The following is a 55317-nucleotide window of genomic DNA, read 5'->3' on the forward strand; positions in this document are numbered from 1 at the left end:
ACGCGGGTGGCGCGTGAGGTGGGCACCGAGGGCAAGCTCGGTGGTCAGGCGCAGGTGAAGGGCGTCTCCGGCACCTGGCGGGACCTGACCGACAACGTGAACTCGATGGGGTCGAACCTGACCAGTCAGGTCCGCAACATCGCGTCGGTGACCACGGCGGTGGCGCGGGGCGACCTGGGTCAGAAGATCACGGTGGACGCTCAGGGCGAGATCCTGGAGCTGAAGAACACCGTGAACACGATGGTGGACCAGCTCTCGTCGTTCGCCGACGAGGTGACGCGGGTGGCGCGTGAGGTGGGCACCGAGGGCAAGCTCGGTGGTCAGGCGCAGGTGAAGGGCGTTTCCGGCACCTGGCGCGACCTCACCGAGAACGTCAACCAGCTCGCCTCGACGCTGACCACGCAGTTGCGCGCCATCGCGCAGGTCTCCACGTCGGTGACCCGGGGCGACCTGACGCAGCGGATCAACGTGAAGGCGCAGGGCGAGGTCGCCGAGCTGAAGGACAACATCAACCAGATGATCGTCACCCTCCGGGAGACGACCAAGAAGAACGCCGAGCAGGGCTGGCTCGACTCCAACCTGGCCCGCATCGGTGGCCTGCTCCAGGGTCAGCGGGACCTGGGCGAGGTCTGCCGCATGATCATGATGGAGGTGACTCCGCTGGTCGACGCGCAGCTCGGCGCGTTCTTCCTGGCGGACAGCTCCGAGGGCAGCATGCGGCTGCGGCTCACCGCCTCCTACGGCTACGTGGCCCGGGGCCACGACGTCACGTTCGGCCCCGGCGAGGGGCTGGTCGGGCAGGCCGCGCTGTCCCGCCGGACGATCCGGGTCAAGGCGCAGCCGGGCGGCCGGCTGGTGGTCCGCTCCGGGCTGGCCGACACGCCCCCGGCCGACCTGGTGGTGCTGCCGGTGCTGTTCGAGGGGGAGCTGCTCGGCGTGATCGAGTTCGCCGGCGTGACCACCTTCTCCGAGCTGCACCTGTCGTTCCTGGAGCGGCTGGTGCTGACCATCGGCGTCGCGGTCAACACCATCCAGGCCAACCGGCGTACGGAGGAGCTGCTGGCGCAGTCGCAGCGGCTGGCGCACGAGATGCAGGACCAGTCGGCGGAGTTGCAGCGCACCAACGCCGAGCTGGAGGACAAGGCGAAGCTGCTGTCGGAGCAGAAGGCCAACATCGAGACGCAGAACCGGGAGATCGAGCTGGCCCGGCTCGGCCTGGAGGAGAAGGCGCAGCAGCTCACCCGCGCGTCGGCGTACAAGTCGGAGTTCCTGGCCAACATGAGCCACGAGCTGCGGACGCCGCTGAACTCGCTGCTGCTGCTGGCGCGGCTGCTGGCGGAGAACCCGGAGCGGAACCTCAGCGCGAAGCAGATCGAGTTCGCCCGGACCATCCACGGCGCCGGGTCGGACCTGCTGTCGCTGATCGACGACATCCTCGACCTCTCCAAGATCGAGGCGGGCCGGATGGACGTGGAGCCGGCCGAGATCCAGTTTGCCGAGATCCGCGGCTACGTCGAGCAGGCGTTCGCGCCGCAGGCCGAGGAGAAGGGGCTCGACTTCCAGGTCCGGGTCAGCCGGGAACTGCCGCCGGCCCTGGTCACCGACGCCCAGCGGTTGCAGCAGATCCTGCGCAACCTGCTGTCGAACGCGGTGAAGTTCACCGACAACGGCGCGGTGACGCTGCGCATCGGGCCGGCCGCCGAGAACGCGGTCTTCGACGTGCCGGCGCTGACCAACGCCCAGCGGGTCATCGCGTTCACCGTGATCGACACCGGGATCGGCGTCTCCGACGACAAGCTCTCGCTGATCTTCGAGGCGTTCCAGCAGGCCGACGGCACCACCAGCCGGCGCTACGGCGGCACCGGGCTCGGCCTGTCGATCAGCCGGGACCTGGCCCGCCTGCTCGGTGGCACGATCACCGTGTCGTCAGCGCCCGGGCAGGGGTCGACGTTCACGCTCTTCGTACCGGATGTGCTGGCGCCGGACGCGGTGGTGGCGCCCGCGCCGCCGTCGCCGAGCCGCGCGGGCCTGCCGTCGTCGCTGCTCATGCCGATGGAGCTGCCGCAGCCGCAGGAGACGCCGGCGACCCGCCGGCTGGACGGCGTGACCGTCCTGATCATCGACGACGACGTCCGGAACGTGTTCGCGCTGACCTCCGCGTTGGAACTGCACGGGATGACCGTGTTGTACTCGGACAACGGGGTGGACGGGGTGCGCCAGCTCGCCGAGCATCCGGAGGTGGACATCGTGCTGATGGACGCGATGATGCCGGATCAGGACGGCTACGAGACGACCGCGCAGATCCGCCGCAACCACCGGTTCGCGGACCTGCCGGTCGTGTTCCTGACCGCGAAGGCGATGCCCGGCGACCGGGAGTCGGCGCTCGCGGCCGGCGGCAGCGACTACATCACCAAGCCGGTGGACCTGGACGAGCTGATCGGGCTGATGGCGTCCTGGATCGGCCGCAGCAGAGGCGAGGAGAACGCGTGACGCAGACGGCCAAGGCGCTGCTGGTGGACGACCGGCGGGAGAACCTGATGGCGTTGGAGGCCATCCTCCAGGGGCTCCCGGTGCAGTCGGTCGCGGTGGAGAGCGGTGAGGCCGCGCTCAAGCAGTTGCTGGTGGACGACTTCGCGGTGATCCTGCTCGACGCCCAGATGCCGGACATGGACGGCTTCGAGACCGCCACGCACATCAAGCGGCGGGAGCGCACCCGGCACGTACCGATCATCTTCCTCACCGCGGCGGACAAGGACGCCCAGCTCGCGCTGCGCGGCTACGCGGTCGGTGCGGTCGACTACCTGACCAAGCCGTTCGATCCGTGGGTGCTGCGGGCCAAGGTGACCGTCTTCGTCGAGCTGTGGGTGAAGACCCGGCAGCTCGCCGCCCAGTCGGACCTGGTGCGGGAGCGGGACCTCCAGTGGCGGCGCCTCGTCGAGGCGGTGGACGCCGCGACCGCGCTGTTGCGCGCCGACGACGACCCGGCGGCCCGGGAGCGGGCGACCGACCTGCTGGAGCAGGCACGCTGGGGCAACACCCGCTGAGCGGTCAGCCGCCGGCCGGGCCGCCGTGCCCGGTCGCGGCACGCCGGGCCCGCCACCGGTCGCCGAGCGACTCCACCTCTTCCTGTACGAAGAGGAAGAAGTCCCGCATCTCGGCGACCCGTTCCCCGGCCGGGGTGCTCCGCCCGCGCAACGCGTCGACGCCACCCCCGGCGATGTCGATGAAGTTCTTGTAGAGGTTGGTCTTGGTGATGGTCGCCTCGTACCAGGGGTTGTCCGGCATCCGGTAGCGGTCGCGCCGGGAGCCCTTGACCGGTTCGCGGACCAGCATGGCGAACTGGGTGAGGTAGCGGACCGCGCCGCTCACGGCCGCCGCGCTGACGCCCAGCCGGTCGGCGATCTCGGCGGCGGTCAGCGGGTCGTCGGCGCTCATCACGGTGAACAGGACCCGGGCGGCCATCCGGGGGAAGCCCACGTCGGCGAAGGCCATCGCCATCCGCTCGACGAAGAGGTGGACCTCTTCCTCGTCGTGATGGGACAGCTCGGTCATGGTCGGCTCCTCGACACTCACGCTGTGACCCTACAGTCTTCACAAGTTTCTGAAACGAGCGTAGCTTCCGAAGTATGGAAAACACCATTGAGGTGTCCGGCCTGGTGAAGACGTTCGGCCGGACCCGGGCGCTCGACGGACTCGACCTGAGCGTCCGCACCGGCGAGGTGCACGGCTTCCTCGGCCCCAACGGCTCCGGCAAGTCGACCACCATCCGGGTGCTGCTCGGTCTGCTGCGGGCGGACGCGGGAGCCGTCCGACTGCTCGGCGGCGACCCCTGGCGGGACGCGGTGGCGCTGCACCGCCGCCTCGCGTACGTGCCCGGCGACGTCACGCTCTGGCCCAACCTCAGCGGCGGCGAGGTGATCGACCTGCTCGGCCGGATGCGCGGCGGGCTCGATCCGAGGCGCCGCGCCGAGCTGCTGGAGTCGTTCGAGCTGGACCCGCGCAAGAAGGGCCGGACCTACTCCAAGGGCAACCGGCAGAAGGTCGGCCTGGTGGCCGCGCTCGCCTCCGACGTCGAGCTGCTCATTCTCGACGAGCCGACCTCCGGGCTCGACCCGCTGATGGAGGAGGTGTTCCAGCACTGGGTCCGCCGGGCCCGCCACGACGGCCGCACCGTGCTGCTCTCCAGCCACATCCTGGCCGAGGTGGAGGCGCTCTGCGACCGGGTCACCATCATCCGGGCCGGCCGCGCGGTGGAGTCCGGCACGCTCGGCGACCTGCGCCACCTGCACCGCACCGCGATCGACGCCGAGGTCACCGCCCCGCTCGACGGGCTGGCCGACCTGCCCGGCGTGCACGACCTGCGGGTGGACGGGCACCGGGTGCGCTTCGACGTGGACGCCGCCGCGCTGGACGCCGCGCTGCGCCGCCTCACCGAGCTGGGCGTCCGCAGCCTGGTCAGCACGCCGCCGACACTTGAGGAGCTGTTCCTGCGGCACTACGAGGGGGCCGGCCTGTGAGCACATTCACCGGGACCCGTCACCTGGCCCGGCTGATCCTGCGCCGGGACCGCGTCCTGCTGCCGCTCTGGGTGCTGGTCCTCGCCGTGCTGCCGATGTCGTACGCGACCAGCTTCTTCGAGCTGTTCCCCACCGCCGCCGAGCGGGCCGCGTACACCGAGGGGACCGCCCGCAACCCGTCCATCGTCGCGCTGCTCGGCCCGGTCTACGGCGACAGCGTCGGCGCGCTGACCGCCCAGCGCAGCGGGTTCCTGCTGGTGATCGTGGCGCTGGCCAGCCTGCTCACGGTGATCCGGCACACCCGTACCGAGGAGGAGGCCGGCCGGCGGGAGCTGCTCGGCGGCAGCGTGCTCGGCCGGTACGCCGGGCTGACCGCCGCGCTGCTCGTCACGTACGCCGCCGACCTGCTGCTCGGGCTGCTCACCGCCGCCGGGCTCGCCTCGACCGGGCTGCCGGCGGCCGGCTCCTGGGCGTACGGCCTGGCCGCGGCGTCGACCGGGATGGTCTTCGCCACGCTCGGCGGGCTGGCCGCGCAGCTCACCGAGACGGCCGGCGGGGCGCGGGGCATCGGCCTCGCCGGCCTCGGCGCCGCGTTCGGGCTGCGCCTGGTCGGGGACACCGCCGGTAACGACTGGCCGAGCTGGCTGTCGCCGCTGGGCTGGGCGGCCCGGGTCCGGGCGTACGAGGGGGACCGGTGGTGGGTGCTGCTGCTGCCGCTGGCCGCCACGGTGCTGCTGGCCGCGCTCGCGTACCCGGTCTCGGTCCGCCGCGACCTCGGCGCGGGCCTGCTGCCGCCGCGCCTCGGGCCGGCCACCGCCGACGGGGCGCTGTCCGGCCCGTTCGGCCTGGCCTGGCGGCTGCACCGGGGGCAGCTCCTCTGGTGGTCGGTCGGGTTCGGCCTGCTCGGGCTGATCCTGGGCGGCGCCGCCGAGGCGGCCGGCCGCTCGGTGGAGGGGAACCCGCGGCTGGAGGAGATCATGGCCCGGATCGGCGGGGCGTCCGGGCTGGCGGACGCCTACCTGGGCGCCACGCTCAGCCTGGCCGGGCTGGCCGCCGCCGGGTACGGCATCCAGGCGGCGCTGCGGATGCGCGCGGAGGAGTCCGCCGGGCGCGCCGAACCGGTGCTCGCCACCGGCACACGCCGCTCGACGTGGCTGCTCTCGCACGTGGCGTTCGCGCTGCTCGGCCCGGTGGTGGTGCTCGCGGTGGCCGGCCTGGCCACCGGCCTCACGTACGGGTTCAGTGTGGGCGACGTGCCCCGGCAGGTGGGCCGGATGGTCGGCGCCGGGCTGGCCCAGGCGCCGGCCGCCTGGGTGCTGGCCGGGCTGGCCGTGCTGCTGCACGGGCTGCTGCCCCGGTTCGCGTCGGCCGCGTGGGCGGTGCTGGCGCTCTGCGTGCTGCTCGGTCAGCTCGGCGCGGTGCTGAACCTGAACCAGTGGCTGCTGGACCTGTCCCCGTTCACGCACACCCCCCAGGTGCTGCGCGCCACCTGGACCCCCACCCCGCTGTTCCTGCTGACCGCCCTGGCCGTAACCCTGACCCTGACCGGCCTGCAAACCTTCCGCCGCCGCGACCTCCCCATCACCTGAGTCGGGTCAGCGGATCATCAGGGCACTGCGGAGGCCGGTGATGTCGAGGACGCGGAGCAGGAAGTCGCCGACGTTGCTCAGCATCAGCACGCACTGCGAATGGCTGGCCTTGCGGCTGAGCACCACGAGCGTGCCGAGGCCCTGTGAGTCGCAGAAGGTGACGCCGCCCAGGTCGAGCACGATGCGCGGCGGCGGATCCGCCAGCACCTCGTTGACCACCGTGGAGAGCTGGGCGGCCGTGAGCATGTCGATCTCACCGGCCAGGCGAAGCACGGCTTCGTCACCCGTCCGGTGCACGGTGATGGACAGTTCGGCACGATCCACCCGGTCAGCCTATCGCGATCCCCACCAACGGGCCCGTCGAGCGCCTCCCGCCCCACCCGCCCCGCCTCCGGGCGCACGGCACCGGGGGGGTGAGGCGGGTAACGCCCGGGGCGGGGTGCTGGTCGGGGAGGGGTTGGGCGCTGACACAATGGGGGCATCGTGACCGAGACCTTTTCCGCCGGATCCGGCCGTTACCCGGCCGACGCTCCGGCCTCCGAGGCCCTGTTCGACCGCGCCAAGGCCCTCGTGCCCGGCGGGGTCAACTCCCCTGTGCGTGCGTTCCGTGCGGTCGGCGGCACCCCACGCTTCATGGTCCGGGGGGAGGGGCCCTGGCTGTTCGATGCCGACGGGCGGCGCTACGTCGACCTGGTCTGCTCCTGGGGTCCGCTGATCCTCGGCCATGCCCACCCCGCCGTGGTGGAGGCGCTGCGCGAGGCCGCCACGCTGGGCACCAGCTTCGGCACCCCGACCCCGGGCGAGGTGGACCTCGCCGAGGAGATCGTCGCGCGGACCCCGGTCGAGCAGGTGCGCCTGGTCAACTCCGGCACCGAGGCGACCATGTCGGCGATCCGGCTGGCCCGGGGCTTCACCGGTCGCGCCAAGATCATCAAGTTCGCCGGCTGCTACCACGGCCACTCCGACGCGCTGCTCGCCGCCGCCGGCTCCGGCGTCGCCACGTTCGGGCTGCCCGACTCGCCCGGCGTGACCGGCGCGGCGGCCGGCGACACCATCGTGCTGCCCTACAACGACCTGGGGGCGGTCGAGGCCGCCTTCGCCGCCGAGGGGCCAAACATCGCGGCGGTCATCACCGAGGCGGCGGCCGGCAACATGGGCGTGATCGCGCCCCGTGACGGCTTCAACGCCGCGCTGGCCCGGATCGCCCACGCGTACGGCGCGCTGCTCATCGTCGACGAGGTGATGACCGGGTTCCGGGTCTCCCGCGCCGGCTGGCACGGCCTCGACGCCTCCGACGCCGACCTGTGGACGTACGGGAAGGTCATGGGTGGCGGCCTGCCCGCGGCGGCGTTCGGCGGGCGCGCGGAGATCATGGCGAAGCTGGCCCCGGCCGGCCCGGTCTACCAGGCCGGCACGCTGTCGGGGAACCCGCTGGCCTGCGCGGCCGGCCTGGCCACGCTGCGGCTCGCCGACGACGCGCTCTACCGGCGCCTCGACGAGACGTCCGCCGCGCTGGGCAAGCTCGCCACCGAGGCGCTCTCCGAGGCCGGCGTGCCGCACCGCCTCTCCACCGCCGGCAACATGTTCTCGATCTTCTTCACCGACGCCGACGTGCGCGACTACGACAGCGCCCGCACCCAGCAGGTGTCGGCGTTCAAGGCGTTCTTCCACGCGATGCTCGCCGGTGGCGTCTACCTTCCGCCGAGCGCGTTCGAGTCGTGGTTCGTCTCGGCGGCGATCGACGACGCCGCGTGGGACCAGATCGCCGCCGCCCTGCCGGTGGCGGCGGCAGCGGCGGCAGCGGCGGCAGCGGCGGGACACGGGGGGTAACCGATGGCGGAGACTGTGGTGCACGTGCTGCGGCACGGCGAGGTGTACAACCCGGACGGCATCCTCTACGGCCGGCTGCCCGGTTTCCGCCTCTCCGAGCTGGGCGTGCAGATGGCCAAGGCGGCGGCCCAGGCGCTCGCCGAGCGGACCGTGGTGCACGTGGTGGCCAGCCCGCTGGAACGCGCCCAGCAGACCGCCGAGCCGATCGCGGCGCAGTTCGGTCTCTCCGTCGGCGTCGACGAGCGGTTGATCGAGAGCGCGAACTGGTTCGAGGGCAAGAAGGTCTCCCCGGGGGACGGCTCGTTCCGCGACCCGCGCAACTGGTGGGTGCTGCGCGACCCGGTCACCCCGTCCTGGGGCGAGGCGTACCAGGTGATCGCCGAGCGGATGTTCGCCGCGCTGCACGCCGCCCGCGTCGCCGCCGAGGGGCGCGAGGCGGTGCTCGTCTCGCACCAGCTCCCGATCTGGACGCTGCGCCGCTACGTCGAGCGCAAGCGGCTCTGGCACGACCCGCGCCGCCGGCAGTGCGGCCTGGCCAGCCTCACCTCGTTCCACTTCGACGGCGCCCGGATCGCCGGCATCGGCTACTCCGAGCCGGCGGCCCACCTGATCGCGATCTCGCCGACCGCCCGGACGGCCAAGGGGGCCTGATGCTCACCCGGAGGCTCGCCGCCGCCCTGCTCGCCGCCGTCACCGCCGGTACGGCGCTGGTCGGCTGCTCCTCCGGCAGCCAGGAGAGCCGGTGCGCGGCCGACGGGCTCACCGTGACCTGCGCCCCGGACCAGCGGTCCAAGACCCCGAAGGTGAGCGGTGAGCTGCTCACCGGCGGAAACTACGACGTCGCCCGCGACCGTGGGCAGGTCGTGGTGGTCAACTTCTGGGGCTCCTGGTGCGCGCCCTGCCGGGCCGAGGCGGACGACCTGGAGGCCACCTACCAGGCCACCAAGGGCGCCGGCGTGACGTTCCTCGGCATCAACGTGCAGGACAGCAAGGACAAGGCGATCGCGTTCGAGGAGGGCCGGGTCACCTACCCGAGCATCTTCGACCCGTCCAGCCGGCAGGCGCTCAACTTCGACATCCCGCCGAACAGCACCCCGGCGACCGTGGTGCTGGACCGGGACGGCCGCATCGCGGTGGTGATCCGCCGTGCGGTGACCCGGGACGAGCTGCGGCCGATCGTGGAGAAGGTCGCCGCCGAGCGGCCGGCGCCGAACGGCTCCCGCTGATGGGCGAGACGTTCCGCCAGCTCGCCGCGTCCGGCCCGCTGCTGCTCGCGGTGGGCGCGGCGGCGCTGGCCGGCCTGGTCAGCTTCCTCTCCCCGTGCGTGCTCCCCCTGATGCCCGGCTACCTGTCGTACGTGACCGGCCTCGCCGGCACCCACCTGGAGGGTGCAAGGAGGGGCCCCCGCTTAACGCCTCCGGTAGAGGAAGGGCCCCCTGTTAACAGCGGCGGCGGGGTCGCGGTGGCGGAACGGGCGCCGGTCCGGAGCACGGTCGCCGTCAAGGGGCGGGTGCTCGCCGGCACGCTGCTCTTCATCGCCGGCTTCACCGCCGTGTTCGTCTCCACCGCCATCCTCTTCTCCGGCGTCGGCAAGCTCTTCTTCCGGTACGAGCGCACGCTGGAGATCGTCATCGGCGCGCTGGTGGTGGTGCTCGGGCTCGGCTACCTCGGGGTGATCCCCGGCATGCAGCGCGAGTTCCGCATCCGCGCGCTGCCCGCCGCCGGCCTGCTCGGCGCGCCGGTGCTCGGCGCGGTCTTCGCGTTGAGCTGGCTGCCCTGCACCGGGCCGACGCTCGGCGCGGTGCTCGGCCTGGCGGCCACCGAGGGGAGCGCCGACCGGGCCGTGGTGCTCGCCGTGGCGTACTGCCTCGGGCTGGGGGTACCGTTCGTCGTCTTCGGGCTGGGCTTCCAACGCCTGCTCGGGGTGTTCCGCGCCGTCCGGCGCAACAGCCGGTGGGTCACCCGCGTCGGCGGGGCCCTGCTGATCGTGATCGGCCTGGCGCTGGTCACCGGCGGCTGGACGAACGTGGTGATCTGGTTGCAGACGCACGTGGGCGTGGGTGAGGTGAGCATCTGATGACGTCCGTGGACGACCGACCGGCCACCCCGCCGGCGGAGGCGCCCCGGCGGCGGGTCAACCCGGTGCTGGCCCTGCTGCGCAACTCGTGGCGGCAGCTCACCAGCATGCGTACCGCGCTGATCCTGCTGTTCCTGCTCGCGGTCGCCGCCATCCCCGGCTCGGTGCTGCCGCAGCGCGGGGTCAACCCGGAGAACGTCGACAAGTGGTTCGTCGACCACCCCGACCTGGCGCCCCGGCTCGACCAGATCGGCATGTTCGGCGTCTTCGGCTCGGTCTGGTTCTCCGCGATCTACGTGCTGCTGTTCACCTCGCTGATCGGCTGCATCCTGCCGCGTACCCGCGACCACGTCCGGGCGTTGCGGATGCGTCCGCCGGCCGCGCCGAAACGGCTGGAGCGGCTGCCGCAGCACGCGGTGCTGGAGGCCCCGGCCGCCGCCGACCCGGCGGCGATCGCGGCGGTGCTGCGCCGCCGCCGGTGGCGGGTCACCGTCCGTGGCAACGAGGTCTCCGCCGAGAAGGGCTACCTCAAGGAGACCGGCAACCTGCTGTTCCACACGTCGCTGATCGCCGTCCTGCTCGGGGTCGCGGTCGGTTCCTGGTACGGCTGGCACGGCAACCGCATCCTGGTCGCCGGCGCGGACAACGCGTTCTGCAACACCCGCCAGCAGTACGCCGAGGCGTCGCTCGGCCCGCGGGTGGACAGCGCCGACCTGCCGCCGTTCTGCCTCACGCTGGAGAAGTTCGAGGCCGACTACCTGGACTCCGGGCAGGCGTCCCGCTTCTGGGCCACGGTCAGCGTGGACTCGCCCGGTGACCCGCCCCGCACCGCCGGCTTCTCGGTCAACTCACCGCTGCGGCTCGACTCGGCGAACGTCTACTTGCTCGGCAACGGCTACGCGCCGGTGCTGAAGTACACCGACCGGTTTGGGACCAGCCAGACCAGCGACGACCCGTTCCTGCGCACCGGTGACCCGAACGCCACCGAGGAGGGCGTGGCGGTCTTCCCGGACGCGAACGTCGACCCGAAGACCGGCACCCGGGCCCCGGACCAGCAGGTCGCCTTCGACGGGCTCTACCTGCCCACCGCCGGGGACCGCGCGCCGTACGTGGCGTCGCAGTTCCCGGCCGAGCGGAACCCGGCGCTGAACCTGACCGCCTACCGGGGCAACCTCGGGCTGGACGCCGGCATCCCCGGCTCGGTCTACCAACTCGACAAGCGGCAGGTCGACAACGGCAAGCTGAAGCAGATCGGCACGAAGCTGCTGCGGCCGGGCGAGACGTGGACCCTGGACGACGGCAGCACGCTGGAGTTCGTCGGCACCCGGCCGTACGTGACGCTGGCGATCCGGCACGCGCCCGGCCAGACGCTGCTGCTGGTGGCCAGCGGCACGCTGCTGCTCGGGCTGATGGGCTCGCTGTTCGCCCGGCGGCGGCGGGTCTGGTTCCGGGTGTCGCCCCCCGACGGTGGATCTCCGACGGGCGGTAGTAGTTTGGTGGAGGCCGGTGGGCTGCCGCGCACCGAGCACCCAGGGTTCGCCGACGAGTTCGCGCAGCTCGTCGCCGCGGTCAGCGGCGGCGGGCCGGAGCAGCGGCGGGCGCGAGAAGGAGACGAGTGATGTCCGCACTCTCGGATCAGCTGGTCACGTTCGCGATCCTGGCGTACCTGATCGCGATGATCAGCCACGCCGTGGAGTTCGCGCTGGGCAACGCGCGGAAGGTGGCCGTGGCCGCCCCGGTCCGCGAGCTGGTCGGCGCGGGCGTCGGCAGCACCGGGGGGACCGTCGACGAGCCGGTCGCGCCGGTCGCGCCGCCGCGTCCCGACCGTTCGGCCGCGCGGGCCGCGCTCGCCGGGCGGATCGCCGCCTGGCTCACCACGCTCGCCGCCGCGCTGCACCTGGGCGCGGTGGTCACGCGGGGCATCGCCGCCGAGCGGATGCCCTGGGGCAACATGTACGAGTTCGTGCTGACGGTCACCTGGATCGGGGTGGCCGCGTGGCTCGTGGTGCTCTGGAAGCAGCCGTCGCTGCGCCGGCTCGGGCTGTTCCTGACGCTGGTGATGGTGCTGCTGCTGGCGTTCGCCGAGCTGAAGCTCTATGTCCAGGTCGTGCCGCTGATGCCGGCGCTCCAGTCGTACTGGTTCATCATCCACGTGTCGACGATCATCTTCGCCTCGGGCATCTTCCTGCTGGGCGTGGTGCCGGCCGCCGCGTACCTGATGCGGGCCGGTTGGGAGCAGGGGCGGCGCAGCTTCCCGTACACCCTGGCCCGCCGGCTGCCCGCGGCGGACGGGCTGGAGCGGCTGACCTTCACGACGCACGCCTTCGCGTTCCCGATCTTCACGTTCGCGGTCATCGCGGGCGCGATCTGGGCCGAGGCGGCCTGGGGTCGCGCCTGGGGCTGGGACCCGAAGGAGACCTGGGCGTTCATCTCGTGGGTGGTGTACGCCGGTTACCTGCACGCGCGGGCCACGCCGAGTGTGAAGCGCAACGTGGCCACCTGGATCGCCGTGGTGGGCTTCCTGACCATGCTGATGAACCTGTTCGGCGTCAACTTCTTCTTCACCGGCCTGCACTCGTACGCCGGGGTCAACTGACGCGGGGCCGCGGCCGGCCGGGGGTACCGACCGCGGCGGTCTAGCGTCCCGCCTCGTCCAGTTGGCGTCGGATGAGTCGTTCGGTGGCGGTGGCCCCGGTGGGTTGCAACCCGGTGCCGGTGCCCTGTTCGGTGACGTCGATGGTGACGGCGATCCGGTCGGTGCCCGCGATGATCATTTCGAAGATCTTGTTGAAGTGGACCGGGACGTCCTGCCCGTCCTCTCCCTTGATCACGAGCTGGCTGCCCTCGGTGACCCCGTGCAGTTGCCGCATCCGCAGGCCGGTGATGTCGCGGTAGCGGAAGTCGAACGCGTCGGTGTTCGACACGATGCAGCGGATGAAGTCCCACTCGCAGGAAAACACCGAGATCCGGCTCTGCCCCAGGAGCAGGATGACGATCTTGTAGCGCGAGAAGCGCAGCACGCCGTCCTGGCCGCGTGCCTGCTGGGTGGGGGACGCCGGCCCGATGACGAGCTGCGGCTCGCAGACGAGATCGTCCAGGGCGGTGTCCAGGTGACGCAGCGCGTGGTCCCTGATGCCGAACTTGTCGAAGTACAGCCAGAGGTCCATCTGCTCGTCGGTCGGCCTGGGCTGCGACGCGGCCAGGTCGCGTTGGTAGGTCGACGTCAACGACGTGTACTCCTGGAAGCCCTTGACCAGCATGACCGCGCCGCCGATGCCGAGCGGCACCGCCAGGCAGCACAGCGCCGTCTCCTTCAGCGCGATCAGCAGCAGGATCAGGCCCAGCCCGGCCAGCACCCCGCCGATGATCATCATCGTCTTGGCGGTGCCGAGCAGCGGTGGATTCGGGATACGGATGAAGTAGCGGTGCACGTTCGGCCGACGCGCCTCGATCCCGGCCCGGGCCACCGCCAGCGTGGCCTGCCAGAGCGGGTCCTCCCGGCTGTCCGTGAAGGGGGTGATCTCGGCGGCGTGCACCGGGGCCACCTCGCCGAGGCCGGCCTGGAGTTCCTCCACGCTCGGCCCGTGGTCGATGCGGTCGGCGTAGTGGTCCCGTTTGAGCGCGATCCAGAGCGCGCGGACGTGGGCGGCGGTCGGCTCGATCCGGAGGGCCCGACCGAGGTGTTCGTCCACTTGGTCCATGGTCCGCTGGGCGCCGCTTCCCATCCGGCTGGGCTTGCGACCGCCGAGCAGTGCGAGCGCCAGATAATAGTGCGGGTCCGCGCCGGCCGCGCCCTTGGCGATCGCCTCGGTGAAGAACTCGACCGCCTTCGGATAGAGCCCCTCCGCAATGGCACGCCGGCCGTAGCCCATCAATTCGTCCGGGCTCGTGGTCATGCCGGCGATGACCGTTTCGGCATTGATCTGCGCGCCGAAGACCCGTTGGTTGCGCTGGTCGTAGCTAGCCATCAGGAGACCCCGCCGAGCGCGTTCCACACGGTCACCAGCGCGGCGCCGATGGCCGCCACGGGCGCCGCGACCTGAAGCGCCTCGGTGGCCCGGCGTACCCGGGTCGACGCCTCCGCCCGGTCGTCGCGGGCGATGCTCGCGGCGGCGACCCGTAGCTCCTCGGCGATCGTCGCGCCGGCCGACGGGGCGATGACGCCACGCTCGGTCGCCTGCGCGACGGCGGCGCGGACGGCATCGAGCCGGTGGAGGAGCGTGGTCGGGTCGTCGCCCGGCAGCCCGGTGAACGTGGCGTCGCTCAGGTCGATCCGGTCGGCGTTGAATTGGTTGCCACGCACGGTCTGGTTTTTCTGGTCGAATGTTGCCATGGCCGTTGTCACCCGCCAATTCACGTGAGAATTGTTTCGGTGAACTGACCGAACCATTCGCCGAGGGGCATCGCAACGTCGGAAAACTTACTTGCCCGACGGCGACTGTCCACGGTGGTACGAATTGTTCAGGTGGCTCGGTCCGGACGGGTGACGCGTTTCTCGGGAATTCGTGTTGGCGGGCCCGAACAGGCAATGCGGAAGCGGGCCGCCAGGGGGCGTGTCGTGGCCCCATCGGGGTGCCCGGACTGCCGAACGTGCGCGGAGACGGGCCGTTCGGTCTTCGGCCGTCCGGCCGATCACCGTTCAGGGGTCTTGACGGCGGCGGCTCCTCCGTGGCGCGCACCGCCACGTCCCTCGCCGACCGGGGCGCGGCATCGACGTGGGCGCGGCATCGACCGCCGGGAGTCGGGCGACTCCCGGCGGTCGCGCCGTCGCCCGGTCAGCCGATGACGACCGGAGCGGTGTCGTTCGTCGGGTCGTCGTCGGGCCGGGGGTAGCTGTAGGGCACGGCTACCGAGCCTGGCGCGCCCAGCGGGCCGTCGATCCGCAGGTCCACGTCGACCAGGAAGGCGTCACCGGCCGGGAAGACCGCGTCCGGCAGCGTGCAGAACCAGGCGATCGGCGCGCCCGGGTCCTCCTCGTCGCCGGAGCCCGAACAGTGCTCCGGCGCGTTCGTCACCACCGTTCCGGCCGGTGGGGTGAACGTGAAGTGGGCGGCGTCGCCGCCGGAGACGGTGCCGTCCGGCACGCCCGGCCCGTCGTTGCGCAGGCCGACCCGGACCCGCACCGTGTCGCCGGTCGCCCCGGCGGCCCTCGCGCCGAGCGCGACCACGTCGAACGCCCCGCGGACGGCGCGGAGATAGAGCTGACCGGAGGCGTACTGCTGATCCGGGCCGAGCACGTCGACCGTGCCGCCGACCGGACGCAGCCGCAGCGCCGCGTCCGCCGGGCGACGCCGCAGCACCACGCCCTCGGGCAGCGGGCCGGCGGTTGCCTCGGGCGCCACGGTCTGCACGATGCGCTTGTCGCCGATGGCGGCCGGGCCGACGGTGGTCGGGAAACCGCCGGGCACCTGGTAGCGCACGCCCGGCGTCAGCTCACGGCCGAAGTGGCAGACCACCAAGGTGCTGAGTTGGCCACCCGTGCCGTACCGGCAGTTGCGGAACGCCGCCGGCTCCAGCCCGACCGGGAAGCGGAACGTGGCCCGCAGGCCGGTCACCGGCTGGTCGCCGGCGCTGACCAGGGTCACCGGCACGGCCAGCCGGTCGCCGGTGCCGGCGCCTTCCACGTACGCGTCGACCAGGTCGACGGCGTCGGGCCCGGTGCGCACCGTGACGGCCGCCTGCTGGGCCTCGCCGTCGACGCCGTCGGCAAGCGTCGCCCAGTCGATCGTGCCGGCGGCGCCGTCGACCGCACCGGCCACCGTGCGGAGCACGATCGGAACGGTGCCGGTTACGCCGCCGAACTCGTCGGTGGTGGCGTCGGCGGGCATCGGGCAGGTCGCCACCGCGCCCGCCCGGTCGCAGCCGGCCGGGAACGTGGCGGTGGCGACGCCGGCGAGGCCGCTCACGTCGATGCGGACGCGCGGATGCACCGCGTCGGCGTCGCTGCTGAGCGAGAACGCGGCGGTGCGGGCGGGTGCGGCCGGACCGCCGAGGGTGGTGTCGCCGAGCCAGCCGCCGACCCAGCCGGGACCGGGGTCGGCGGTGGCCGGGGCCGGCAGCGCCATGACCACCCCGAGCGTGGCCAGCGCCGCCGCGCCGACCGAAACGCGCAGACGTCTCATCGAACTCCTTGCGGACGGGGACGCCGGCCCGAGCGGCCGGCGTCCGCGATCCTATGGGGAGGGTGTGACGGTGGGTCAGTGGCAGGTGCCGCTGCCGGAGTCGGTGAAGGTCGCGCCGGCCACCGGTAGGAACTGCCACGTGTAGGCGTTCGTGGAGAGCGTCAGCTTGAGCACCCCGAACGTGTTCCCGTTCCTGGCCTGGCTGTTAGCGGCCGGCTCGGGGAACGTCTTCATCAGCGGCCGGCCGCCGGTGCCGACCACCCATTCCCGGATGCCCCGGGTCGGGTCGGCCACGCCGGACGGGTTCTGCGGGGCGAACCGCTCGTACTGGTGGTTGTGACCGTTGATGACGATCTCGGCGCCCGCGTCGTAGAGCGCCTGGAACAGCGGGCGGACCGCGGTGGACTCCCGGCCGCCGGAGCTGAACAGCGGGTGGTGGTACTGGGCCAGGGTGCACCGGTTCGGGTGTGCGGCCAGGTCGGCGCGCAGCCATTTCTCCTGGGGTGAGCCGGCCTGGCAGCCGCCCACGTGTGAGCAGTTGGTGTTCAGCACGATGATGTGCCAGCCGGCCTTGTCGAAGGAGTAGTAGCCCTTCCCGGGCGGCAGGACCGCGCCGAAGTAGTCGAACGTGGGCTTGGCGCCGGCGGTGAGGTAGTCGTGGTTGCCGAGGATGGGTTTCGTGCGGCTCTTGAACTGCCCCCAGGTCGGGCCGTAGCAGTCGGCGAGCTGCGCCGCCGTACCGCTGTCGGTCAGGTCGCCGCCGGCCATCACGGTGCCGGGCTCGCGGGCGATGATCTGCGCGGTCTGGTTGGCGCCGGTGGTGCTGCACGCGGAGATGTCACCGGCGTTGAGCAGCACGTTGTCCCCGGTCTGCGGCGGGCCGGTGGTGACGATCAGCATCGGCGCGTACGTGCCGGACTCCCGGCTGTCGTAGAACGCGCCGTCCGGGTTGGTGGAGGACAGCGAGAACGCCACGATGCCGTTGCCGGTGACGGCGCTGGTGACGTCCAGCTCGTACCAGGTGTTGCTGCGGACCGTGCCGAGCGAGTCGAGTGGGCCGCCGACGGACGCCGGCCGGTTGGCGTAGGTCAGCGTGCTCTCCGACCAGGACGTGCCGACCTCCTGCGCGGTGCCGCCGTTCGGGCTGGGGGCGTTTGCGGTGTTCTGCACGTGCAGCCGCAGCCGGGCGGTGGAGACCGGGTCGATCAGCCGGGTGAGGTTGAACTGGAGGTAGGAGATGCGGGTCGGGGCGGCGCCGACCACGAGCGAGTTGGTGGTGTTGAAGTTGGCGTTCGGGCTGGACGAGCTGACGTAGCTGTCCTGGCTCGCGGCGAACGGGATCGTGGTGGTGGCGGCGGACGCCGGGGGCGCGCCGGCGAGCGGCGCGGCGGTGAGGGCCAACGCGGCCAGCCCGGCCTGGAGAGCGAGCCTTCTCATGGGATCTCCGATTCCACGGCCGTTCGCTCGTGCCCGTCCGGGCGGACCGGCCGCCTCGTTGCGGGGACCCAGTTGACGTGGGGGCGCGTGACGTGGCCGTCACCGATGCCGAGCGGGCCGTGACGGCGGCGGGTCGGAGGTGCGGACGTCCTACGAGGCGGTGACGCGACGACTCAGCACCTCGTCGATCCGACGGGTGATCTGGTAGGCCACCTCGGGCAGGTCGGCCAGGTCGAGGCGGTCGGCCCGGAGCGCGAACTGGGCGTGCAGCTCGCGGGCCACCGCATCACGAATCTCGGTCTGAAGCGGGCTGAGGCCGTCGGGATCACCCACCACGTACGCGTCGTCCATCCGGCCAGCATGACAGAGGATGGCCCTTGCCTTGACATCGATACATGTCTATGGTTTATCTGAAAGCGCTTTCTAACACAGGGTACACACGCTTGAAAGGTGAAACCGGATGAGACGCAAAGTCGCCACTCGGTGGCTGACCGGCGGTGCCGCTGCGGTCGCGGGCGCCGTCGTCGCGCTGGCGTTGCAGGTCCCCAGCGCGTCGGCCGCCACGAACCTGAGCCTCGGCGCCGGCGCCGACGGCTCCAGCAAGGCCAGTGGCACCAGCTACGGCAACGTCATCGACGGCAACGCCGGCACCTACTGGTCGCCGAGTGGCTCGACCGGCACGGTCTCGGTCAAGTGGGGCAGCGCCACCACGGTGTCCTCGGCCGTCATCGTGCAGGCCTCGGGCGGCGGCTCGATCAGCGGCTGGCAACTCAAGAACTACGACACGGGCTCCGTCCTGGCCAGCGGCGGCAGCGCCCCGAGCACCATCAACTTCTCCTCGACGTCGCTGAAGAAGATCTCCTTCGTCATCACCAGCGCGTCCGGCACCCCGCGGATCGCCGAGTTCGAGACGTACGCAAGCGGCGGGTCGACCCCGACCACCAGCCCGACCAGTGGCCCCACCAGCGGTCCGACGTCCGGCCCGACCGGCAACCCGGGCACGCCGACCGGTGCGTGGCCGTCGTCGGCCGGCTCGGTGAACATCTCGAGCACGGTCAACGTCTCCGGCACCTTCGACGGCGGCATGAAGACCTACTGCTGCATGGGTGACGGTGGGCAGGGCGAGTCGCAGGACCCGATGTTCAAGATCGCCAACGGGGGCACGCTCCAGAACGTCATCCTCGGTTCGCCCGCCGGTGACGGCGTGCACTGCGAGGGCACCTGCACGATCCGCAACGTGTGGTGGAACGACATCGGTGAGGACGCCGCCACCTTCAAGCAGACCAACGGCGGTACGTCCTACGTCATCGGTGGCGGCGCGCGCAGCGGCAGCGACAAGACCTTCCAGCACAACGGCAACGGCACCGTCAGCATCTCCGGCTTCTACCTGAAGGGGTCCGGCAAGCTGTACCGCGCCTGCGGCAACTGCTCCACCTCGTACACCCGCAATGTGCGCATCGACAACGTCCTCGTCGACGACATCGACATGCTCGCCGGCATCAACAGCAACTGGAACGACACCGCGACGATCACTCGCGTGGTCGTGATCGGCTCGGCGGTCATCTGCGGCAAGTACAAGGGTGTCGCCAAGGGCAGCGAACCCAGTTACCTCGGTGAGGGCTGGAACGACGCCAACTGCAGGGTCAACCGGAGTGACGTCATCTTCCGGTAGTGGTGTGCGGAAAGGGGCACCCGACCTCCGGTCGGGTGCCCCTTTCGTGCTCGATGGCCGCTGAGGCTCACGCGCCGAACCAGCCGGGGACGTCGAGGCGGAACACGTCGGCGGGGACCATCCGGCGCAGGTCGTCCTCGATGGCCGCGACCCGGTCCGCGCCGAGCGTGGCCGCCCAGCGGTCGCGCAGCGCGTCGAAGACGACCGCCGATCGGCGTAACCCGTCGTGGCCCCGGGGGGTCATCCGGACCAGTTTCCGGCGCGCGTCGGCGGGGTCGTCCACACGTTCCAGGTAGCCGAGCGCGACCAGCCGGTCCACCGTCTTGCCGGCGGCCTGCTTGGAGACGCCGAGGCGTTGCCCGAGGTCGGAGGCGGTGGTGCCGGCCGGCCCGACGGCCTGGAGGACGAAGCCGTGCGCCGGTCGCAGCTCGGGGTGCCCGTGCCGCGCCAGCTCGGCGTGCAGATCGTCGACGAGCGTCCGGAAGCCGGCCAGCAGGAGCAGCGGCAGCGCGAAGCCGGGGCGGTCAGGCGTTGCCATATTCGACAACCTGGTTTACGGTTTGGTCAACCACGTTGACTATCTTACGAGAGGGGACCGCGGATGTCCCGCTTCACCGCGTACGAACCCGACACCGCGCCGGCCGCCGCCCGCCCGGTCATGGCCGGCGTCCACCGCAAACTGGGCCACCTACCGGCCGCCGTCGGCCTGATGGCCGGCTCCCCGGAGCTGCTCAAGGGCTTCCTCGCCGCCAATGCCGCCTTCGAGGCCACCGACCTCGACCCGGTCGCCCGGGAGGTGGTCGTGCTGACGGTCGCCACTCGCAACGAGTGCCACCTCTGCGTGGCCATGCACACCGCCACGCTCACCCGGCAGGACGCCGCGCCCGAGCTGATCGACGCGCTGCGAACCGGCGGCGTGCTGCCCGAGCCCCGACTGGAGGCGCTGCGCCGGTTCACCGTCGCCGTGCTCGACCACCGGGGCGCGGTCCCCGACGCCGAGCTGGACGCGTTCCTGGCCGCCGGCTGGCAGCCACGGCACGCGCTGGACGTCGTGCTCGGCGTCGGGACCTACACCATCTCGACGTTCGCGAACCGGCTCACCGCCGCGCCGCTCGACAAACCACTGCACCGGTACGCCTGGGCGCCGGCCGCCTGAAGCGGGCGGTGGGCGAAGAGGCGGCGGGCGTTAAGCGGGGGCCCCTCCTTCGCGTCGGGGGCGGCGCGGGGCGGCCCAGCCGAGGAAGCGTTCGTGCAGCGCGGCGGGCTTCGGCGCGTCCTGCGGGGCGAGCGGTACAGATCCTCCACGGCGGTGTAGAGCATCCCGGCGAGATGGCGCGCGTTCGTCGAGTCGGCCCGCCGGGGGCTGAACCGCCCGTCCGTCAACCCTTGAGGAACGGCAGCAGCAGGGCGGTTAGCTTTGTCGGTTGCTCCTCGAACAGCCAGTGGCCGCAGTCCTCGACCACCTCGCCGGTGACCCGGTCGGCGTAGCGCCGCACCTGCTCGGCCACCTGGGCGCCGAGGCTGGCCTGCGCGCCGACGGCCAGCACCGGCATCGGCAGCTTCGTGCGCCGGTAGGCCGTGTTGTCCGCGACGTCCTGTCCGAACGCCCGGAAGTAGGCGAAGCTGGCCCGCAGATGCGCCTCGTCGCGCAGGTGACCGGCGTACTCCTCGATGTCGTCCGGGCCGAGACTGCCCTTGTTGACCATGATCGAGTCGGTGAACCGGTCGACCCAGAGCGCCTCCCGGCCGGCGACGAGCTGCTCGGGCAGGCCGTTGGGCACGGTGAAGAAGCCGAAGTTCCACACCGCCGGGCCGGCCGCGGTGAGCGCGGGCATGGCGTAGACGCTCTCGTCGGGGATCGGTGCCTCGGTCAGCACCAGCCGGGCGACCGAGTCGGGATGGGCGGCGGCATAGGCGTACGCGACCATGGTGCCGAGGTCGTGGCCGACCAGCCGGATGTCCCCGGCCAGGTCGAGCGCGGTGAGCAGCCCGTGCAGGTCGGCGGCGACCGTCTTCTTGTCGTACCCGCCGGCCGGGGCGTCGCTGTCGCCGAAACCGCGCAGGTCGGGGGCGACCACCTCGAAGGAGCGCGCCAGCTCCGGCAGCACGTGCCGCCACATGCGCCAGCACTGCGGGTAGCCGTGCAGCAGGACCAGCGTGGGCCCCTGGCCCCCTCTGACGTAGTTGATCTCCACGTCGCCGACCTGGGCCCGCTGCTCGCTGAACCCCGCCGGCACCCGCTCGTCGCCCATGCCGCCGACTACCCGCCCGACGGGGCGTTAAAAGGGGGCCCCGCCTCTACCTCAGGCGTTAACAAGGGGCCCTTCCTTGCACCTCAGGGGGGTGGGGGAGGATGGAGGCATGGGGCGTGGCTTTCCGTACGACGATCTCAAGGACTTCCTCGCGGCGCTGGAACGCGCCGGTGAGCTGCGGCGGGTGAGCGTCCCGGTCGACCCCACGCTGGAGATCAGCGAGGTGGTCACCCGGACCGTCCGCGCCGGCGGGCCGGCGCTGCTGTTCGAGCGGCCCACCCGGGGCGAGATGCCGGTGGCGGTCAACCTGTTCGGCACCGAGAAGCGGATGGCCATGGCGCTCGGCGTCGAGTCGCTCGACGAGATCGGCGCGCGGATCGGCGAGCTGCTCAAGCCGGAGCTGCCGCAGGGCTTCACCGGCATGATGGGTGGGCTCGGCAAGGTCATGCAGCTCAAGTCCATGCCGCCGAAGAAGGTCCGGACCGCCCCCTGCCAGCAGGTGGTCTACCGGGGCGACGACGTCGACCTGAACCGGCTGCCCGGGTTGCAGGTGTGGCCGGGCGACGGCGGCATCTTCCACAACTTCGGGCTGACCCACACCAAGCACCCGGAGACCGGCAAGCGCAACCTCGGGTTGTACCGGCTCCAGCAGCACGGCCGGAACACGCTCGGCATGCACTGGCAGATCCACAAGAACTCCACCGCGCACCACGCGGTCGCCGAGCGGCTCGGGCAGCGCCTGCCGGTGGCGGTCGCCATCGGCGCCGACCCGGCGGTCGCGTACGCGGCCAGCGCGCCGCTGCCCGCCGACATCGACGAGTACCTGTTCGCCGGCTTCCTGCGCGGGGAGCGGGTCGAGATGGTCGACTGCCTGAGCGTCCCGTTGCAGGTGCCGGCGCACGCGCAGGTCGTGCTGGAGGGTTACCTCGAACCGGGCGAGCGGCTGCCCGAGGGGCCGTTCGGCGACCACACCGGCTTCTACACGCCGGTGGAGCCGTTCCCGGTGCTGCACATCGAGACCATGACCATGCAGCGCGACCCGGTCTACCACTCGATCGTCACGTCCCAGCCGCCGCAGGAGGACCACGGCCTCGGCAAGGCCACCGAGCGGATCTTCGCGCCGCTGCTGCGCTTCCTGATCCCGGACATCGTCGACTACGACCTGCCCGCCGCCGGCGTGTTCCACAACTGCGCGATCGTGTCGATCCGCAAGCGCTACCCGAAGCACGCGCAGAAGGTGATGAACGCGATCTGGGGCGCGCACATGATGTCGCTGACCAAGCTGATCGTGATCGTCGACGAGGACTGTGACGTGCACGACTACAACGAGGTCGCGTTCCGCGCCTTCGGCAACGTCGACTACGCCCGCGACCTGCTCCTCACCGAGGGCCCGGTGGACCACCTGGACCACGCCTCGTACCAGCAGTTCTGGGGCGGCAAGGCCGGCGTGGACGCCACCCGCAAGCTGCCCACCGAGGGGTACACCCGAGGCTGGCCGGAGGAGATGCGGATGTCTCCCGAGGTGACGTCCCTGGTCGACAAGCGCTGGCAGGAGTACGGAATCTGATGACCGCGGTGGCGGAACGGCCCGGCCGGGTCACGTCTTTCCTGAAGCTCGTCGCGATCGAGCACTCGGTGTTCGCGCTGCCGTTCGCGTACCTGTCGGCGCTGACCGCGATGCGGGTCGACGGGGGGCGGGTGCGCTGGGGCGACCTGCTGCTGATCACCGTGGCGATGGTCGGCGCGCGGACGTTCGCGATGGCCGCCAACCGGATCCTGGACCGGCGGATCGACGCGCGGAACCCGCGTACCGCGAACCGGGAACTGGTCACCGGTGCGGTGAGCGTGCGGACGGCCTGGACCGGCGCGGCCGTCGCGCTCGTGGTCTTCCTGGCCGCCGCCGCGCTGCTCAACCCGCTCTGCCTGATGCTCGCGCCGCTGGCCGTGGTGCCGCTGGTGGTCTACCCGTACGGCAAGCGGTTCACCAACTGGCCGCACGCCATCCTCGCGGTCGCCCAGGCGGTCGGCCCGGTCGGCGCGTGGCTGGCGGTCACCGGCACGCTCGACGGCTCCGGCCCGGCCTGGCTGCTCGGCGCTGCCGTCGGGCTCTGGATCGGTGGCTTCGACCTGATCTACGCCTGCCAGGACTCGGAGATCGACCGGGAGATCGGGGTGCACAGCGTCCCCGCCCGGTACGGCCGGCGCTTCGCGCTGCACGCCTCCACGATCGCGCACGTGGTGACGTTCGCGCTGTTCATCTGGTTCGGCGCGCTTGTCGGCTTCGGCTGGCTGTGGTGGATCGGGCTGGCGCTCACCGCGGTCGCCTTCGGCTACCAGCATTTGGTGGTCAGCCCCACCGACCTGAGCAAGGTCAACCGGGCGTTCTTCACCGCCAACGGGTTCGTCGGCATCGCGTTGTTCGTGCTCGCGCTGCTCGACCTGGTGGTCCGGCTCGGCCTGCGACCCTGACCTCCCCGGTCCCCGGTCCCCGGGCCCGGTCAGCCGGTCAGGGCGTCGCGGCGACCGGGTAGCGGGCGCTCTCCAGCGTCCAGTCGACGGTGCCGCGCACGGCGGCGGCCACCCCGTCGAGATGGATGGTGACGGCCTCGTCCAACGCCGGGCCGAACGACGGCACCGCCGCGCGCAGCGCCATGAAGCGGCTCATCTCGGCGCGCCAGTGCGCGGCCACCAGGTCGACCGCGGCCGGCAACGGCACGCCCCGCTCGGCGGCCACCGCCAGCACCAGGTTGTGCCCCCCGCCGGTGACCCGGTCCCGCTCGAGCGAGGCGATGTCGTTGAACCAGGAGAGCAGGTCGTTGGCGAGGTCCGCGTGACGGCGCAGCGCGGGATGGTGGTAGACCGCGTCGGGCAGCGGACGACCGGCGGCGAACTCGATCAGCGGGTACGACACGTACGCCGCCGAGGTGGCCCGGCGCAACCGGACGTACTCCGCGACGCCGGGCGTCCGGCCGGCCGACGTGGCAGCCGTCTCCCGGCAGACGCCGTCGAGGTGGTCGGCCACCGCGTCGGCGAAGCGCAGCCGCCAGCGCGCCGGCATCCGGTGCCGTGGCTCCCGCCACGCCTGCACGAGCAGCCGGCGCAGCGGACCGGTGAACCCCGGGTGGCGGGCTCGCGGGCCCTCGCGGAGCAGCGCGAGCGCGCCGTCGCGCAGCGCGCGGATCTGCGCCGGGGCCAGCCCGTCCGGCCCGTCACAGGCGTCGTCGACCAGGAAGAACCAGGTGAACAGCGCGGACAGCACCCGCAGGTCGGGCTCGGTGGCGTCCGGGTAGAGCCGGCCGGCGTACCGGGCGAAGCCGGCGCGGGCCAGCCGTCGGCGGGTGCCCGGATCCAGCGGCAGGCCGAGCTGGTCGAGGTGGTCGACGAGCCAGACCTGCACCTCGTCGGCGTACGGGGAGAACCGGGGCGCGACGGGGCAGTCGGATCGCAGCGCCCGCAGCACCGCCGCCGTCATCACCGGCCCTTCCATGAAGGTGGATCGCCGAATCAGAGAATCCCATGCGGCGGGAAGCCCCGTCGACCCACCGGACATTTGGCCTGGCAGGCTTACGGCATGCGCGAACCATGGGTGGTGGGCGTCTCCGGTGCCTCCGGCACCCCGTACGCGGCGGCGGTCGTCCGGGGACTGCTGGACGCCGGTGCGGCGGTCGACCTGGTCGTGTCCCGGGCCGCCCGACTGACCGTGCTCGACGAGACCGGCCGGCCCTTCCGGGACGCGCACTGGGCCGCGGACCTGGCCGCGTGGCTCGACCGCGACCTCACCGGGGCGGACCTCCGGTACTGGCCCGCCGGTGACCTGGCCGCCGGCCCGAGCAGCGGCTCCTACCGGGTACGCGGCATGGCGGTCGTGCCGGCCAGCACCGCGGCCTGCGCCGGCATCGCGATCGGTCTCTCCAAGGACCTGCTCCAGCGGGCCGCCGAGGTGAACCTCAAGGAGCGCCGCCCGGTCGTGGTGGTGCCCCGGGAGACCCCGGTGACCCGCAGCCACCTGGAACACCTCATCGCGCTGCACGACGCCGGCGCGGTGGTGCTACCGGCCAGTCCGGGCTTCTACGGCGCCGGCGCGTCGGCCTCCGCGCAGCAGTTGGTCGACTTCGTGGCCGGGAAGGTGCTCGACGCGCTCGGCGTCGAACACACGCTGTTCCGGCGCTGGTCGGGCACGCTCGCCGCGGACCGCCGGGACGTGAACGGCGCGGACCGCCGGGACGTGGACGGCCGGGACGTGAACGGCCGGGACGGCCGGGGCGGCCGGGACGTGGACAGGGCCTGACCGGCTCACCACCGGAGCGGCCGACACCGGCCCGCCTCACCGGCCGGGCGCGGCCCGCCTCACCGGCCGGACCGCGCCCGCTCGCTCAGTACATGCCGGCGTTTGCCGGGCCGGGGCCGGTCGAAGCGGTCGGGCCCATGTTGCGGGCCTTGCCCATGTCCTCCGCCTCGTCCAGCATGCCCTCCCCCTCAAGCAGGGCTCGCACCTCGGATTCCCGAAACCGGCGATGCCCGCCTGGAGTCCGGATGCTGCCGATCCGGCCGGCCGCTGCCCATCGGGTCACGGTTTTCGGGTCCACCCGAAACAGCGCAGCGACCTCACCCGGTGTCAGCAGGCGATCTCCAGTGTCCACAGCCCCCTCCTCGCGTCGACGAAGCCCCCGGCTGAACACACTGCCCCCGGCCGGTGCGAGCCCAGAGCCGTCATGAGGGACGTATGGCAATTACAGCACCAGGGACCGGGCGTGTCCGCCAAACGCGAAATACGCACACACTGCGAAGTTAGGAAATGGTACCGGCGTAGAACCTCCGTGACGGGACGTTTGTGAATGGCAACGTACCGTCATGTTCAACGGGTGCCGTCCGCCTCCGGTCACGGCCCAGAGGATAGGGTCACTCTCCGTGGACACGATCGACCTGGCCCTCGTGGAGCTGCTACGGGGCAACGCCCGCCTGTCGTACGCCGAGCTGGCCCGGCAGGTCGGCCTCTCCGCCCCGGCCGTGCACGAGCGGGTCGGCAAACTGGAGTCCGGTGGGGTGATCCGGGCGTACCGCGCCGAGGTCGAGCCGGAGGCGATCGGGCTCGGGGTCACCGCGCTGATCGGCATCGTGGAGAACTCCGACGCGGACACCGACGACGTGCTGGAGGCGTTCCGCCAGATCCCCGAGATCGAGTCCTGCTACTTCATGGCCGGCGTCGAATCCTTCCTGCTCAAGGCGCGGGTCGGCACCATCGCCGAGCTGGAACAGCTGATCGTCCGGCTGAACCGGACGCCCGGGGTCGCCTCCACCCGCACCGGGATCGCGCTGTCGACCAAGTGGGAGAACCGTCCCCAGCCGCTCGAACCTCCCACCCCCTGACGACCCGTCCGCCGGCCTCGCCCGGCCGGCCCGGGGACGCCATTTCGCTGCGCCTACAACCTTGATGGCGTAAACGACTCAGGCGAGCACCAGTGCCTCGCCCTCGCGCCTCGCGCCCTCGCGCTCCCGCGCCCTCGCGCTCCCGCGCCCTCGCGCTCCCGCGCCCTCGCGCTCCCGCGCCCTCGCGCTCCCGCGCCCGCCCACATTCACGGAAAGAGTGGCTGTTCGGACCGGAATAAGCACTCTTTCCGTGAAACGGTGCCGGTGCCGGTGCCGGTGCCGGGGCCGGGGCCGGGGCGCGGATGCGGATGCGGGCAGGGGTGGGGGTGCGCGGATGCTGGGGTGGGCGGGTGCAGCACGGGGAGCGCCAGGGCCAGCCCACGGTCTCCGGGAGTCCACTCGCTGCGCCGGGGCTCGGATGGCGAGCCTCCGGCGGCCACCAGCGGGTCCTGCTTCGCCCGTCGACATCGGTGCGGAACCCGACGACCCGGCCTGACCCATCTGTGCCATCAACCTTGTAGGCGGACGCGCGGGATACCACCGCCGCCTCCCCGCCGGCCGGCCCGGCAAGGCCCGGCAAGGCCCGGCAAGGCCTGGCCAAGGGGCTGGCCCGCGAGCGGTGCGGGCGGATAGCGTGCGGCGATGACGACCTCGGGGCGGGGTGCCGCCGTGGTGACCGGCGCGGCCGGCGGACTGGGCCGCGCGCTCGCCGCCGCGCTGCACGCCGACGGCTGGCGGGTGCTGCTGACCGACGTCGACGCCGAGGCGGTGGGCGCCGTCGCCGGGCCGCTGGGCGGCTGGTCCCGCCCACTCGACGTCCGCGACGAGGCCGCCTGCGCGGCGGTCGCCGCCGAGGCGGCCGGCGGTCCGGGCGGGCTCGGGCTGTGGGTGAACAACGCCGGCATCCTGGTCACCGGCCCCGCCTGGGAGCAGGACGCCGAAACCCGGCAGCGGGTGATCGAGGTCAACGCGCTCGGCGCGGTCAACGGCACGCTGGCCGCCGTGGCGGTCATGCGGGAGCAGGGCCACGGCCACGTGCTCAACGTCGTCTCGCTGGCCGGGCTGATCGCCGCGCCCGGCGAGACGGTGTACGCGGCCAGCAAGCACGCCCTGCTGGCGTTCAGCCTCGGCACGCTGACCGACCTGCGGATGGCCGGCGTCGGGGGCGTACACGTGTCGTGCCTGTGCCCGGACGGGATCTGGACGCCGATGCTGCACGACAAGCTCGACGACCCCGGGGCGCTGGCGTCCTTCACCGGGTCGCTGCTGACGCCGGAACGGGTGGCCGCGCGGGCGGTCCGGCTGGCCCGCCGGCCGCGCCCGGTGGTCAGCCTGCCGCGCTGGCGCGGCGCGCAGGTCCGGCTGCTCGACGCGTTCCCCCGGCTCGCCCTGGCGCTCACGCCGGTGGTGCGCGCCGCCGGCCGGGCCGGGCAGCGCCGGCAGTCGCACCGGGTGCGGACGGATGCGAGCCGGCCTCGCTTGTAACGTTGCCGGCGTGACTCATCTCGACCGGTGTGACGAGGCCGCCCGGCGCTGGCTCACCGAGGCGATCGCCACGGTCGAGGCGGACGCCAACCGGTCCGCCGACACCCACCTCCTGCCGTTCCCGCTGCCCCGGGCGTGGGGGATCGACCTCTACCTCAAGGACGAGTCGGTGCATCCGACCGGCTCGCTCAAGCACCGGCTGGCCCGCTCGCTGTTCCTCTACGGGCTGTGCAACGGCTGGATCCGCCGGGACACCACGATCGTCGAGGCGTCGTCCGGGTCGACGGCGGTCTCCGAGGCGTACTTCGCGCGGATGCTCGGGCTGCCGTTCATCGCGGTCATGCCGGCGTCCACCTCACCGGAGAAGATCGCCCAGATCGAGTTCCAGGGTGGGCGCTGCCACCTGGTCCGGGACCCGGCCAAGGTGGTGATCGAGGCGCGTTGGCTGGCCGAGGACACCGGCGGTCACTACATGGACCAGTTCACCTACGCCGAGCGGGCCACCGACTGGCGGGGCAACAACAACATCGCCGAGTCGATCTACGCGCAGCTCGCGCTGGAGCGGCACCCGGTGCCGGCCTGGATCGTGGTGGGCGCCGGCACCGGCGGCACCAGCGCCACCATCGGCCGGTACGCCCGCTACCGCCGACTGCCCACCAAGCTGTGCGTGGTGGACCCGGAGAACTCCGCGTTCTACCCGGCGTGGCAGGCCGGCGACTGGTCGTTCCGCACCGGTCGCGGCTCCCGGATCGAGGGCATCGGCCGGCCCGGCGTCGAGCCGTCCTTCCTGCCCAGCGTGGTGGACCGGATGGTGCAGGTGCCGGACGCCGCGTCGCTGGCCGCCATGCGCGCCGGCTCGGCGGTGCTCGGCCGCCGGGTCGGCGGCTCCACCGGCACCAACCTCTGGGGCGCGTTCGGGCTGATCGCCGAGATGCGCGCCGCCGGCCGGACCGGCTCGGTGGTGACGCTGATCTGCGACCCGGGCGACCGCTACGTCGACACGTACTACTCCGACCGGTGGGTGGCCGGGCAGGGCCTCGACCTCGCCCCGTACCTCACCGCCGTCGACCGGTTCCTGGACGACGGCACCTGGCCGGCCTGACCGGCGTCGGTCGTCATCGCAGGTCCGGCGGGTACTCGACAGCGGACCAGGTGCGGGCCCGGTCCCACAGCCGGCCGGCGACGGCCGGGTCGTTCGCGGGCGCGGCGACCGGGTCGAGGTGCACCCGGTCGTCCGACTTCCGGTTGCCGGGGCCGATGAAGACCCCGCCCCGCGCCCCGGGGGCGGTGGCGGCGAACAGCAGCGGAACCGCCGCGCGTTCGGCCGGCCGGCCGATCAGCGCCTGGAGGACCGCCATCGTCGCGCGCAGGGCCGGGCGGCGGATGTCGTCGTTCAACGCGGTTCTCGCCAGGCCGGGATGAGCGACCAGGCTCTGCACCGGCCGGCCGGCGCGCCGCAACCGGCGGTCGAGTTCCAGGCCGAGGAGCAGGTTCGCGAGCTTGGACGTCACGTACGCCCGCGAGGGCGAGTAGGACCGCTCGGCGGCCGGGTCGTCGAAGGGCGGCGCTGCCCGGAAGATCCGGTAGAGGCCGGACCCGACGTGCACGACGCGCCCGCCGTCGCGGATCAGGTCGAGCAGGCGACCGGTGAGCGCGAAGTGGCCGAGGAAGTTGGTGGCGAACTGCATCTCGATGCCCTGCGGGCTGAGCCGGCGGCCCTGGTGGCCGCCGATGCCGGCGTTGTTGACCAGCAGATCGAGGGACCGCCCCTGCGTGTGCAGGCCGGTGGCGAAGGCGGCGACCGAGTCCAGGTCGGCGACGTCGAGCCGCCGCGCCTCGACCCCGGGCAGGACGCGGGCCGCCTTGTCCACGTCGCGGACCGCCGCGATCACGGTCGCGCCGTGCGCCGTCAACTGCCGCGCGACGACCAGGCCGAGCCCGCTGGTCGCGCCGGTCACCACGGCCGTGCGGCCGGTCAGGTCGGGGATGTCGGCGAAGGTCCAGCTCACAGCCATGACAGCTCCTCAACGGATGCGTGATCCGATCGGATTATCTATCCGATCTGCGCCCAGCGTAGCAGGCAAGCGGATGAGTTATCCTTTCGCCATGGCGACAGGCACGGGCGGACGGCTGCGGGCGGACTCCGCCCGGGTCCGCGAGCAGATGCTCACCGTGGCCGGGGCCCGGCTCCGCGACGGCGACCGCGACCTGCCGCTGAACGCGATCGCCAAGGCCGCCGGCGTCGGCGTGGGCACCGCCTACCGGCACTTCCCCAGCCGGCAGGTGCTGATCGAGGCGCTGGCGGCCCAGAGCTTCACCCGACTGGCCGCGGACGCGCGGGCGAGCGCCGCCGCCGACGATCCCGTCGCCGGGTTCGAGCGGCTGATGTCGACCGGGCTGCGGCTGCTCCGCGAGGAACCGGCGCTGGCCGAGGTGCTGGCCGCACGGGACGACCTCACGGCCGACGCCGTCGCCCCGGCGGCCGACTTCTTCGACGCGCTCGACCACCTGCTCCACCGGGCCCGGCAGGCCGGTGCCGTCCGATCCGACATCACGGCCGACGACCTGCGCAGCCTGATGTGCGGCGTGCAACACGCGGCGATGATCAGCGACGCGGACGCCGCCGAACGCTACCTCGGCGTCCTGCTGCGCGGACTGCGCGCCTGACCGGCCGCCCCGACGGTCAGCGCGGGTCGACCCGCTCCGCGAGCCCGGGATAGCGCACCACGAAGCCCTCCGGGTCGACCTCCAGGTCGGCGGTGAACCCGTCACCGGCGTACCGCACCCGGCCCGGACCCAGCGAGGTGTAGACCTGCTCGGCGGGGAGCACCGTCAGGCCGGGCAGCAGCACCCACACCACCGTCACGCTCGTCGCCAGGTCGGCGGGGAGCCGGCCCAGCCCGATCCGGCGGATCGGCAGCGTGTTGGTCAGCGGGGAGCCGCCCAGGTCGACGTCGAGCGCCTCGGCCAGCCGGTCCGGGTCATCCGTACCGGGCAGGCCCACGGGCGGATGCCCGGCCGCCCGCAGCGCCGCGTCCAGGTCACCGTCCTCGCCGGTACGCACGCGCCACCCGTCGCCGCCTCGCTCCAGCCGTACGCTCCGCGCCCAGCCGGCGCCGTCCGCGTCGACCTCCAGCCGGCTGGTCGACCAGTCCGGCGCGACCGTCAGGCGGTAACGGCAGGTGTACGGGATCGGGTCCACGGCCAGCGCCACGCCCTGCGCGGTCACCCCTTCCCGGTCGTCGAGCACGACGTGCTCGGATCCGGCGGTGTCGGTCCGGGCCCAGAAGAGCGACTTCGGCATGGACCGGACGTTACGCGACCCGCCGGGTACCGGCAGCGGATGCGCGAACGCCGCCGCCGAGCGGGTGCTCGACGGCGGCGTTCGCAGTGGTCTTCCGGAGGCTCCGGATCAGTGGGTACGGGCCGGCGGGCGCCCGCCGAAACCGCGCCGGTCGTCGCGCGGCCGGTCGTCCCGGCCCCGGCCCTCGGGACGGAAGCCGCCCCGACGCTCGGCCGGCCGGGCCTCGCCCCGGTCCCCGAAGCGACGCTCGGTGCCGCCGTCGCGGTCCCCGAAGCGACGCTCGGTGCCGCCGTCCCGGTCCCCGAAGCGACGCTGGGCGCTGCCGTCCCGGTCCCCGAAGCGACGCTCACCCTGCGGGCGGTCCCCGAAGCGACGCTCACCCTGCGGGCGGTCCCCGTGGCGGCGCTCGCCGAAGTCACGCCCGCCGGTGGGGCGGTCGTCGGACCGCCGGTCCCCGAAGCGCCGGTCGTCGCGGCGCTCGGTCCGGTCGCTACCGAACCGGTCCCCGAAGGCGCGCTCGCCGGTCGGCCGGTCGCCGTAGCGACGCTCACCGCCGGGTCGGTCGCCGTAGCCGCGTCCGCCGGTGGGTCGGTCGCCGAAGCTGCGCTCACCGCTGGGCCGGTCGCCGTAGCTGCGCTCACCGCTGGGCCGGTCGCCGTAGCGACGCTCACCGCCGGGTCGGTCGCCGTAGCGACGTTCGCCGCCGGGTCGGTCGCCGTAGCGGCGCTCGCCGGTGGGTCGGTCGCCGTAGCCGCGTCCGCCGGTGGGCCGGTCGCCGTAGCCGCGTCCGTCCCGGTCGCCGAAGCGGCGGGGGCCGCCGCCACGGCGGGGCTCCGGCTCCTCGCGAACCGGTACGCCGCTGGGCTCGCGCGCGCCGGTCAGCTCGGCCAGCGCCTCGTCGCCGGCGCGGACCCGAGCCTGGGACGGCTCGACGCCCGCCTTCTCCAGCATGGCCAACGTGGTCCGGCGCTGCTTCGGCAGCACCAGGGTCGCCACCGCGCCGGACTCGCCGGCCCGGGCGGTGCGGCCGGCCCGGTGCAGGTAGTCCTTCGGGTCCTTCGGCGGGTCCACGTGCAGCACCAGCGAGACCCCGTCGACATGGATGCCCCGGGCCGCCACGTCGGTGGCGACCAGCACGTTCATCCGGCCCTCGCGGAACTCGGCAAGCGTCCTGGTGCGCATCCGCTGGGTCTTTCCGCCGTGCAGGCCACCGGCCCGTACGCCGACCGCGGTGAGCTGCTCGACCAGCCGGTCGACGCCGAGCTGCGTACGGGCGAAGACCATGGTGCGCCCCTCACGGGCGGCGATGGACGCCGTCACCGCGAACTTGTCGTGCGGCGGGATCAGCAGCATGTGGTGATCCATGGTGGACACCGCCGCAGTGGCCGGCGCGGTCGAGTGGGTAACCGGGTCGGTCATGAACCGCTTGACCAGCGAGTCGACGTCGTTGTCCAGAGTGGCCGAGAAGAGCAGCCGCTGGGCGTCCGCAGGCGTCTTCGCCAGCAGCTCGGTGACCTCGGGCAGGAAGCCCATGTCGGCCATCTGGTCGGCCTCGTCCAGCACGGTGACCTCGACGTCGTCGAGCCGGCAGACACCGCGCGCGATCAGGTCGCCGAGCCGCCCCGGCGTGGCCACCACGATCTCCACGCCCCGGCGGAGCGCGTCGATCTGCCGGTCGTACGGCACGCCGCCGACCGCGGTCTTCAGGAAGATGCCCACCGCCTTGCCGATCGGCACCAGCGCGTCGTTGACCTGCATGGCCAGCTCGCGGGTGGGGACCAGGACCAGCGCGCGGGGGTGCAGCGGCCGGGCCCGGTTGCGGTCGGCGAGCCGGGCGATCACCGGCAGGCCGAAGGCCAGCGTCTTGCCGGAGCCGGTCTGGCCCCGGCCGAGCACGTCGCGGCCGGCGAGCGCATCCGGCACGGTGGCCCGCTGGATCTCGAACGGGGTGGTGATGCCCTGCCGGGCGAGCGCGTCGACCACCTGCGTCGGAAGGCCGAGCGAGGCGAAGTCGGGGGCGTCGGTGATCGGGTCGGTGGACGGGGACATGCCGGATTCAGCGAAGGTGGTCAAGAAATACCTTTCGAGCGGGGCGCATCTTCGCGATGGCCTGCCGCGGCACCGTCACGCCGCCGAATCGCCCGCAAGATCGCCCATGGGCGCGCAGTCGGGCGCGCCAGGTCAGTGATCCCGACAAGTGTACGGCGCATCACCGACACGGCCACCGCATCGCGCGGCCGTAGTGGGCGGGCTCACCCCCGTCAGCGCATCAGCACGGTGCCGGTCAGGCCGCTCAGCGCGTCGTTGGCCAGGAACACCACGAGCAGACTGATGGCGATCAGCGCCGTCAGCGCGATGGCCAACACGATGATGACCTTGGTGTTGCTGGCCCGGGTGGCCGGGGTGTCCTCGGCCCAGCCCTGGGCCAGGATGTGCCCGGTCAGCGAACCGGTGTTCTCCGACGGGCTGCTCTGCGGGAGCGCGACCGTGGCGAAGCCCGGGCCCTCCGTGCCGCCGTACGCGGTTCCGGCGAGGTCCTGACTGCCGAGCTGTGGGCGTACCGGAGGGGTGGTTTCGGTCTGCCGTGCGGAAGCGGCCGGCGGCGGCCAGGTCGGCGGTGCCGGCGCCGGGACGGCCGGGGCCGGCGGCGCGGACGTGGGGGGCCAGACCGGCTGCGCTCCGGGCACGCCGGCCATCGCCGGGGGCGGCGGGAACGGGGGCGCGGGCATCGGGCCGGGCGGCGGCGGTGGCGGAGGCACCACCGGCCCCGGGGGCGGCACGGGTGGCCCGGGCATCGGCGGAACCGGTCCCGGCGGATTCGGTCCCGGCGGATTCGGGGACGGCGGAAACGGTCCGGGCGGATTCGGGGACGGAGCCGGCACGGGGGCCGGCACCGGGGGCGTCGGGCGGAGCGGGGGCTCCGGCTCGGGTACGGGCGGAGCCGGTGACGGGGGCGTCGGCCCGGGCACCGGAGTCGGAGCCGGCTCGGGCTCGGGACCCGGCGGGGACGGCGGCTGCGCCGGCTCCGGCGGCTGGGCGGGCTCCGGTGGCTCCGGGTTGACCGGGGCGGCCCGGTAGAGCTTCGCGGCGGTGGGCGCGGCCGCGACCGACACGGCGACCTCGTCGGCCGAGACCCGGCTCAGGCCGGGCACCGAAGCGCTGGCCCGGGCGGGCGCTGCCGGGGAGTCGGTGCGTGGCGCGGGCGTGACCCGGCCGGCGAACCGGTCGGCCGGCTGCTGGCCGGCGTCGCCGCCGGGGCGGGCGTCCCGGCTCGCGTCCGGGGACCCCGCGCGCGGCGCGGGCACCTGAGCGGCACCGGAGACCTGGGCGGCACCGGAGACCTGGGCGGCACCGGAGACCTGGGCGGCGCTGGGCACCTGGACGGAGTTCGGCACCTGGGTTGAGCCGGGCACCTGGCCGACACCGGGCACCTGGGCGGCGCCGGGCATCTGGGGGGTGCTGGGCATCTGAGTTGAGCCGGGCACCTGGGCGGAGCCGGAGATCCGGGCGGCGCTGAGGGCCGGGGCGGCACCGGAGGCCGGGGAGTCGCCGTCGGTCGGGTCCGCCGCGGCGTCGTCGGGAGCTGGCCCGGAACGGTCGGCGGCGTCCACGGTCGGAACGGGCGCCGGCGTCGCGGCGGCCGGGAGCGGGATCGGACCAGCCGGGATCGGACCAGCCGGGGTCGGACCAGCCGGGGTCGGGGCAGCGGAGGTCGGATCAGCCGGGGTCGGGGCAGCGGAGGTCGGGGCAGCCGGGCTCGGGACAGCCGGGGTCGGGGCGGCCGGGGTCGGGGTGGCCGTGGTGCGGGTGGCCGGCGGTGGGGGGACCGGGGCCACCGGAACCGGCGTCGGCGGCGTCGAGGCGGCCGGCGAACCGGCGTCGTCGTCGGTCGAGGCCGGCCGGTCGGCCGCCGCGAAGGCGGACCAACTGGACGGCGGCGAGACGGTCGCCCCGGGGCGGCGGCGGTCCAGCGGCGGGACGCTCTCCGCCGGGGCACCCGCCCGGTAGGTGGTGGCGGTGGCCGGCGGACCGGGCCGTTCCCCGCCCGACGGCGGCGCTACCGCCGAGCCGGCCACGCTGACCCGGGCCCGCGCGACGGCGACCGGACCCGGCTGCGCCGGGCGCTCGTCGGCGTTCCCGACGGGGTCGGGCGTGGATCCCGGTTGGACCGTCTCCGCCGGAACCTCGTGCTCGCCCATCTCGCCCCTCCGCACCCACGCTCGCCCCCGACCGTGGCGCCGGCCGGAAGTGCCTGGATCTCACCGTGCCACATTCCGGCCCGGGAACACAGTCGGAGCGGACGGTTGGGTCAGCCGGTGCTGGTCGGGCTGGCGGACTTGCTGCCGGCCGTGCTCTCCGTCGGCTTCGCCGTGCTGCTCGACGGCGCGGCGGCGCTCTCGGTCGGTTTCGCCGTGGTCGACGACGGTGCGACGGTGGCGGTGCGACTCGGCGACGGGCTCGGCGTGTCCGACGGGGTGGGCGTCGGGCTGGTGCTCGTCGACGGGGTGGGCGTCGGACTGGACGTGGTCGGCGTGGGCTTCGGCGTGGCGGACTTCGTCGGCGTCGGCGTGGGCTTCGGCGTGGCGGTCTTCGTCGGCTTCGGGGTCGGCTTCGGCGTGGTGCCGGGCTTCGGCGGGTTGACCGGCACGGTCGGGAGCGGCACCGGCGTGGCGGGCCCGGGGACGGCGCCGACCACCCGGGTCGCCGCGTAGAGCCGGGACCACCGGACCACCGAGATCTTGACCACGTCGCCGGTCCGCGGCGCCTCCACCATCTTGCCGTTACCGATGTACATGGCGACGTGGTGGATGCTGCTCCAGCTACCGCTGGAGGCGAAGAAGAGCAGGTCACCGGGGAGGAGGGCGGTCGGGCTGACGGTGCGGGAGCGGGTCGCGTAGTACTGGTCCCGGGAGACGCGGGGCAGACCCCGATAGCCGGCCGACTGGTAGGCGGCGAGCATCAGACCGGAGCAGTCGAACCGGTCCGGGCCCTCCGCCGCCCAGAGGTAGGGGTCACCCAACTGGGCCAGGGCGTAGCGCACGGCGGCCAGCGCCCGCGGGTCGGCGACCAGGCCGTTGATGCTCTGGTTGACGACGTACGGGTTGCCGAGCCGCTGCTCGGCGGCGTCCTCGCGGCGCTCGATCTCGAGCAGCTTGGCGGCGTTGTCGCGGCGGAGCTTGAGCAGCGCGGCTTCCTGCTTGTGCAGGTCGGTCTCGACCCGGGTGAACTCCGCGGTCTTCTCGGTGACCCGGCGCTGGACCGAGGCGTGCGCCTCGCGCGCGACCCGCTCGTCGGTGGTGGCGCGCAGCAGCTCGCCGGTCACCGAGGTGGTGGCCCCCTCGGCCTTGTCGCCCCGGGTGATCCGCTGGAGATCGGAGAACTGGCGCAGGCTGGCGCCGAACTCGCCGGGCGGCAGCGCGGCGTCGGCCTTGACCGCGTCGGCGGCGGCGCTCTTGGCGTTCTCCTGGGCCCGGGCCAGCGCGGCCTGGGCCTCCCTGAGCCGGGCGGCGGCGGCGGTCAGCTCGGCCTGGGCCGCGTCCCGCTCGCCCTTGACCCGCAGGAGGTTGTCGCCGAGCTGGGCGACCTGGCCGTCGACCTGGTTGATCTGCGCGATCAGCGGCCCGTCGGCCGGGTTCGTGACACCGGTCGTGGCACCCGGCAGGACCGGCGCGCCGCCGGGCACGGCGGCACCGGGGACGGTGGCGCCGGGCAGGCCGGGCACCGGGACGCCGGGCTGGCCGGGGACGGTGGCACCGGGGCGGCCGGTGGTGGCGCCGGGCACGGTGGGGAGCTGGAGCGGGCCGGTGACCTGCGGCCGGGACCCGGTGCTGGGAATGGTGTCGGGCAGCGGATCGGCCCAGGCCGGGGTGGCGAGCGCCGCGGCCGCGACCGCCCCGAGCAGGGCGGACCAGAGCGCCGGGCGCAGCACCGGTGAGATCACCGGTGAGCGTCGCCGTCGCCTTCGGGCCTTGGTGCTGTCGACCATTCCGCTCCCCGTCCGGTCTGGTGCGCGCCACGCGTCGTGGGCGTGATGAGACAGGGCGACCCCTGGTGTGTGTTCCGCCCCACCCTGTCTTACCTCACCGACGCAACGATGTCGATGTGCGGAGCGTGACGACCGGTGAACTGGGTCGCTGCGGTCGACCGCGCGGGCGGCGCTCCGGACCCGCGACGTACGCTCGATCGGGACCCCAGGTGGAAGGACGTGGCTTTCGGATGGACGCCGGACTCAAGCGCGAGCTCGAAGCAAAGGTCTACGCGGGGGAGCGGCTGACCCGCGAGGACGGCATCGCGCTCTACGCGAGCGACGACCTGACCTGGTTGGGCCGGCTGGCCCACCACAGGCGTACGGAGCTCAACGGCGACCGGGTGATGTTCAACGTCAACCGGCACCTCAACCTGACCAACGTCTGTTCCGCGTCGTGCGCGTACTGCTCGTTCCAGCGCAAGCCGGGCGAGAAGGACGCCTACACGATGCGGATCGACGAGGCGGTCCGCAAGGCCAAGGAGATGGAGGACGAGCAGCTCACCGAGCTGCACATCGTCAACGGCCTGCACCCGACGCTGCCCTGGCGCTACTACCCCAAGGTGCTGCGTGAGCTGAAGGCCGCGCTGCCGAAGGTCAACCTCAAGGCGTTCACCGCGACCGAGGTGCAGTGGTTCGAGAAGATCAGCGGGCTGACCGCCGACGCGATCCTCGACGAGTTGATGGACGCCGGGCTGGAGTCGCTGACCGGCGGCGGCGCGGAGATCTTCGACTGGGAGATCCGGCAGCACATCGTCGACCACGCCTGCCACTGGGAGGACTGGTCGCGGATCCACCGGTTGGCCCACTCGAAGGGCATGAAGACGCCGTCGACCATGCTCTACGGCCACATCGAGGAGCCCCGGCACCGGGTCGACCACGTGCTGCGGCTGCGTGAGCTGCAGGACGAGACCGGGGGCTTCCAGGTCTTCATCCCGCTGCGCTACCAGCACGACTTCGTCGACTCGGCGGACGGCAAGGTCCGTAACCGGATCCAGGCCCGCACCACGATGGCCTCCCCGGCCGAGTCGCTCAAGACGTTCGCGGTCTCCCGCCTGCTGTTCGACAACGTCCCGCACGTGAAGTGCTTCTGGGTCATGCACGGGCTCTCGGTGGCCCAGCTCTCGCTGAACTTCGGCGTGGACGACCTGGACGGCTCGGTGGTGGAATACAAGATCACGCACGACGCCGACTCGTACGGCACGCCGAACACCATGCACCGGGACGACCTGCTCCACCTGATCTGGGACGCCGGCTTCCGCCCGGTGGAGCGGAACACCCGCTACGAGACCGTCCGTGAGTACGCTGCCGCGCCGTCGATGGCCGAGCGCCGTTCCGAGCCGCAGCAGGTCTGGGCCTGACCCGGCGATGAGCACCGGCAGGTCTGGGCCTGACCCGGCGACGAGCACCGGGGAGCAGCAGCGCGGTTTTCCTCGGCGGGACGCCGAGGGACGCATCCTGACGCTCGGTGACCTGCTCGGCGTGACGCTCGCCGGCCTGGTCATCGGCGTGCTGGCGTTGCTGCTCTTCGAGTGGGCGTTCGCCGCCCTCGGCGCCGGCGGGTTCGGGGGGACCAACGGCTGGCTGGCGGTGATCCTGCCGCTCTGGCTGTTCTGGGACGACTTCCGGGCCTGGGAGTTCGGTGCCGCCCGGGTGCTGGCGGCGCTGGTCGGGCTCGGGGTCGGCGTGCTGGCCGGGTTGCTGGCGGCCGGGCTGGCCGCGGGGCTGCCGGCGCTGTTCACCGGCGCGCTGGCCGCGGCGGTTTTCACCGTGGTCTACGCGGTGATCTGGTTTCATGGCGTGCACTGGCTGGCCCGGCGGACGGGCTGAGGTGGCGGAGAGAGTGGGAATGCGGGCATGAGCGCGGCGGTCAAGTACACGCTGGGCCGGATCGGGCTGTTCGTCGCGGTGCTGGCGGCCCTCTGGTTCGTCGAGATGAACATGTTCCTGCGGCTGATGCTGGCGTTGGTCTTCTCCGCCACGCTGTCGTTCTTCCTGCTGAAGGGGTGGCGGGACGAGATGGCCGGGGAGATGGCCGACGCGGCGGAGCGCCGCCGCGCCGAGAAGGACCGGCTGCGCTCCGCCCTGGCCGGCGACGACCAGCCCACCGACGCACCGGGCGAGCCCCGAGGCTGAGTGGTGAGAAGGGGCCCCTTCTCGACGCCAGGCGTTAAGAAGGGGCCCCTCCTTCCAGCTCACCAGTTGGTGGAGCCTGGGACGGTGGGCCAGGGGCGGTTCAGCGGCTTGATCAGGTACGCGATGCCGCCGGAGCCGGAGGCGACGGTGCCGTTGGCCCGGTAGCGCTTGGTGCGCTGCCAGATCTGCTCGAACTGCTCGCGCTTGTAGACGTTGCGCACCGCCTCGTTCGAGGACGACGCCGGGTCGTTGACGATCACGTCGCCGTCGGCGGTGAAGCCGACGATCACGAACAGGTGCCCGGAGGTGCCGTAGTTCGCCCCGTCCAGCTCCTCGGCCAGGAACGACTGCGACGTGACCACCGGGATGCCGGCCTTGATGAACCGTTCCGCCTCGTCCAGCGAGTGCAGGCGGGTGACGCGCGCCTCCAGGCCGGGGAAGCCGGCGGCGTACGCGGTGTTGAACGGCCAGTTGCCGGCGCCGTCGTACTCGTGGTCGTAGGTCATCCGGGCGGCGTGGTCGACGGTCGGGTCGGCGTAGGCGGGGTCGACCCAGGCGGTGTCCTCGGCCGAGGGCTTGCGTCCCCAGTACTCGACCACCATCTCGGTGGAGGTGGGCGAGCACCACGCCTCGCCGCCGCCGTCGTACTCCGGGTACTCGCCGATGTGGACGTTCTGCGAGTAGCGGGGCACGGCCAGCTCGGTGCCCCAGGCGATGCCGCCCCGGCTCGGCGTGACGGTGAACCGGTCCGGCACCTTCGAGGCCATCGCGCCGACCATCCGGACCTGCGGCGCGGCGGCCTGTCCGGGCGCGCGGTAGAGCGTCAGCCGGAGCTGGTACGAGCGCAGCAGCACCCCGGCCGAGGCGTCGTCGACGGCGAACGTGTCGGTCCAGATGCTCGACCAGGGGTCACCCTGACCGTCCAGCGTGGCCCGCTTGATGTCCTGGTCGCCGGAGGCCCAGCGGCCCATCACGTACCACGGGGTCTGGGCCCCGGTGTTGTAGGTGCCGTGCAGCTCGACCTGGATCCAGGTGCCGGCGGGGGTGCTGGCGTTCCAGGACGCGACGAGCTCGGTGGCGTCGAACCCGATCCGCCGCTCGGGTGAGGTCCAGGTGGCGTACTCCCAGGTGCGGGTGGCGCCGGTGTGTTCGTCGGTGAAGTCGGTGGTGCCGGCGGGCCGGGCGATGGTGAGCGCCGGCTGGCGGCCGGGCACGGCGCGGGTGCCCTGGTGCGTGCCGGTACGCCAGTCGGGGTAGCGGGAGAACTCCTGGAAGGTGATCTGTTCGTCGTGGGTGACGCCCGGCCGGGGGCCGTTGGCCTGGGCGGGTGCGGTGGTGCCGAGCAGGGTGAGCGCGGTCAGGCCGGCGAGGGCGACCGTGCGCAGGGGTCTTCCGAACATGGCAGCTCCACGGGGAAACGGCATCGTTGCCGTTCACTGTCGTCCTTGGCGGGAAGTTTCGCCAGATGTTCAGCCATGGAAAATCATTGCCGACGTGAGGATCAGGTCGGGATGGTTCATGACAACGACGGATGTTGATATGACCATGTGACTGCTGGTGGAGTGTGCGGACAACGGGATCTCCCCGTACCCCGAGGAGGTTGTCCATGGCCCTCCGCACGTCCCCGCTGCGCCGCCGGCTCGCGTTCGTCGCCGCCGTCGGCCTGATCCTGGTCACCGCCGCCGCCGGGCCGGCCGCCGCCCGCCCCGACCCGGACCGGGCCGGCGAGTCGGCCGCCGTCGCCTACCGGGTGCTCGGCCCACGCACCGTCGCCGACCGCACCGCGGTCGCCCGCACCGGCGCCGCCATCGACTACTCCGAACACGGCGTGCTGCACGTCACGGCCACCACCGCCGAGGCGAACGCGATCACCCGGCTCGGCTTCCGGCTGGAGAAGGACGTCGCCCCGGCGCCGGCCGGCGGCGCGACCGCGTACGCGTTCCCGCCCGCCGACTCGAACTACCACGACTACGCCGAGCTGACCGCGGTGGTGAACCAGGTGGTCGCCGACCACCCGAGCATCGCCCGCAAGCTCAGCATCGGCACGTCCTACCAGGGCCGGGACCTGATGGCCGTGAAGATCTCCGACAACGTCGGCACCGACGAGAGCGAACCGGAGATCCTGTTCAACGCCCAGCAGCACGCCCGCGAGCACCTGACCGTCGAGATGGCGATCTACCTGCTCAACCTGTTCACCGACAACTACGGCACCGACTCCCGGATCACAGGCATCGTGAACTCCCGGGAGATCTGGATCGTGCCCACCGTCAACCCGGACGGCAGCGAGTACGACATCGCCACCGGCTCCTACCGCTCCTGGCGGAAGAACCGGCAGCCCAACAGCGGCTCCACGTACGTCGGCACCGACCTGAACCGCAACTGGAGCTACCAGTGGGGCTGCTGCGGCGGCTCGTCCGGCACGAAGTCGTCGGACACCTACCGCGGCCCGTCCGCCTTCTCCGCCCCGGAGACCGCCGCGCTGCGCAACTTCGTCAACAGCCGGGTCGTCGGCGGGGTGCAGCAGATCAAGGCGAACATCGACTTCCACACCTATTCCCAGCTGGTGCTCTGGCCGTACGGCTACACGTACAGCAACACCGCCACCGGGATGACCGCCGACCAGTACAACACGTTCGCCACCATCGGCCAGCAGATGGCGGCCAGCAACGGCTACACCCCGGAGCAGTCCAGCGACCTCTACATCGCGGACGGCACCAGCATCGACTGGATGTGGGGCGCCCACAAGATCTGGGCGTACACGTTCGAGATGTACCCCGGCTCGGCCTCCGGCGGCGGCTTCTACCCGCCCGACGAGGTGATCCCGGCGCAGACCTCGCGCAACCGGGACGCCGTGCTGACGCTCTCCGAGTACGCCGACTGCCCGTACCGGGCGATCGGCAAGCAAAGCCAGTACTGCTGACCTCACCCGGCGGCGGGGACCCCGGCTCCACCCCCACCGGGGTCCCCGCCCACCCCGCCCGTCCGGGTGATCTCCGCTGGTCGTGCGCTACGGTGTCACCGACCGTGCCACAGCGAAGCCGGTGCGAAACCGGCGCTGTCCCGCAACTGTGATGCCCCGTACGGTCGGCGTCGGCCTCCCGCCGGCGCCGACGGACGTGGGACGAGCCAGGTCGCCTGCGGCCCGGTCGCGACACGCGCCTTCGAGGAAGGGCGCCTCGCGGACGGGGCCCTTCCAGCCTGTCGGCGAAGCACCACGCTCCTCGACCGACAGGAGGACCTGTGACCCGACGTACCCCTCGGCTCTTCGCCACCGCGCTCGCGGCCGGCGTGCTGCTGCTCGGCGGCTGTGCCGAGAAGACCTCGACCGACGCCCCCGCCCCCGGCGCGTCCGGCGGCTCGTTCCCCGCCAGCGTGGGCAACCTGACGCTGGAGAAGCGCCCCGAGAAGATCGTCTCGCTGTCGCCGACCTCGACCGAGATGCTCTTCGCCATCGGCGCCGGCAAGCAGGTCGCCGCCGTCGACGACCAGTCGAACTACCCGGCGGACGCGCCGAAGACCGACCTCTCCGGCTACCAGCCGAACGCCGAGGCGATCGCCGCGAAGAGCCCCGACCTGGTGGTGATCACCAATGACACCAACAAGATCGCCAGCCAGCTCGTCGCGCTGAAGATCCCGGTCCTGCTCACCCCGGCCGCGACCACGCTCGACGACACGTACCGGCAGCTCACCGACCTGGGCAAGCTCACCGGCCACCCGGCCGAGGCGGACGCCGTGGTGCGGAAGATGAAGGACGACATCACCGCGCTCACCAAGGACCTGCCCAAGCGCGCCGAGAAGCTGACCTACTACCACGAGCTGGGCCCGGAGCTGTACACCGCGACCAGCAAGACGTTCATCGGCACCATCTACGCGCTCGCCGGGCTGGAGAACATCGCCGACCCGGCCGACGCCGGCGGCAAGAGCGGCGGCTACCCGCAGCTCTCCCAGGAGGTCATCGTCAAGGCGAACCCCGACTTCGTCTTCCTGGCCGACACCAAGTGCTGCCAGCAGAGCGCCGACACGGTCAAGGCGCGCAGCGGGTGGGCCGGCCTCACCGCGGTCAAGAACAACCAGGTCGTGGCGCTTGACGACGACATCGCCTCGCGTTGGGGCCCGCGCGTCGTCGACCTGCTGAAGGCGATCGTCGACGCCACCGCCAAGGTTCCGGCCTGACCGTGGCCGTACGACCGGCGGACCCCGTGCCGGCCGGGACGCCCGACGCGTCCCGGCCGGCCGGCCGGCTGCCGCGCCCCCGCCGGGGCGCGGCACACGCCGACGCTCCGGCCCGGCCGGCCGGGCTGCGCACCCGCTGGCTGCTCGCCGGCCTGGTGGCGGTGCTCGTCGCGCTGGTGGCCGGCGTCTCGTTCGGCCCGGTCAGCCTGCCGCCCGCCAGCGTCGCGGCGGAACTGCTCAACCTGCTGCCCGGCGTGCACCTGGACAGCGGCCTCACCGAGCAGGAGGTCGCCATCGTCACCGAGCTGCGCCTGCCCCGGGTCGTGCTCGGTCTGCTCGTCGGCGCGCTGCTCGCCCTGGCCGGCGGCTGCTACCAGGGCGTCTTCCGCAACCCGCTGGCCGACCCGTACCTGCTCGGCGTGGCCGCCGGGGCCGGGCTCGCGGTCACCGCGGCGATCGTGCTCGGCGCCGGGGCCGGCGGGGCGCTCACCGGCCTGCCGGTCACCGTCCCGCTCGCCGCGTTCGTCGGCTCGCTCGGCGCGGTGGCGATGACGTACCTGCTCGGTGCCGCCGGCGGCCGGGACCGCTCCCCGGCCACACTGATCCTGGCCGGGGTGGCCGTGTCGGCGTTCCTCGCCGCCGGGCAGACCTACCTGCTGCAAGCGCACTCGGACAGCCTCCAGCAGGTGTACTCCTGGCTGCTCGGGCGGCTCTCCACCGCTGGCTGGCACGACGTGCTGCTGGTCCTGCCGTACTTCCTGCTCACCGCCGTGGTGGTGCTGGCGCACCGGCGGGAGCTGGACGTGCTCGCCCTCGGCGACGACGAGGCCACCAGCCTCGGGCTGCACCCGCAGCGGTCCCGCTACCTGCTGATCGCCGCCGCCTCGCTGGGCACCGCCGCCGCGGTCTCCGCCTCCGGCCTGATCGGCTTCGTCGGCATCATCGTGCCGCACACCGTCCGGCTGCTCGCCGGCTCCAGCCATCGGGTGATCCTGCCGCTGTCGATGCTCTTCGGCGGCGCGTTCCTGGCGCTGACCGACGTGGTCGCGCGGACCGCCGCGGCACCCGCCGAGATCCCCATCGGCGTGGTGACCGCGCTGCTCGGCGGCCCGTTCTTCGTCCTGATCCTGCGCACCGCCCGCGGGGTGCGCGCGTGAGCGCGAGGAGTGAGCCGGGTCTGCGAGCCCCGCAGTCGCACGCCCCGGGGACCAGCGTGAGCGCGAGGAGTGAGCCGGGTTTGCGAGCCCCGCAGTCGCACGCCGGGAGGCCAGCGTGACCGCCGCGGTCGAGGTCCGGGACCTGCGGGTCGAGTTGGGCGGCAGTCCGGTCCTGGCCGGCGTCGACCTGACCGTCGCGGTGGGCGAGTGGGTCACCGTCATCGGCCCCAACGGCGCCGGCAAGTCGACGCTGCTGCGCGCCGTCGGCGGCCTGCTGCCCGCGCCGGACGCCGTCTCCCTCTTCGGTACGCCGATCCGCGCGCTGCGCCGCCGCGACCGGGCCCGGGTGGTGGCCACCGTGGCGCAGTCACCGGCGGTGCCGGCCGGCATGGCGGTCGTCGACTACGTGTTGCTCGGGCGCACGCCCCACATGCCGCCGCTGGGTCGGGAGTCCGCCGCCGACCTGGCCGCCGTGCGCCAGGTGCTGGACCGGCTCGACCTGGCCGGGTTCGGCAGCCGCGAGCTGGCCACGCTCTCCGGCGGCGAGCGGCAGCGGGTCTTCCTGGCCCGGGCGTTGGCCCAGGGCGCCACCCTGCTGCTGCTCGACGAGCCGACCAGCGCGTTGGACATCGGGCACCAGCAGGAGGTGCTGGAACTGGTCGACCAGCTCCGCCGCGAGCACGACCTGACCGTGCTCGCCACCATGCACGACCTCTCCATCGCCGGCGAGTACGCCGACCGTCTGGTGCTGCTCGCCGAGGGCCGGGTGGCCGCCGCCGGCCCACCCGCCGAGGTGCTCACCGAGGACCTGCTCGCCCGCCACTACCGCGCCCACGTCCGGGTCATCCCCGGCGACCACGGCCCCCTGGTGGTCCCCGTCCGCCCCCACTGACCCGCCCCACTCTCCCCACCCCGCCCCTGCTGATTCACGGAAAGCGTGGCTATTCGCGGCCGAATAGCCACGCTTTCCGTGAAACTGTGCGGGCGCGGCGCGGCGCGGCGCGGATTGGCGTGGTGCGGCGCGGCGTGGTGCGGGTCAGCGGAGGGTGGAGATGGAGAAGAGCGCGCCGTGGGGGTCGCGGAGGGCGGCGGAGCGACCGGCCGGGTTGTCCCGGGGCGGGACGAGGATGGTGCCGCCCAGTTCGGCGGCGCGGGCCGCGGTGGCGTCGGTGTCCTCCACCCCGAAGTAGACCGTCCAGTACGCCGGCAGGTCGGCGGGGAGCGGCTCGGCCGCCGGCAGCATGCCGGCGACGATGCGGGCACCGCAGCGCCATCCGATGTAGGGGGCCGGCCCGGTCGACCGTTCCTCGGGATGCCAGCCGAAGACCAGCGCGTAGAACTCCCGGGCTCCCTCCGGATCGGGGGTGACCAGCTCGTTCCAGCACATCGCGCCGGGCGCGTTGAACAACTCCGCGCCGCGCATCGCCATCGGCTGCCAGACGCTGAACACCGCGCCGGCCGGGTCGGCGAGCACCGCCATCCGGCCCTGCGCGGCGACGTCGAACGGGGCGACGACCACCTGCCCGCCGGCCGCCGCGACCCGGGTGGCGACCAGGTCGGCGTCGTCCGTGGCCACGTACGTCGACCAGACCGGCACCTGGTCCGGGGTGGCCGGCGGGCCGACCCCGGCGACGGCCTTGCCGTCCTTGAGGAAGACGGTGTAGCCGCCGGCGTCCGGCACGGTGGAGATCCGCCCGGTCCAACCGAACAGTTGCGGGTAGAACCGTCTCGCGTCGTCCAGTCCGGGGGTGGCCAGGTCGGTCCAGCAGGGTGTGCCGGGCTCGACGCCGTTCACGGGGGACCCCTTCCGCCGGGGGCGGTCCCGCTGGCCCGCCCTGCCGGCATCGTGGCACCACCGGACCGGCCGCCGGGCCGGAACCGGACAAAACGTCAGCGGAAGCGGCGCCCCTCGTCCCGCCGGTACGCCCAGCCGGCGACCGCGGCCAGCGCCACCACCCAGACCACCAGCATCACCAGCGCCCGGGGGTCGGGCCGCCAGTCGGTGACCGCCGCCCACATCAACTCCACCGCGCCCCGGGTCGGCAGGTAGGGGGCGACCGCCCGGACGAAACCGGGGGCCTGGTCCGGCGCGGAGAGCAGGCCACCGCCGAACGCCAGCGGGAAGAAGAGCACCTGCGCCACCACGATCGCCGCCTTGCTCGGCAACGAGTAGCCGATCGCGAGGCCGAGCAGCGTGAACGGCACCGAGATCACGGCGACCGCGGCGAGCCCGATCAGGAACTGCGCCACGGTGACCCGCGCCGCGGTGGCCACCGCCGCGATCACCACCACCGGCACCATCGACAGGTAGGTCAGCACCAGGCCGGCCAGGATCCGCCCGGCCAGGCGCGGCGTCGGCCCGGCCGGCAGGGTCCGGGTGTACGGGTTCCAGGGCTGGTCGCGGTCCTCGGCGACGCCCACGCCGTACTGGAAGATGTTGGCGCTCATGGTCGCGAACGTGACCATGGCGGCGGTGGCGTAGGTGGCGCCGGTGGGGTCGTCGCCGGCGAACGGCACCACGAAGAAGAGCATCGCGGCGGCGGGGAAGAACGCGCTGCCCACCACCGCCACCGGGATCCGGATGATCTCCAGGAGCTGGTAGCGGGCGTGGACCAGGGCGAGCGGCACGGCGGTCTCCTAGGCGGGGGTGGGCGCGGGCCGGGCGTCGGCCGTGATGGCGAGGAACGCCTCCTCCAGCGAGGTGGGGCGGACCTCCAGGTCGCGGAACGCCACGCCGGCGGTGACCAGGTCGCGGACGAGCTGGTCGGCGTCGGTGGTGAGCAGGTGGACCCGCCCGTCGACGCGTTCGGTGGCGACCACCCCGGGCAGCGCCGGCAGGTCGTCGGCGACCAGGCTGACCCGGCGTACGCCGACGATGCCCCGGATCGCCGCCACCGAGTCGTCGGCGAGCACCCGCCCGTGGCCGATCACCACCACCCGCTGGGCGAGCGCCTCCACCTCCTCCAGGTAGTGGCTGCTCAGCAGCACCGTGCCGCCGTCGGCGTGGAAGCCGCGGATCGCGTCCCAGAGCGCGTGCCGCGCTTCCACGTCGAGCCCGGTGGTGGGCTCGTCCAGCACCACCAGCCGGGGCCGGCCGACGAACGCCAGCGCCACGGCCAGCCGCCGGCGTTGCCCGCCGGAGAGGCCACCGGTCTGCCGCCGCGCCTGGTCGGCGAGGCCGAACCGGTCGAGCAGCTCACCCCGGGGCACCGGGTCGGGGAAGTGCGCGGAGACGAAGTCGACCACCTCGCCGACCCGCAGCGTGCCGGGCAGGCCGGTCTCCTGCGGGGTCACCCCGAGCTGTCGCCGGCTCGCCGGGTCGCGCGGGTCACCGCCGAGCAGCTCGACCCGGCCGGCGGTCGGGCGGCGCAGCCCCACCAGCAGGTTGATCAGGGTGCTCTTGCCGGCGCCGTTCGGGCCGAGCAGGCCGACCAGCTCCCCGGCCCGGACGGTCAGGTCGACCCGGTCCAGCGCCAGCACCTCGCCGTAGCGGCGGCTGACCTGTTCGGCGCGGGCCAGGATCATCGCGGGCTCCTCGGGCGGGGGGACGGTGCCTCCCCTGTGTACCGGGTGTCCGCCAGTCGCTCCGCCCGGGGGCCACCGGTTCCGTCAGCCGGCCAGCGGGGCGGGCAGCGGGGCGCGGTGCAGCACCGCCAGCCCGGAGACCGCCCGGGTCAGCACCACGTAGAGGCGGTGCAGGCCGCGCGGCTCGGCGGCCACGATCGCGGCCGGCTCGACGACCACCACGTGGTCGTACTCCAGGCCCTTGACCAGGCTCGCCGGGACGACGGTGACGCGCGCCGCGGCCGCGACGTCGTCGGCGGTCGCGGTCTCGACGCCGGCGGCGTCGAGCGCCGCGCGGAGCCGGTCCACCGTGTCGTTGGCGGCGATCACGCCGACCGAGCCGTCGTGCGCCAGCGCCGCCCGCACCTCGGCCACCGTCGCGGCCGTCAGATCCTCGACGGTACGCACATCGAGCGCCCCGTCGTGGCGCAGCGACCGGGCCGGGGGTACGTCGACGGCGAGCGCGGGCAGCAGCCGGTTCGCGAACGCCACCACGGCGGCCGGCACCCGGAAGCCGACGCTCAGCGGCACCACCGCGGCGTCCGGCTTGCCCAGGTGGGTCAGGGACTCCCGCCAGTCGGTCGCGGCCCAGGGCGCGGTGCCCTGGGCCAGGTCGCCGAGGAGCGTGATGGAGCCGTGTTCGCTGCGGCGGGCGATGGCCCGGCACTGCATCGGCGAGAGGTCCTGCGCCTCGTCGACCACCACGTGACCGAACCCGGCGGGTCGCTCCAGCAGCCCGGCGACCTCGTCGAGGAGGACCGCGTCGGCGGCGGTCCACCGGGTCGCCTTCGCGGTGCGTCCGACCTTGCCGGCGCGGAACAGCTCCTGCTCGTCGGCGCTGAGCAGCCCGTCGGCGGCGGCGGCGAGCGCTCCGGTGTCGGTCCGCAGCCGGTGCAGCAGCCCGTCCGGGGTGAGCGCCGGCCAGACCGCGTCGAGCAGGTCGGTGACCGGCTTGCTCCGGCTCATCCGGCGCAGCCAGGCGTCGGAGGGCGACTCGGCGCGGCGGGCCTCGGCCTGGCGTTGCAGCAGCCCCACCACCCGGGCCCGGACCCGTTCCCGGCCGGTGGCGTAGGGCAGCCCCTCCTGCCGCGTCTCGGTGACCAGGCGGTGCAGCGGGTCGAGCCCGATCCGCCAGCGGTACGAGCCGTCCGAGACCATGATCGGCTCGGTGGGCGTACCGATGTGGGCGTCGACGGCGCGACGCAGCACCTCGGCCATCCGGATGTCGTGCTTGAGCGCGGCGGCGGCCGGGTCGTCGACCGCGCGGACCGGCACGCGGGCGACCAGGTCCTCGACGGTGGCCTGCTCGACCTCGACCTCCCCGAGCGCCGGCAGCACCGCCGCGATGTACGACAGGAACGCCCGGTTCGGCCCGACGATCAGCACACCCGAGCGGCGCAGCCGTTCCCGGTGCAGGTAGAGCAGGTACGCGGCGCGGTGCAGCCCGACCGCGGTCTTCCCGGTGCCCGGCGCGCCCTGCACGCAGATCGAGTCGGCCAGGTCGGCCCGGACCAGCTCGTCCTGCTCGGGCTGGATGGTGGCGACGATGTCCCGCATCGGGCCGACGCGGGGGCGTTCGATCTCGGCGGTGAGGATGCGGCTGGCCGTGCCGAGTTCCTCGCCCCGGTCCAGGTGTTCGTCCTCGAAGCTGGTCAGCGCGCCGGCGCTGAACCCGAACCGGCGGCGCACCGCGACGCCCTGCGGGTCGCGGGCGCTGGCCCGGTAGAACGATCGGGACACCGGGGCCCGCCAGTCGAGCACCAGCGGCTCGCCCCGCTCGTCGGTGACGTGACGCCGCCCGACGTGGTAGTTCCGCCCGGCGTGGTCCGGGTCCGTCTCCCCGCTGGGCGGGCTGTCGGCGTGCCCGCCGAAGTCCAGCCGGCCGAAGAAGAGCGGGGTGGTCGGATCGTCGGCCAGCTCCTTGACCCGCCGGGCCATGTGCCGGCCGAGTTGCTCGGCGGTGTACGCGTCGCCGGCCACCTTGTCGCCGGTGGCGAACAGTGACTCGGCGCGCTCCCGCATCCGGCGCAGCGCGGCGCGGGAGGTGTCCAGGTGGGCCCGTTCGGCGACGAGTTCGTCGTCGAGCGGGGTGGTGGCGGTCAGTTCCGGTGCGGGCACTGTGAACTCCTGGGGCTCAACATAATGCTCGCTCGCGTGTCCGGGGGTGGTTGGCCTGCTCCCGGCGCGGGGACGTCCGCTGCGGTGCATGCTCACCGCGGCCGTCGGGCGGTCATCCACTATACGGAATTACGGGTCGACCCGCGCCCCGCCCCGGGCGCCGAGGCCGGGGACGACTGCGGCTGCGGCGCTTCACTGTTGCTGATGGTAGTCATTCGGGTTGTCGCTGAGCGTGTTCAGTCGTTCGGGCGGGGCTGATGACCCCGCAGCCCCTTTGCTCTGCAGCCATCGAGGCATCACCATCTTGAGCAGGCATGATGCCCCAGCCTTCGAGATGCCGCCTCGGCGTTTCGGTCACCCTGCGTGCGTGCTGCTTCCGTGGCTGCAGAGCAAAGGCGTCCGGTGGGGGTGCCTTGTGCCGCTGTCTTCGTTGCCGTGAGTAATCGATCTGGTTCGTCGGAGCCGTCGGCGTGGGAGGACTGGGGGACGGCGGGGCGCCGCGCGGGCCCGAGGGCGGGCGGCGCGGGATCATGGGGGCATGACCGAGGCGCGTCCCGAACAGCACCGGGTGACGATCAGCGACCCGCAGGTGATGCGGGCGCTCGCCCACCCGGCCCGCATGGCGATCATCGAACATCTCAGCGCGGTGGAGGGCGGCGCGACCGCCACCGAGTGCGCCGGCGTCGCCGGCCTGTCGCCGAGCGCCACCAGCTACCACCTGCGGGAGTTGGCGAAGTTCGGCCTGGTCCGCGAGGCGGCCGGCCGGGGTGACGCGCGGGAGCGGGTGTGGCAGGCGGTGAATCCGTCGTACTCGGTCGAGGCCGGGCTGGACGCCGACCCGGAGACGCGCGCCGCCGAGGCGGCGCTGGTCGAGGCGCACCTGGTCCGGGACGCGCAGCGGGTCCGGGACTGGATGCGCCGTGCGCCGGACGAGCCGCGCGAATGGTACGAGGCGACCTGGTTCAGTGACAGCGTGCTGCTGGTGACCGCCGAGGAGTTGGCCGAGCTGAACGAGGCGGTCCGGGCGCTGACGTCGCCGTACCGGCAGCGGAGCCGGACCGATCCGCCGGCGGGGGCACGCAAGGTGGCGGTGCAGTACCGGGCGATGCCCATCGACTGAGGTGGGTTGCGCGCGCCAGTTGTGAAGGATTATTTTCGAAGTATGTCCTTCACAACTGGCTCCTCGCGCTGGCCGGACGTCTGGCTCGCCGCCACCGCCCGAGGCGTCTCCAGCTGCGGGGACTTCCTCGCGGCCACCGCGCTGACGCTCGCGCTCCAGTCCGCCGGCGCGGGCGGCCTCGCCGTCTCCGGGCTGCTGCTCGCCGCGACGCTGCCGCTCGTCGCGCTCGCCCCGCTGACCGGGCGCCTCGCCGACCGGGTGGACAGCCGGACCCTGCTGGTCGTCGCCGGCCTGGCCCAGTCCGCGATCTGCGCGGCGCTGGCGTACGCGACGACGCCGGCCCTGGTCCTCGCGCTGGTGGCGCTGCTGGCGACCGGGCTCGCGGTCACCCAGCCGGTGCTCGCCGCGCTGGTGCCGGTCATGGTCCGGGCCGAGGACCTGCCCCGGGCCGGCGCGCTCAACCAGACCGCCGGCACCCTGGGCGCGCTCGCCGGACCCGCGCTGGCCGGGCTGCTCGTCGGGCAGTACGGCACCCGGGTGCCGCTGCTCGTGGACGCGGTCAGCTACCTCGCGCTGGTGGTGGCCGCGCTGCTCATCCGTACCCGACGGGGTGGCCGGGCCACGGCGGCGGCCGGCGTCGCCGTGGCCACGCCCGCCTGGCGACTGCGTCGCGACCCGATGCTGCTGGTCATGGTCGGCAGCGTGGCCGCGGTGGTCGGCGCGGTGGGGGCGATCAACGTGATCGAGGTCTTCTTCATCCGCGAGACGCTGAACAGCTCCACCACCGTGTACGGCCTGGTCACCGGTGCCTGGACGGCCGGCATCGTGCTCGGCGCCTGGCTGTTCGCCCGGGTGGCCCGCCGGCTCGCGGACGACGGCGCGCTGCTCGGGGCCGGGCTGGTGCTGCTCGGCGGCTGCTGCCTGGCGGTGCTCGTCTCGGCGGCGGTGCCGACGGCGTGGCTGCTCGTGCCGATCTGGCTGGTGGGGGGCACCGCCAACGGCGGCGACAACGTCTTCAACAACCTGCTGCTGGCCCGGCGGGTGCCGGAGGCGGCCCGGGGGCGGGCGTTCGCGGTCTTCGGGGCGGCGGTGCAGGGCGCCGCGATGGGCGGCTACCTGGTGGGCGGCCTGCTGCTGGCGGTGGCCGACCCCCGGCCGCTGGTCGTCGGCTGCGGGGTGGTCGGCCTGCTGGTCGTGGCGGCGCTGGCCGGGCCGGTCCGCCGCGCGGTACGCGCCGAACGCACCGTCGTGCGGGATGGGCCACTCCCGGGGCTCCCTGCGGGGCGGGGAGCCGCGGGCGGGGATACGGTCGGGTCATGGCCGACCGCATCGCCCGCCCCCGGGTGGGGCACATCCAGTTCCTCAACTGCCTCCCGATCTACTGGGGGCTGATGCGGTCCGGCGCGCTGCTCGACGTCGACCTGCACAAGGACTCACCGGACCGGCTGAGCGCCGACCTGGTCCGTGGCGACCTCGACATCGGCCCGATCACGCTCGTGGAGTTCCTGAAGCACGCCGACGAGCTGCTGCTCCTGCCCGACCTGGCGGTCGGCAGCGACGGCCCGGTGCTCTCGGTCAACGTGGTCTCCACCCGGCCGCTGACCGAGCTGGACGGCGGCAAGGTGGCGCTGGGCTCCACCTCGCGTACCGGGGTGCTGCTGGCCCAGGTGCTGCTCGCCGAGCGGTACGGGGTGCGTCCGGAGTACTTCCGCTGCCCGCCCGACCTGACCCAGATGCTGCTGGAGGCCGACGCCGGCGTGCTGATCGGCGACGTGGCGCTGCGCGCGCTCTACGAGGCGCCCGGCAAGGGCCTCGCGGTGACCGACCTCGGGCAGGCGTGGCACGAGTGGACCGGAATGCCGATGGTGTTCGCCGTCTGGGCGGTCCGCCGCGACTTCGCCGCCGCCCACCCGGGGCTGGTCAAGGAGGTGCACGAGGCGTTCCTGCGCTCGCGTGACCTCTGCCTGGCCGAGCTGGACCAGGTGGCCGAGGCGGCGGCCCGCTGGGAGCCGTTCGACGCGGCGACGCTGGCGACCTACTTCCGCACGCTCGACTTCTCGCTGGGCGAGCGGCAGGTGGCCGGGCTGCGCGAGTTCGCCCGCCGCGCCGCCGCGTACGGGGAGGTGCCGGCGCTGCCGCCGGGCGGCCCGGAGTTCTTCCACCGCTGACCGGGGGCGGCGGTCAGCGCCGCCGCGCCGGGATCAGGTCGGCTCGCGCAGCAGCGCCTCGGTGATCTGCTCGCACGCCTTCATGCCGTAGTCCCACCCGCCGACGCTGAACGGGCTCTTGACCATCACGCCCATCGTCCAGGTGTCGCCGATCGCCAGGCAGTTGACGTGGTACTCCTGTTCCTTCTGCCGGTCGATCCAGCCGTTCTTGATGGCGATCTTCTTCTGCTCGGCGGCCGGGAACGCCTTGCGGATGCCGAAGTCGCCGGAGCCGCGCACCAGGCGCATCTCGTTGAGCAGCCACGTGGTCCACTTCGGCCCGGCCGCCCGGCCGTCGTCGATGCAGAGGCCGAGCCGGGCGGTGTCCCGCGGGGACAGCAGCGTCCGGCTCCAGCCGCCGTCGGCGGCGACCTTGCTGTCGGTCAGCTTGCAGATCGAGATCAGCCGCTTGATCGAGGCGGCGCTGCCCACGCTCTCGTAGAACTCCTGGGCGCGGGTGTTGTCGCTGTCGCGGATGATCCGCGTGGCGTCGTCGAGTTTGGCGTCGCTCGGGGTCTTTCCCGCCTCGGCGCTGCGGCGCAGATAGTCGGCGACCACCCAGGACTTGATCAGGGATGCGGTGGTGCTGGTCTCGCCCATGTTCTTCGAGCCGATGATCCGGCCGGTCCGCTTGTCCAGCACGGACCAGGCGTACCAGCCCTTGAGGTCGAGGTCGTCGAGGTTCCTGGCCTGGAACGGCAGCGGCTCCAGCGACGGCGACGGGGCCGGCGCCGGCCGGTCGTTACGGTCGGTGGGCTGCGTGGTGGACCGCTCACCCGCCACGTCGGGGTGCGTGGCGGCGGTCGGCCGCAGTGGTGAGCCGGGGACCAGCCGGAGCGAGAGGACCAGCAGGCCGACCAGGGCAACCGCCACCGCGCTGAACGCCAGCGGGCGGCGGTGACTGCCGGGCCGTCGCCGGGCGCCCGCCATCAGAGCTTCCCGATCGGCTGCTGCGGCACCTTGAGCGCGGCGCCGGGCTGCGGGGTGACGAGCTGCGTGGCGACGCTCGCACAGAGCTTCGACCCGTACCACAGGCCGACGGCGCCCGGATAGCGCATCATCACCGCGAGGCTCCACTTGTCGGTGACCGCCAGGCAGTTGACGTGCCAGTTGCCGTCGTAGGCGAGCCGGGTCCAGCCGTTCTTGATGCTCACCGGACCCTGGG

At 73.1% G+C, this 55317-nt stretch carries 50 protein-coding genes, 2 pseudogenes and 1 riboswitch (1 of these 53 only partly in view); of the genes and pseudogenes, 29 read left to right on the forward strand and 23 right to left on the reverse strand.

Going from position 1 to position 55317, the window contains the following annotated elements:
• On the forward strand, positions 1-2490 hold a 2490-nt coding region (locus ACLQ2W_RS03590), incomplete at its 5' end, for an ATP-binding protein (protein WP_425785203.1).
• The gene (locus ACLQ2W_RS03595) at positions 2487-3044 is read left to right on the forward strand and encodes a response regulator (protein ID WP_425785204.1); all 558 of its coding nucleotides are present in this window, start codon (positions 2487-2489) and stop codon (positions 3042-3044) included. The genes ACLQ2W_RS03590 and ACLQ2W_RS03595, both read left to right, overlap by 4 nt.
• 4 nt (positions 3045-3048) lie before the next feature.
• Here the strand turns inward: ACLQ2W_RS03595 and ACLQ2W_RS03600 are convergent, their stop codons facing one another.
• A complete protein-coding gene (locus ACLQ2W_RS03600; protein WP_425785205.1) occupies positions 3049-3573 on the reverse strand; it encodes a GbsR/MarR family transcriptional regulator in 525 nt (174 codons plus the stop codon).
• A gap of 53 nt (positions 3574-3626) precedes the next feature.
• Between ACLQ2W_RS03600 and ACLQ2W_RS03605 the strand changes: the two genes are divergently transcribed.
• Positions 3627-4517 carry an ATP-binding cassette domain-containing protein gene (locus tag ACLQ2W_RS03605; protein WP_425785206.1) on the forward strand — a complete coding sequence of 297 codons (891 nt, stop codon included), beginning with the start codon at positions 3627-3629 and terminating at the stop codon, positions 4515-4517.
• Entirely contained in the window at positions 4514-6106 is a 1593-nt protein-coding gene (locus ACLQ2W_RS03610) for an ABC transporter permease (protein WP_425785207.1), read from the forward strand. Before ACLQ2W_RS03605 ends, ACLQ2W_RS03610 begins: the two co-directional genes overlap by 4 nt.
• Positions 6107-6112: 6 nt before the next feature.
• Here ACLQ2W_RS03610 and ACLQ2W_RS03615 read toward each other — a convergent pair whose 3' ends face one another.
• A complete protein-coding gene (locus ACLQ2W_RS03615) occupies positions 6113-6430 on the reverse strand; it encodes an STAS domain-containing protein (protein ID WP_396772168.1) in 318 nt (105 codons plus the stop codon).
• A 159-nt stretch (positions 6431-6589) separates the two neighbouring features.
• Here ACLQ2W_RS03615 and hemL point away from each other — a divergent pair, with 159 nt between their 5' ends.
• The 6 genes from hemL to ccsB are packed head-to-tail and all read left to right on the forward strand — an operon-like array spanning position 6590 to position 12609.
• A complete protein-coding gene (gene hemL / locus ACLQ2W_RS03620; RefSeq protein WP_425785208.1) occupies positions 6590-7936 on the forward strand; it encodes a glutamate-1-semialdehyde 2,1-aminomutase in 1347 nt (448 codons plus the stop codon).
• Between the two features lie 3 nt (positions 7937-7939).
• Entirely contained in the window at positions 7940-8587 is a 648-nt protein-coding gene (locus ACLQ2W_RS03625) for a histidine phosphatase family protein (RefSeq protein ID WP_281943686.1), read from the forward strand.
• Positions 8587-9162, forward strand: coding sequence for a TlpA family protein disulfide reductase (locus ACLQ2W_RS03630; protein WP_281943684.1), 576 nt, complete (start codon positions 8587-8589; stop codon positions 9160-9162). The genes ACLQ2W_RS03625 and ACLQ2W_RS03630 overlap by 1 nt, the downstream gene beginning before the upstream one ends.
• Positions 9162-10013, forward strand: coding sequence for a cytochrome c biogenesis CcdA family protein (locus ACLQ2W_RS03635; RefSeq protein ID WP_425785209.1), 852 nt, complete (start codon positions 9162-9164; stop codon positions 10011-10013). Before ACLQ2W_RS03630 ends, ACLQ2W_RS03635 begins: the two co-directional genes overlap by 1 nt.
• Positions 10013-11632 carry a cytochrome c biogenesis protein ResB gene (gene resB / locus ACLQ2W_RS03640; protein WP_425785210.1) on the forward strand — a complete coding sequence of 540 codons (1620 nt, stop codon included), beginning with the start codon at positions 10013-10015 and terminating at the stop codon, positions 11630-11632. Before ACLQ2W_RS03635 ends, resB begins: the two co-directional genes overlap by 1 nt.
• A complete protein-coding gene (gene ccsB, locus ACLQ2W_RS03645) occupies positions 11632-12609 on the forward strand; it encodes a c-type cytochrome biogenesis protein CcsB (protein WP_425785211.1) in 978 nt (325 codons plus the stop codon). The genes resB and ccsB overlap by 1 nt, the downstream gene beginning before the upstream one ends.
• Positions 12610-12649: 40 nt before the next feature.
• On the opposite strand, the gene ACLQ2W_RS03650 is transcribed toward ccsB, so the two are convergent.
• The 5 genes from ACLQ2W_RS03650 to ACLQ2W_RS03670 form a co-directional block, all read right to left on the reverse strand.
• Positions 12650-13981 carry a hypothetical protein gene (locus tag ACLQ2W_RS03650; protein ID WP_425785212.1) on the reverse strand — a complete coding sequence of 444 codons (1332 nt, stop codon included), beginning with the start codon at positions 13979-13981 and terminating at the stop codon, positions 12650-12652.
• Positions 13981-14346 carry a hypothetical protein gene (locus ACLQ2W_RS03655; RefSeq protein WP_425785213.1) on the reverse strand — a complete coding sequence of 122 codons (366 nt, stop codon included), beginning with the start codon at positions 14344-14346 and terminating at the stop codon, positions 13981-13983. The genes ACLQ2W_RS03650 and ACLQ2W_RS03655 overlap by 1 nt, the downstream gene beginning before the upstream one ends.
• 442 nt (positions 14347-14788) lie before the next feature.
• Positions 14789-16135, reverse strand: a complete 1347-nt coding sequence (locus tag ACLQ2W_RS03660; protein WP_425785214.1) for a hypothetical protein — start codon at positions 16133-16135, stop codon at positions 14789-14791.
• 75 nt (positions 16136-16210) lie between these two features.
• Entirely contained in the window at positions 16211-17572 is a 1362-nt protein-coding gene (locus tag ACLQ2W_RS03665) for a DUF7594 domain-containing protein (RefSeq protein ID WP_425785215.1), read from the reverse strand.
• A 150-nt stretch (positions 17573-17722) separates the two neighbouring features.
• Positions 17723-17923: a hypothetical protein gene (locus tag ACLQ2W_RS03670; protein WP_425785216.1), complete on the reverse strand. Its 201-nt coding sequence runs from the start codon at positions 17921-17923 to the stop codon at positions 17723-17725.
• 109 nt (positions 17924-18032) lie between these two features.
• Between ACLQ2W_RS03670 and ACLQ2W_RS03675 the strand changes: the two genes are divergently transcribed.
• Positions 18033-19244 carry a pectate lyase gene (locus ACLQ2W_RS03675; RefSeq protein ID WP_425785217.1) on the forward strand — a complete coding sequence of 404 codons (1212 nt, stop codon included), beginning with the start codon at positions 18033-18035 and terminating at the stop codon, positions 19242-19244.
• A 67-nt stretch (positions 19245-19311) separates the two neighbouring features.
• Here the strand turns inward: ACLQ2W_RS03675 and ACLQ2W_RS03680 are convergent, their stop codons facing one another.
• Positions 19312-19782, reverse strand: a complete 471-nt coding sequence (locus ACLQ2W_RS03680) for a MarR family winged helix-turn-helix transcriptional regulator (RefSeq protein ID WP_425785218.1) — start codon at positions 19780-19782, stop codon at positions 19312-19314.
• Positions 19783-19845: 63 nt separating this feature from the next.
• Here ACLQ2W_RS03680 and ACLQ2W_RS03685 point away from each other — a divergent pair, with 63 nt between their 5' ends.
• Positions 19846-20400: a carboxymuconolactone decarboxylase family protein gene (locus ACLQ2W_RS03685; RefSeq protein ID WP_425785219.1), complete on the forward strand. Its 555-nt coding sequence runs from the start codon at positions 19846-19848 to the stop codon at positions 20398-20400.
• Positions 20401-20623: 223 nt separating this feature from the next.
• On the opposite strand, the gene ACLQ2W_RS03690 is transcribed toward ACLQ2W_RS03685, so the two are convergent.
• Complete coding sequence (locus ACLQ2W_RS03690) at positions 20624-21496, reverse strand: alpha/beta fold hydrolase (RefSeq protein WP_425785220.1); 873 nt, start codon at positions 21494-21496, stop codon at positions 20624-20626.
• A gap of 109 nt (positions 21497-21605) precedes the next feature.
• On the opposite strand from ACLQ2W_RS03690, the gene ACLQ2W_RS03695 reads away from it, so the two are divergent.
• Together ACLQ2W_RS03695 and mqnP are read left to right on the forward strand one after the other, a co-directional pair.
• The gene (locus ACLQ2W_RS03695; protein WP_107154633.1) at positions 21606-23063 is read left to right on the forward strand and encodes a menaquinone biosynthesis decarboxylase; all 1458 of its coding nucleotides are present in this window, start codon (positions 21606-21608) and stop codon (positions 23061-23063) included.
• Positions 23063-23965, forward strand: a complete 903-nt coding sequence (mqnP, locus tag ACLQ2W_RS03700) for a menaquinone biosynthesis prenyltransferase MqnP (protein ID WP_425785221.1) — start codon at positions 23063-23065, stop codon at positions 23963-23965. The genes ACLQ2W_RS03695 and mqnP overlap by 1 nt, the downstream gene beginning before the upstream one ends.
• A 37-nt stretch (positions 23966-24002) precedes the next feature.
• Here mqnP and ACLQ2W_RS03705 read toward each other — a convergent pair whose 3' ends face one another.
• Positions 24003-24983: a terpene synthase family protein gene (locus tag ACLQ2W_RS03705; protein WP_425785222.1), complete on the reverse strand. Its 981-nt coding sequence runs from the start codon at positions 24981-24983 to the stop codon at positions 24003-24005.
• Between the two features lie 84 nt (positions 24984-25067).
• On the opposite strand from ACLQ2W_RS03705, the pseudogene ACLQ2W_RS03710 reads away from it, so the two are divergent.
• Positions 25068-25691, forward strand: a pseudogene (locus ACLQ2W_RS03710) (UbiX family flavin prenyltransferase); the annotation flags it as partial.
• Positions 25692-25869: 178 nt separating this feature from the next.
• Here ACLQ2W_RS03710 and ACLQ2W_RS03715 read toward each other — a convergent pair.
• Positions 25870-26136, reverse strand: coding sequence for a BldC family transcriptional regulator (locus ACLQ2W_RS03715; RefSeq protein ID WP_013473529.1), 267 nt, complete (start codon positions 26134-26136; stop codon positions 25870-25872).
• Between the two features lie 268 nt (positions 26137-26404).
• On the opposite strand from ACLQ2W_RS03715, the gene ACLQ2W_RS03720 reads away from it, so the two are divergent.
• The 3 genes from ACLQ2W_RS03720 (at position 26405) to ACLQ2W_RS03730 (ending at position 29450) form a co-directional block, all read left to right on the forward strand.
• On the forward strand, positions 26405-26863 hold the full coding sequence (locus tag ACLQ2W_RS03720; RefSeq protein WP_107154636.1) for an Lrp/AsnC family transcriptional regulator: 459 nt from the start codon (positions 26405-26407) through the stop codon (positions 26861-26863).
• A gap of 642 nt (positions 26864-27505) precedes the next feature.
• Positions 27506-28348, forward strand: a complete 843-nt coding sequence (locus tag ACLQ2W_RS03725; RefSeq protein WP_425785223.1) for an SDR family oxidoreductase — start codon at positions 27506-27508, stop codon at positions 28346-28348.
• Between the two features lie 10 nt (positions 28349-28358).
• A complete protein-coding gene (locus ACLQ2W_RS03730; RefSeq protein ID WP_405092032.1) occupies positions 28359-29450 on the forward strand; it encodes a PLP-dependent cysteine synthase family protein in 1092 nt (363 codons plus the stop codon).
• A 13-nt stretch (positions 29451-29463) separates the two neighbouring features.
• On the opposite strand, the gene ACLQ2W_RS03735 is transcribed toward ACLQ2W_RS03730, so the two are convergent.
• Positions 29464-30363 (reverse strand): SDR family NAD(P)-dependent oxidoreductase, encoded by a 900-nt coding sequence (locus tag ACLQ2W_RS03735; protein ID WP_425785224.1) that lies wholly within the window; start codon positions 30361-30363, stop codon positions 29464-29466.
• A gap of 91 nt (positions 30364-30454) precedes the next feature.
• On the opposite strand from ACLQ2W_RS03735, the gene ACLQ2W_RS03740 reads away from it, so the two are divergent.
• The gene (locus ACLQ2W_RS03740; RefSeq protein WP_425785225.1) at positions 30455-31015 is read left to right on the forward strand and encodes a TetR/AcrR family transcriptional regulator; all 561 of its coding nucleotides are present in this window, start codon (positions 30455-30457) and stop codon (positions 31013-31015) included.
• A gap of 16 nt (positions 31016-31031) precedes the next feature.
• Here ACLQ2W_RS03740 and ACLQ2W_RS03745 read toward each other — a convergent pair whose 3' ends face one another.
• From ACLQ2W_RS03745 to ACLQ2W_RS03760, 4 genes are all read right to left on the reverse strand, one after another.
• Positions 31032-31652 carry a putative glycolipid-binding domain-containing protein gene (locus tag ACLQ2W_RS03745; RefSeq protein ID WP_425785226.1) on the reverse strand — a complete coding sequence of 207 codons (621 nt, stop codon included), beginning with the start codon at positions 31650-31652 and terminating at the stop codon, positions 31032-31034.
• Between the two features lie 108 nt (positions 31653-31760).
• Positions 31761-33701, reverse strand: coding sequence for a DEAD/DEAH box helicase (locus ACLQ2W_RS03750; protein WP_425786003.1), 1941 nt, complete (start codon positions 33699-33701; stop codon positions 31761-31763).
• Positions 33702-33913: 212 nt separating this feature from the next.
• The gene (locus ACLQ2W_RS03755; RefSeq protein ID WP_425785227.1) at positions 33914-35851 is read right to left on the reverse strand and encodes a hypothetical protein; all 1938 of its coding nucleotides are present in this window, start codon (positions 35849-35851) and stop codon (positions 33914-33916) included.
• Positions 35852-35961: 110 nt separating this feature from the next.
• On the reverse strand, positions 35962-37638 hold the full coding sequence (locus tag ACLQ2W_RS03760; protein ID WP_425785228.1) for a C40 family peptidase: 1677 nt from the start codon (positions 37636-37638) through the stop codon (positions 35962-35964).
• A 230-nt stretch (positions 37639-37868) separates the two neighbouring features.
• Between ACLQ2W_RS03760 and mqnE the strand changes: the two genes are divergently transcribed.
• From mqnE to ACLQ2W_RS03775, 3 genes are read left to right on the forward strand one after another with little or no spacing between them, the layout of a single operon-like run.
• The gene (gene mqnE, locus ACLQ2W_RS03765) at positions 37869-39038 is read left to right on the forward strand and encodes an aminofutalosine synthase MqnE (protein WP_425785229.1); all 1170 of its coding nucleotides are present in this window, start codon (positions 37869-37871) and stop codon (positions 39036-39038) included.
• Between the two features lie 7 nt (positions 39039-39045).
• The gene (locus tag ACLQ2W_RS03770) at positions 39046-39507 is read left to right on the forward strand and encodes a hypothetical protein (RefSeq protein ID WP_425785230.1); all 462 of its coding nucleotides are present in this window, start codon (positions 39046-39048) and stop codon (positions 39505-39507) included.
• A gap of 27 nt (positions 39508-39534) precedes the next feature.
• Complete coding sequence (locus tag ACLQ2W_RS03775; protein WP_281943650.1) at positions 39535-39813, forward strand: DUF4229 domain-containing protein; 279 nt, start codon at positions 39535-39537, stop codon at positions 39811-39813.
• Positions 39814-39872: 59 nt separating this feature from the next.
• Here the strand turns inward: ACLQ2W_RS03775 and ACLQ2W_RS03780 are convergent, their stop codons facing one another.
• Positions 39873-41213, reverse strand: a complete 1341-nt coding sequence (locus ACLQ2W_RS03780) for a C39 family peptidase (RefSeq protein ID WP_425785231.1) — start codon at positions 41211-41213, stop codon at positions 39873-39875.
• 206 nt (positions 41214-41419) lie between these two features.
• Here ACLQ2W_RS03780 and ACLQ2W_RS03785 point away from each other — a divergent pair.
• The 4 genes and pseudogenes from ACLQ2W_RS03785 to ACLQ2W_RS03800 all read left to right on the forward strand — a co-directional run.
• Positions 41420-42730: pseudogene (locus ACLQ2W_RS03785) on the forward strand (M14 family metallopeptidase); the annotation flags it as partial.
• A gap of 70 nt (positions 42731-42800) precedes the next feature.
• A riboswitch (cobalamin riboswitch) is annotated at positions 42801-42970 on the forward strand.
• 83 nt (positions 42971-43053) lie between these two features.
• A complete protein-coding gene (locus ACLQ2W_RS03790; RefSeq protein ID WP_405092043.1) occupies positions 43054-43986 on the forward strand; it encodes an ABC transporter substrate-binding protein in 933 nt (310 codons plus the stop codon).
• A gap of 68 nt (positions 43987-44054) precedes the next feature.
• Positions 44055-45143 carry a FecCD family ABC transporter permease gene (locus ACLQ2W_RS03795; RefSeq protein ID WP_425786004.1) on the forward strand — a complete coding sequence of 363 codons (1089 nt, stop codon included), beginning with the start codon at positions 44055-44057 and terminating at the stop codon, positions 45141-45143.
• Between the two features lie 115 nt (positions 45144-45258).
• Positions 45259-46035: an ABC transporter ATP-binding protein gene (locus tag ACLQ2W_RS03800; protein WP_425785232.1), complete on the forward strand. Its 777-nt coding sequence runs from the start codon at positions 45259-45261 to the stop codon at positions 46033-46035.
• Positions 46036-46179: 144 nt separating this feature from the next.
• Here the strand turns inward: ACLQ2W_RS03800 and ACLQ2W_RS03805 are convergent, their stop codons facing one another.
• The 4 genes from ACLQ2W_RS03805 to ACLQ2W_RS03820 all read right to left on the reverse strand — a co-directional run bounded on the left by ACLQ2W_RS03805 (position 46180) and on the right by ACLQ2W_RS03820 (position 50825).
• The gene (locus tag ACLQ2W_RS03805; RefSeq protein WP_107154651.1) at positions 46180-46938 is read right to left on the reverse strand and encodes a VOC family protein; all 759 of its coding nucleotides are present in this window, start codon (positions 46936-46938) and stop codon (positions 46180-46182) included.
• Positions 46939-47033: 95 nt separating this feature from the next.
• Positions 47034-47771 carry an ABC transporter permease gene (locus tag ACLQ2W_RS03810; protein ID WP_425785233.1) on the reverse strand — a complete coding sequence of 246 codons (738 nt, stop codon included), beginning with the start codon at positions 47769-47771 and terminating at the stop codon, positions 47034-47036.
• A gap of 9 nt (positions 47772-47780) precedes the next feature.
• Positions 47781-48668, reverse strand: a complete 888-nt coding sequence (locus ACLQ2W_RS03815; RefSeq protein WP_405092046.1) for an ABC transporter ATP-binding protein — start codon at positions 48666-48668, stop codon at positions 47781-47783.
• Positions 48669-48752: 84 nt separating this feature from the next.
• Positions 48753-50825 carry a HelD family protein gene (locus ACLQ2W_RS03820; protein ID WP_425785234.1) on the reverse strand — a complete coding sequence of 691 codons (2073 nt, stop codon included), beginning with the start codon at positions 50823-50825 and terminating at the stop codon, positions 48753-48755.
• 538 nt (positions 50826-51363) lie between these two features.
• Between ACLQ2W_RS03820 and ACLQ2W_RS03825 the strand changes: the two genes are divergently transcribed.
• The 3 genes from ACLQ2W_RS03825 to ACLQ2W_RS03835 are packed head-to-tail and all read left to right on the forward strand — an operon-like array spanning position 51364 to position 54113.
• Positions 51364-51945, forward strand: coding sequence for an ArsR/SmtB family transcription factor (locus ACLQ2W_RS03825; RefSeq protein WP_425785235.1), 582 nt, complete (start codon positions 51364-51366; stop codon positions 51943-51945).
• Positions 51946-51987: 42 nt separating this feature from the next.
• Entirely contained in the window at positions 51988-53337 is a 1350-nt protein-coding gene (locus ACLQ2W_RS03830; protein WP_425785236.1) for an MFS transporter, read from the forward strand.
• Positions 53262-54113, forward strand: coding sequence for a menaquinone biosynthetic enzyme MqnA/MqnD family protein (locus ACLQ2W_RS03835; RefSeq protein WP_425785237.1), 852 nt, complete (start codon positions 53262-53264; stop codon positions 54111-54113). The genes ACLQ2W_RS03830 and ACLQ2W_RS03835 overlap by 76 nt, the downstream gene beginning before the upstream one ends.
• A gap of 33 nt (positions 54114-54146) precedes the next feature.
• On the opposite strand, the gene ACLQ2W_RS03840 is transcribed toward ACLQ2W_RS03835, so the two are convergent.
• Positions 54147-55082: a hypothetical protein gene (locus tag ACLQ2W_RS03840; protein ID WP_425785238.1), complete on the reverse strand. Its 936-nt coding sequence runs from the start codon at positions 55080-55082 to the stop codon at positions 54147-54149.
• Positions 55082-55317, reverse strand: the 3' portion of a protein-coding gene (locus ACLQ2W_RS03845; RefSeq protein WP_425785239.1) for a hypothetical protein. The gene runs 757 nt beyond the window's last position; only the last 236 of its 993 coding nucleotides appear in the window; its start codon lies beyond the right edge, outside the window — the gene reads right to left on this strand; the stop codon is at positions 55082-55084. The genes ACLQ2W_RS03840 and ACLQ2W_RS03845 overlap by 1 nt, the downstream gene beginning before the upstream one ends.

The sequence above is a fragment of the Micromonospora sp. DT227 genome, from assembly GCF_049841835.1.
Lineage (GTDB): Bacteria > Actinomycetota > Actinomycetes > Mycobacteriales > Micromonosporaceae > Micromonospora.

Excerpts from the sequence above, each read along its gene's own strand:
- ACLQ2W_RS03605 (WP_425785206.1), top strand. The coding sequence starts at position 3,627 with ATGGAAAACACCATTGAGGTGTCCGGCCTGGTGAAGACGTTCGGCCGG.
- ACLQ2W_RS03625 (WP_281943686.1), top strand. The coding sequence starts at position 7,940 with ATGGCGGAGACTGTGGTGCACGTGCTGCGGCACGGCGAGGTGTACAAC.
- ACLQ2W_RS03630 (WP_281943684.1), top strand. The coding sequence starts at position 8,587 with ATGCTCACCCGGAGGCTCGCCGCCGCCCTGCTCGCCGCCGTCACCGCC.
- ACLQ2W_RS03635 (WP_425785209.1), top strand. The coding sequence starts at position 9,162 with ATGGGCGAGACGTTCCGCCAGCTCGCCGCGTCCGGCCCGCTGCTGCTC.
- resB (WP_425785210.1), top strand. The coding sequence starts at position 10,013 with ATGACGTCCGTGGACGACCGACCGGCCACCCCGCCGGCGGAGGCGCCC.
- ccsB (WP_425785211.1), top strand. The coding sequence starts at position 11,632 with ATGTCCGCACTCTCGGATCAGCTGGTCACGTTCGCGATCCTGGCGTAC.
- ACLQ2W_RS03650 (WP_425785212.1), bottom strand. The coding sequence starts at position 13,981 with ATGGCTAGCTACGACCAGCGCAACCAACGGGTCTTCGGCGCGCAGATC.
- ACLQ2W_RS03655 (WP_425785213.1), bottom strand. The coding sequence starts at position 14,346 with ATGGCAACATTCGACCAGAAAAACCAGACCGTGCGTGGCAACCAATTC.
- ACLQ2W_RS03660 (WP_425785214.1), bottom strand. The coding sequence starts at position 16,135 with ATGAGACGTCTGCGCGTTTCGGTCGGCGCGGCGGCGCTGGCCACGCTC.
- ACLQ2W_RS03665 (WP_425785215.1), bottom strand. The coding sequence starts at position 17,572 with ATGAGAAGGCTCGCTCTCCAGGCCGGGCTGGCCGCGTTGGCCCTCACC.
- ACLQ2W_RS03670 (WP_425785216.1), bottom strand. The coding sequence starts at position 17,923 with ATGGACGACGCGTACGTGGTGGGTGATCCCGACGGCCTCAGCCCGCTT.
- ACLQ2W_RS03675 (WP_425785217.1), top strand. The coding sequence starts at position 18,033 with ATGAGACGCAAAGTCGCCACTCGGTGGCTGACCGGCGGTGCCGCTGCG.
- ACLQ2W_RS03680 (WP_425785218.1), bottom strand. The coding sequence starts at position 19,782 with ATGGCAACGCCTGACCGCCCCGGCTTCGCGCTGCCGCTGCTCCTGCTG.
- ACLQ2W_RS03685 (WP_425785219.1), top strand. The coding sequence starts at position 19,846 with ATGTCCCGCTTCACCGCGTACGAACCCGACACCGCGCCGGCCGCCGCC.
- ACLQ2W_RS03690 (WP_425785220.1), bottom strand. The coding sequence starts at position 21,496 with ATGGGCGACGAGCGGGTGCCGGCGGGGTTCAGCGAGCAGCGGGCCCAG.
- ACLQ2W_RS03695 (WP_107154633.1), top strand. The coding sequence starts at position 21,606 with ATGGGGCGTGGCTTTCCGTACGACGATCTCAAGGACTTCCTCGCGGCG.
- mqnP (WP_425785221.1), top strand. The coding sequence starts at position 23,063 with ATGACCGCGGTGGCGGAACGGCCCGGCCGGGTCACGTCTTTCCTGAAG.
- ACLQ2W_RS03705 (WP_425785222.1), bottom strand. The coding sequence starts at position 24,983 with ATGGAAGGGCCGGTGATGACGGCGGCGGTGCTGCGGGCGCTGCGATCC.
- ACLQ2W_RS03725 (WP_425785223.1), top strand. The coding sequence starts at position 27,506 with ATGACGACCTCGGGGCGGGGTGCCGCCGTGGTGACCGGCGCGGCCGGC.
- ACLQ2W_RS03735 (WP_425785224.1), bottom strand. The coding sequence starts at position 30,363 with ATGGCTGTGAGCTGGACCTTCGCCGACATCCCCGACCTGACCGGCCGC.
- ACLQ2W_RS03740 (WP_425785225.1), top strand. The coding sequence starts at position 30,455 with ATGGCGACAGGCACGGGCGGACGGCTGCGGGCGGACTCCGCCCGGGTC.
- ACLQ2W_RS03745 (WP_425785226.1), bottom strand. The coding sequence starts at position 31,652 with ATGCCGAAGTCGCTCTTCTGGGCCCGGACCGACACCGCCGGATCCGAG.
- ACLQ2W_RS03750 (WP_425786003.1), bottom strand. The coding sequence starts at position 33,701 with ATGTCCCCGTCCACCGACCCGATCACCGACGCCCCCGACTTCGCCTCG.
- ACLQ2W_RS03755 (WP_425785227.1), bottom strand. The coding sequence starts at position 35,851 with ATGGGCGAGCACGAGGTTCCGGCGGAGACGGTCCAACCGGGATCCACG.
- ACLQ2W_RS03760 (WP_425785228.1), bottom strand. The coding sequence starts at position 37,638 with ATGGTCGACAGCACCAAGGCCCGAAGGCGACGGCGACGCTCACCGGTG.
- mqnE (WP_425785229.1), top strand. The coding sequence starts at position 37,869 with ATGGACGCCGGACTCAAGCGCGAGCTCGAAGCAAAGGTCTACGCGGGG.
- ACLQ2W_RS03770 (WP_425785230.1), top strand. The coding sequence starts at position 39,046 with ATGAGCACCGGCAGGTCTGGGCCTGACCCGGCGACGAGCACCGGGGAG.
- ACLQ2W_RS03775 (WP_281943650.1), top strand. The coding sequence starts at position 39,535 with ATGAGCGCGGCGGTCAAGTACACGCTGGGCCGGATCGGGCTGTTCGTC.
- ACLQ2W_RS03780 (WP_425785231.1), bottom strand. The coding sequence starts at position 41,213 with ATGTTCGGAAGACCCCTGCGCACGGTCGCCCTCGCCGGCCTGACCGCG.
- ACLQ2W_RS03815 (WP_405092046.1), bottom strand. The coding sequence starts at position 48,668 with ATGATCCTGGCCCGCGCCGAACAGGTCAGCCGCCGCTACGGCGAGGTG.
- ACLQ2W_RS03825 (WP_425785235.1), top strand. The coding sequence starts at position 51,364 with ATGACCGAGGCGCGTCCCGAACAGCACCGGGTGACGATCAGCGACCCG.
- ACLQ2W_RS03830 (WP_425785236.1), top strand. The coding sequence starts at position 51,988 with ATGTCCTTCACAACTGGCTCCTCGCGCTGGCCGGACGTCTGGCTCGCC.
- ACLQ2W_RS03835 (WP_425785237.1), top strand. The coding sequence starts at position 53,262 with ATGGCCGACCGCATCGCCCGCCCCCGGGTGGGGCACATCCAGTTCCTC.
- ACLQ2W_RS03840 (WP_425785238.1), bottom strand. The coding sequence starts at position 55,082 with ATGGCGGGCGCCCGGCGACGGCCCGGCAGTCACCGCCGCCCGCTGGCG.